This window comes from Sphingomonas sp. UV9 (assembly GCF_004101245.1).
GTDB lineage: Bacteria > Pseudomonadota > Alphaproteobacteria > Sphingomonadales > Sphingomonadaceae > Sphingomonas.
Map to the genome: position 1 here is coordinate 938,436 of NZ_SCIN01000001.1, position 57,671 is coordinate 996,106.

A 57,671-nucleotide genomic window follows, 5' to 3' on the forward strand; every position below is an offset into this window, starting at 1 on the left:
TATCCAGTTCCTGATCCGCTGGTGCATCCGCACCGACCAATATGATGCAGCGACCGACGCGATTCTCTCGACGATCCTCGCGCAGGAAATTTCGCCCGAGCTCGTCCCCGCCGGTGCAGACGGGGCGTTGCAGAGCACCGAGTCGATGATCGGGCCCTACGCGCTAAACGATTTCTTTGCGCACTACGTGATCCGCCACGGCCTTGCCCCGTCGAAGATCGCGTTTCTTGCGTGGCACGCGTGGCGCGACGCTAGCGTCGGTGCCTGGCCGGAGGACCTGCCGGCCGATGCCCGCGTCGCCTACGATCTGCAGACGATCCGAAAATGGCTGGAGAAATTCCTGTTCCGGTTCTTCACGACGAGCCAGTTCAAACGGTCCGCGCTGCCGAACGGGTCGAAGGTCTCCGCGGGCGGCGCGTTGTCACCCCGCGGGGATTGGCGCGCGCCTTCGGACGGAATCGCAACCGCTTGGATCGAAGAATTGCGGTCAGGCGTTCCGAGGGGCTAACCGGGCCATCTTGCATAAACAGCGTGTCGGGCGCATTATGAAAATCCTATGACACTGGCTCCACCGGATGGATCGCGCGATCGCCGGATCGAGATCCCATCTAATCTTTGGTTGATACACCCGGCGGGTCGCGCATTGCTTCCGCTTGCGCTGTCGCGTGGGATTTCCGCTAATTCGGTATCGGTGGCCGGGCTATGCCTCGGTGGAGGGGCGGCGCTTGCCTATTCCCAATGGGGCAACTGGGCGCTCGCGCTGGTCGGCCTGGTGCTGTCGATGGGATGGCTGATCGCCGACGGACTCGACGGCATGGTCGCGCGCGCAACCAAGACTGCGAGTCCACTCGGTCGGATGCTCGACGGCCTGTGCGATCACGGCGTGTTCGCGCTGATCTACATCTCGCTCGCGGTGACGATCGACACGCCCGAGAGTTGGATACTCGCCGTCGCTGCCGGTGGCGCACACGCGGTGCAGTCGAACATGTACGAAGGCGAGCGTTCGCGCTTCCATCGCCGGGTCAGGGGTGTGGCGCTCGAAGCGCCCCCGGTCGCGACCGGCAACGCGCTCGTTCGCTTCTACGACAGCGTCGCCAGCAGCATCGACCGGATCGCCATGCCGTTCGAGCGCGCGCTCGGTCAGTCGGCCGACCCAGTTGCACTAGGCGCCGTGTACGGTGCCCGCGCCGTCGCGCCTTTGCGCTTGATGGCCTTGCTTACCGCGAATGTGCGAGTATGGGCGATCTTCGTCGCCTGCTTCGCGGGCAACCCACGCATCTTCTGGTGGTTCGAGATCGTCCCTTTGACGCTCGTGGCCATCGTCGGGCTCGTCTGGCACCGTCGTGTCGAACGCGCCTTCGTTCGCAATACTTCTGCAACGCGACCAAAGACCGCGTCGCGCATGCATCTATCGTAAGGAACAGGGTCAGTAATGAATAGCATTCGGATCGCCGTGGTCGGCATCGGCAACTGCGCGAGCTCGCTCGTCCAGGGCCTCGAGCATTATCGCGAGGGGGCAAACGACCAGGTCGGCCTGATGCATTTCGACATGGGTGGCTACAAGCCGAGCGACATCAAGGTCGTCGCGGCGTGGGACGTCGATCGTCGCAAGGTCGGCAAGGACGTCGCCGAGGCGATCTTCGCCAAGCCCAACTGCACCGCGGTGTTCGCGCCGAACGTCGGCAACACCGGCACGATCGTGAAGATGGGCAAGACGCTCGACGGCGTCGCCGAGCACATGGCCGACTTCAAGGATGACCGTACGTTCCTGATGTCCGACGCGGCAGAGCCGACACGTGAAGAGGTCATCGCCGACCTGAAGGCGTCGGGCGCCGACGTGCTGATGAACTATCTGCCGGTCGGTTCGCAGCAGGCCACCGAATTCTACGCCGACTGCGCGATCGAAGCGGGCGTTGCGTTCGTCAACAACATCCCCGTCTTCATCGCCTCGAACCCCGTCTGGGCGAAGAAGTTCGAAGACGCCGGCGTCGCGATCATCGGCGACGACATCAAGGCGCAGCTCGGCGCGACGATCGTCCACCGCGTGCTGACCGACCTGTTCGCCAAGCGCGGCGTGAAGCTGGACCGTACCTACCAGCTCAACACCGGCGGCAACACCGACTTCCTCAACATGTCGAACCATCGCCGTCTCGAATCGAAGAAGATCTCGAAGACCGAGGCGGTCCAGTCGGTCGCGGCCGAGCGGATGGACGACGACAACGTTCATATCGGCCCGTCGGATTATGTCCCCTGGCAGAACGACAACAAGGTCTGTTTCCTGCGCATGGAGGGCCAGCTGTTCGGCGGCGTGCCGATGAACCTGGAGCTGCGTCTCTCGGTCGAGGACAGCCCCAATTCGGCGGGCGTCGCGATCGACATGATCCGCTGCGCCAAGATCGCCAAGGATCGCGGCATCGCCGGCGTCATCGATCCCGCCTCGGCGTATTTCTGCAAGCACCCGCGCACGCAGATGACCGACGATCTCGCGCAGATCGAAGTCGAGCGGTTCATCAAGGCCGCCTGACATGATCGACACGGCTGTCCTCCTCGCCGCCGGGGAAGGCAGCCGCCTTCGTACCTCCGCCCCATACAAGCCGCTCTGCCCCGTCGCGGGGCGGCCTTTGATCGCCCACGCGCTCGAAGGACTGGCCGAGGCGGGATTCACGCGCGTGATCGTGACGGTCAGCTATGGGCGCGAGGCGATCGAAGCCTATCTCGCGAGCCGGCGCTGGTCGCTGGCGGTCGAGACGGTCCTTGCCGACCACCGCGAACCCAATGGCGTTTCGGTCCTGGCGGCGCGCGATGCGCTGGCGGGCGGCGAAGCGGTGCTGGCGATGTGCGATCACCTCGTCAGCCCTGAACTCTATGCGCGCATGGCGAAGGCCGGTGCGGGCGGTGGCCTGCGACTCGGCATCGACCGACGCCTCGGCCATGACTGGGTCGACCCCGAGGACGTGACCTGCGTTGCCACCGAGGGCGACCGCATCGTCGCGATCGGCAAGGGGCTCGAACCCCACGACTGCTACGACACCGGCGTCTTTGCGATCGGCCCTGCGCTGCCGGATGCATTGGCGACGCTGGCCAGCCCCTCCCTTACCGAAGGCGTCCGCCTGCTAGCCGCCCAAGGCCTCGCCCGTACGGTGGATTGCAGCGATATCGACTGGATCGACGTCGACGACGCACCCGCCCTCGCCAAGGCCGAAACGTGGCTGGCGACCCGCGCCGACGCCGTCGCGGCCTAGCCACTCCTACCGGCGCTTCGCTCAACCCTCCCCCTGGCGGGGGAGGATCGGACATTCAAGCCTGGCCCGCAGCCACGACCCGCGGATCGGGCACGTCGAGCGTCGCGCACGTGCCGAGCGCGGCATTCTCGATCGTGATCGTGCCCCGCAACTGGCGCGCGAGACTGCCGATCATCCGCATCCCCAGGCTGTTGCGCGACGCGACCTTCAGGTCGAAGTCCGCAGGTAGCCCGCCGCCCTCGTCGGACACGCTCAGCACGATCCGCCCGTCCGCGCTGCGCACCGTGACCAGGATCACCCCGCCCGCGTCGCCATAGGCGTATTTGATCGCGTTGGTGACGAGTTCGGTCACCAGCAACCCGACCGGAATCGCCACGTCCGCGCTGATCAGGATCGGCTCGATCTCGCACGCGATCCGGTGGTTGGGCGATTGCTCGCCCAGCCCCGTCGCGATTCCGCACACCAGATCGTCGAGCGCGACGATGCCGACCTGTGCGCCACGCCAGAGCTGGTCGTGCGTCTGGGCGATCGCGGTGATCCGCGCCTGCGCGTCGCCGAGCATGCGCCGGATGCGCGGATCGTCATCCTCCTGCATCTGGAGGTTGAGCATCGCCGAGACGAGCGCGAGGCTGTTCTTCACCCGGTGGCTCGCTTCACGCGTGAGCAGTTCCTGATGCTCCATCGCCTCGCTCAGTCGCTGTTCGGCCTGTTGCCGCTCGATCGCGACGCCGATGAGATTGGCGAAGCCCTGCATGAACGCGAAATCAGCGGGTTCGAACTTGCCCTCGTCGGGGCTGTCCACCTCGAGCACGCCGAAGCGCTTGCCCGACGTCTCGACCAGCACGTTGATCGCGCGGCGGATATTGTGCCGCGCCATGAATTCGGGCGTGCGAAACCGCTGTTCGTTCTCGAGATGGTTCGAGATCACCGGTTCGCCGGTCTCCAGCGCGAAGCCGGCCGGCGAACCGATATCGGTCCGCATCTCGGTCGACCCGACCACCCCCGGCGCCCAGCCGATCCCTGCGCTCACGAACAGCGTGTTACGCTCGGGCCGGTATTCCAGGAATTTGCAGTATTTCGACCGCATCCCCTCGCCGCACAGCTCGGTCGCGCGCTGCAGCATCGGCGCGAGATCGCGCGCCCGCAGCGCCTCGATCCCGAAATCGGCGAGGATAGACTGCTGGCGCAGGCGATATTCCAGCTCGCCGGCGCCAGGCGCGGTATCGCCACCAGGGGAGTGTTCGATGACCGGCATATCCCTCAGCGAGTCAGCTTCTTGTACGCCAGACGCGTCGGACGATCGGCCGCATCGCCCATGCGGCGGCGCTTGTCCTCCTCGTACGACGCATAGTTACCCTCGAACCACTCGACATGGCTGTCGCCCTCGAAGGCAAGGATGTGCGTGGCCAGACGATCGAGGAAGAAGCGGTCATGGCTGATGACCACGGCGCAGCCTGCGAACGTCTCCAGCGCCTCTTCGAGCGCGCGCAGCGTCTCGACGTCGAGATCGTTGGTCGGCTCATCGAGCAGGAGGACGTTGCCACCCTCCTTGAGCATCTTGGCCATGTGGACGCGGTTGCGCTCACCACCCGACAGCTGGCCGACCTTCTTCTGCTGGTCCTGCCCGCGGAAGTTGAAGGCGCCGACATAGGCGCGCGTGCCCATCTCCTGCTTGCCGAAGCGGAAGATCTCGAGCTCGTCGGAGATTTCCTGCCAGACGTTCTTGTTCGGATCGAGATCGTCGCGGCTCTGGTCGACATAGCCGAGCTTGACGGTCGAGCCGACCTCGATCGTGCCCGTGTCCGGCGTTTCCTGCCCGGTGATGAGCTTGAACAAAGTCGACTTGCCCGCGCCGTTGGGACCGATCACGCCGACGATGCCGCCCGGCGGCAGCGTGAAGTCGAGACCGTCGAACAGCAGCTTGTCGCCGTACGACTTGGTCAGGCCCTTCGCCTCGATCACCTTGCCGCCGAGACGCGACGGCAGCTGGATCAGGATCGCGGCCTTGCCGGCCACGCGATTCTCCTGCTTCTCCATCAGCTCGTCGAACGCGCGGATACGGGCCTTGGACTTGGTCTGGCGCGCCTTGGGGGTCTGGCGCATCCACGCGAGCTCGTCGGCAATCGCCTTCTGCTTGCCGGCCTCTTCGCGCTCTTCCTGGCTCAGGCGGAGCGACTTCTTCTCGAGGTAACCCGAATAGTTGCTCTCGTAGGTGTAGTAGCGGCCGCGATCGAGCTCGAGCACCCAGTTGACGACGTTGTCGAGGAAGTAGCGGTCATGCGTCACGAGGATGACGTTGCCGGTATATTCCTTGAGGTAATTTTCCAGCCACGACACGCTTTCGGCGTCGAGATGGTTGGTCGGCTCATCGAGCAGCAGGATCTGCGGCTTCTCCAGCAGCAGCTTGCAGAGCGCGACGCGACGCTTCTCGCCGCCCGAGAGGTTTTCGACCGAGGCATCGCCCGGCGGGCAGCGCAGTGCCTCCATCGCCTGTTCGAGCTGGCTGTCGAGCGCCCAGCCGTCGACCGCGTCGATCTTGGCCTGCAGCTCGCCCATCTCCTCCATCAGCGCGTCGAAATCGGTATCGTCCTGCGGATCGCCCATCTCGGCCGAGATCGCGTTGAAGCGATCGACGAGGTCGGCGACGGGACGCACGCCATCCTTGACGTTGCCCATCACGTCCTTGGTCGGATCGAGCTGAGGCTCCTGCGCGAGATAGCCGACGTTCACGCCCTCGGCGGCCCAGGCCTCACCGGTGAAATCGGGATCCATGCCGGCCATGATCTTCATGAGCGTCGACTTGCCCGAACCGTTGGGGCCGATGATCGCGATCTTCGCCGACGGAATGAACTGCAGGTGGATGTTGTTGAGGACGGGCTTTGCGGCACCGGGGAAGGTCTTCGACAGACCCTTCATGACGTAGGTGTACTGGACGGCCATGTGGGTGCCGAGCTCCATGCTTGAATAAGGGCGGGATTTGACGTGCGCAGATAGCGATGCGGCGAGCCGTTGGCAAACGGGGAGCGCCGACATACGCTCCGCCGCATGATGAAGCGCACGCTCGCGGTATTGGCCGCCTCCACCCTGTCCTATCCTCTCATGGCGCAGCGCACCGCTCCGCCGGCCCCCGCCCCGGTCGATGCGAAGGTCGCCGCGCTGCGCGACGCGGCGCTGAAGGACGAGGTGGCGTATGACATCGTCGAGGGTATGACGACCGAAGTCGGGCCACGCATGGCTGGTACCGAGGCCGAGGCACGGGCGCGCGAGTGGTCGGTGACCAAGCTGAAGGCGCTCGGATTCAAGAACGTGCGGATCGAGCCGTATCAGATGCCCGTCTGGGTGCGCGGCGACGAAACCGCCGAGATCCTTTCGCCCTTCCCGCAGACGCTGAAGCTGACCGCGCTCGGCAATTCGGGCGCGACGCCGGCCGGCGGGCTGACGGCGCAGGTCGTCGTGTTCAAGACGTATGGCGAGATGGTCGCCGCGCCGGCGAGCAGCGTCGCAGGCAAGATCGTCTATGTCGGCAACGCGATGGAGCCGACCCAGGACGGCTCAAGCTACGGCGCCTACGGCCCTGCCCGCTTCGTCGGCCCGGCGATGGCGGCGAGCAAGGGGGCGGCGGCGATCGTGATCCGCTCGATCGGCACCGATCATCACCGCAACCCGCATACCGGCACGACCAACTTTCCCGCCGGCGTGACGCCGATCCCCTCCGCGGCGCTATCCGTGCCCGACGCCGAATTGATCGAGCGGATGGCCGAGCGCGGCAAGCCGATCTCCATGAAGCTCGTCCTCACCCCGCGCCAGACCGGCGTCCACGAATCGGGCAACGTCATCGCCGAGGTGCCCGGCACCGATCCCAAGGCGGGCATCGTGCTGATCGGCGGGCATCTCGACAGCTGGGATCTCGGCACCGGCGCAATCGACGACGCATCGGGCGTCGCCATCACCGCGGCCGCCGCCAAGCGCATCCTCGACGGGCCCAAACCCCGCCGGACGATCCGCGTGGTCTGGTTCGGCGCGGAAGAGGTCGGCGGCTTCGGCGGCAAGGCCTATGCCGAGAAGCACGGCAGCGAACGGCACGCGACCGCGGGCGAGTCCGATTTCGGCGCGGATCGCGTGTGGCGGTTCGAAACCAACCTGCCCGAGACCGCCAAGCCGGTGGCGGATCGCCTCGCCTCCGCACTCGCCCCGCTCGGCATCGCGCGCGGGTCGGGCGTCGGCGGCGACGGCACCGATGTCGGCCCGACGATGGCGCTGGGCGTGGCCGCGATCGATCTCAACCAGTCGGGCACGCGCTATTTCGATACGCACCACACGCCCGATGACACGCTCGACCGGATCGATCCTGTCCAGCTGTCGCAGAACGTCGCAGCCTGGACGACGATGCTCGCGATCGTGGCCAATGCGCCCGAGGAAATCGGCTCGGTCGTGCCCCGAAAGTGACCAATTGCGTGTGCCGATCTGTCATCGTTCTGCCGCAAACCTTGCGGACAGATGAATTTAGCGGATTGACCCCCCGCCTCGGTCCGCTATTTGACGTGACTTCGCGACGGCAATCGGGTCGGCCGCGAGTGAAACTATGCTTGGGAGCATTCGAATGAAGAAGATCGTTCTGATCGCTGCTGCCGCCGGCCTGATGTCCGTCGCAGCCTGCAGCAAGTCGCCAGAAGCCGCCGCCGTTGAGAACAACGCGGACATGCTGGCTGACAACATGGAAATGCAGGCTGACAACATGGATGCAATGGCAGACAACACCTCGAACGGCGTCGCAACCGACGTTCTCGAGAACGCTGCTGACAACATGAACGCAGCTGCCGACAACGTCCGTGACGCTGCCGACGAGAAGACCGACAACATGAACTAAAATTCCGTCGAGCGTTCGCGCTCGATAGAATTCTAGTGTCGGAAAGGGCGTTCCTTCGGGAGCGCCCTTTTTCTTTGTCCGTTTGCTTTGCGCCCTTTTGCCGGATGATCGCTTGCGCTAACGCGGGGGCCGGTGGGGCCTGTAGCTCAACGGTTAGAGCTGGCCGCTCATAACGGCTAGGTTGCGGGTTCGATTCCTGCCGGGCCCACCAACCGCCCCAGCGATCAAGCGACGATCCCGCCAGTTTTGAGCGCAGCGATCTCGTCCGCGGGATAGCCAAGCCCATTGAGCAGCATATCCGTATCGGTATGCCCATCGGCCATGCGTGGCGCGACGGTCGGCGTGGCGGAGTAACGCGGTGCAGGCGCCGGCTGGACCACGCCCCTCGCCTCTATGAACGTGCCACGCGCGACATTGTGCGGATGTGCCGGTGCTTCGGCCAGCGATAACACCGGCGCGAAACATGCGTCGCTATGCTCCAGCAGCGCACACCATTCGTCACGAGTCCGGCTGACAAATACCGCCGCCAGCCGTTCCTTGAGCGCAGGCCAGCCGCGCGGATCCATCTGCCGGTCGAACGCGGGATCGGCCGCCAGCCCCGCCTTCTCGCGCAACACTGCGTAGAATTGCGGCTCGATCGCACCGATCGACAGGTATTTCCCGTCGGCGCAGGCATAGGTGTCGTAGAAATGCGCGCCGGTATCGAGCAGGTTCACCCCGCGCTCGTCGCGCCACAGGCCCTGCCCGTGAAAACTCCAGATCATGCTCATCAGCAACGCCGCGCCGTCTGTCATCGCGCAATCGATGACCTGCCCCTGTCCGGTCGTCCGCGCATGAAGCAGGGCGCTCACCATGCCAAAGGCGAGCATCATCGCGCCCCCGCCGAAATCGCCGACGATGTTGATCGGCGGCGTTGGCTTCTCGCCCGCGCGCCCGAAGGTATGCAACGCGCCAGCCAGCGCGATATAGTTGATGTCGTGCCCTGCCGCCTGCGCGTAGGGCCCGTCCTGCCCCCAGCCTGTCATGCGCCCGTAGACGAGCCGGGGTGTGACCTCGAGCAGCACCTCCGGTCCGAGCCCGAGCCGCTCGGTAACCCCGGGTCGAAACCCTTCGACGAAGCCATCCGCCGATGCGACCAGATCACGGACAACGCCGATCCCCTCGGCGGACTTGAGATCGATCGCAATCGTCTTGCGCGATCGCAGCAGGATATCCTTGGCAGGATCGCCGCCCGGCCCACCCTTTTTCGCGCCCGGTCGTTCGATCCGGATCACCTCGGCGCCGTGATCGGCGAGCATCATGCATGCGAACGGCGCCGGCCCGATCCCGGCAAGCTCGACGATCCGGATCCCGGCGAGCGGGCCGGTCAACGCCGCAACCCCAAACCGCGCCGAAGATATCCTGCGGCCATGACACCCCTCCGATGGATTATTTTATCGCAGGAGGGTCACAGCATTCGCAGATCGGGTCAAGCGACCGCCGCTTACCCGATCGGCAGGTCGAACAGCAGTTCGCGGACGTAGCGGACTGGCGGCGAACCATGCTCAAGGAGCGCGTCGTTGTAACGCTTCAGGTCGAACTTCGCGCCCTCACGCTTCTTCGCCTCGTCCCGCAGCGCCATGTGCTCGGAATAGCCGGTGAAATAGCTCAACAACTGGGTCGAGCCGAGCGACGCGCGGACCCATTTCCCCGCCGCCTCGCGCTCCTGCTGGAACGCGGTGCGCGTCATCAGCTGCATCGCCTGCTCGCGCGTCATGCCCTCGGTATGGATGCCGATATCGAGCAGCGAGTTCGAGATCGAGCGCAGCCGCATCTTGAGCACGGTCAGCTTGAAGAGCGGGTCACCGTTCAGATAGCCCTCGTCCGCCATCATCCCCTCGGCATACACCGCCCAGCCCTCGATGAACGGCCCCGAGCCGAGTACCGCGCGCAGCGTCGACTGCTTCGCATTGGCGTGCGCGAGCTGGAGAAAATGCCCCGGCATCGCCTCGTGCACCGCCAGGTCGTGGATCATATAGTCGTTATATTCACTCAGGAACGACGTCGCCTGCGCCTCGGTCCAGTCGTCGGGAATCGGCGAGACGGCGAAGAACGTGCCGAGGTTCTTCTCCAGCGGACCCGGCGAATCGCAATAGGCGACCGCCACGCCCTGCTGGAATTTGGGCATCGTGATGATCTTCACCGGGCCATCGGGCATTCCCACCAGCCCCTTATCGCGGACGAAGGCGGTCGCCTGCGCCAGCGCCTTGGTCGAGGCCTCGATCATGCCGTCGCGGGCGGGGCGCTTGGCATAGGTGAGTTCGAGCGCGGCCTGGATCGCCGCCTGTTGCTGCGCGTCGGACGGTTTGTCGGGGAGCAGCAGCGCGCCCGGCTTGGCGCCGAATATCTGGCGGGCGATCGCGTACATCTGCGCGCGCGTATCGACGATCGCGGCCTGCGCACGGCGCTTGATCTCGGCGCGGGTGAGGTCCGATTGCAGCGCGAACTTGAGCTTGGTGTCGTACAGGGCCGCGCCGAGCCGGAAATCGCCCTTCGCGCCCGGTACCAGCGTCTTGTCGAGCCAGACCTGATGCTCGGCCACCGCTGCCTTCAGCTTCACTAGCGCCGCGTCGAAGCGCGTGGCGTCCGCCGCCGACAGCTCCGTCTTGTGCGGCGCGAGCATGCTCTCGGCGATGTCGACGATGCCGCTGTTCTGCTTGGCCACGGTCGTCGCGTAGATCGAGGGCACGCGCGCGACCACGATGGTCGCGCGCGCCTGCGCCAGCAACGCCGGCAGAGCCTCCATCCGCGCGGTCGCCGCCTTCAGCCGCTGCGGCCACGGCGCGAAATCGCGCGCGGCCAGCGAATACAGCGACCCGCCGGCGATGTCGTTATAGACCTGCGGATCCCACGCCCAGCCGCGCAGCGTCTCCGCATCCCAGATGTCGTAGCGCAGCGCGTTGTCGAGCAACGCCGCATCGACCTGCTCTTCGCGCGACAGGGCTTTCCGGTCGATCCGCTGGAGATCCGCCAGCATCGCCTTCGAGAACGCCTCGCGCTTGGCGCGACCGGCGGCCGACATATCGGTGACCTGCGCGTCGAACCGGTGATCGCCAAGGCCGGTCGCCGACGAGGGGTTCAGCCTCGCCAGGCCATCGACATAGCGCTTCGACAGCGACGCGAACGTGGCGTTCTCCGCCGCCTGTACGGCCGAGGTCGGGATCGAGGAAACGGGCAGCACCAGGATCGCGGCGCCGAGTAGCAGACGGAAATTACGCATGGTTTAGTTCCTCACGATCAGCGCTGTGGAGCGGTGCCGAGTTGGGTGTTGAGATAGACGGTGACGAGCGCCGCGCGTTTCGCGTCCTCGATCTTGTCGGCGCCCGCCGCGTGGCCGCCTTCGGGGTTCTCATAGTAGAAGAACGGGTCGCCATATTCCTCGAGCCGCGCGGCGAATTTGCGAGCATGGCCGGGGTGGACGCGGTCGTCTTCAGTCGAGGTATAGATGAACGGCACCGGGTATTTCACGCCGCGCTTCAGATTCTGGTACGGCGAATATTTCGAGATGAACGCCCAGTCCGCCGGCTTGTCGGGATCGCCATATTCACCGATCCACGACGCGCCCGCCGACAGATGCGAGTAACGCTGCATGTCGAGCAACGGCGATCCCATCACGATCGCGCCGTACAGGTCCGGCCGCTGCTCCATCGCGACGCCGACAAGCAAACCGCCGTTCGAGCGTCCCGACACCGCGATCTTCCGTTTCGCGCTGACACCGGTACGAACCAGATCGTCGCCGACCGCATGAAGATCGTCATACGCCTTTTGCCGGTTCTCGCGCAGCGGCATCTGGTGCCAGCGCGGCCCGTATTCGCCACCGCCACGAATGTTGGCGAGCACGAACGCATGGCCCTCCTCGACCCAGAACAGACCGGCCGGGCCCGAGCGATAGGGCTGGTCGACGAGGTAGGTCGGCGTCTGCGCGTTGCGGAACCCGCCATAGGCGTGGACCAGCGCCGGTACGGGCCCGCTCGTGCCCCTTTTTCGCACGAGGAAATACGGAATCTTGGTCCCGTCCTTCGACGTCGCGAACCGCTGTTCGACCTGCATTCTGGAGCCATCGAACCGCGCAGGCAGCGTATCGACCGTCGCGGGCTTGGCGTTCGGGCGGACGGCGTAGAGCGTTGGCGGGCTGAGGAAGCTCTCGACCATCGCGAAGGCGAGGTCATCCTTCCCCGCGGTCGCATCAAGGTGGATCGTCGAAGCGGTCGGCAAAGCCGCGACCGCCTGCGTCCAGACCCCGTCCGCACCGCGCGTCAGCGACACGAGCCGCCCCGATACGTCGTCGAGCATCTTCACCCACAGCACCGACTTGCTCGAATCGACCTGCTCCACCGCCTGCGTCGCGGTCGGCACGAGCACCCGCTCGATCGTCGGCGCGCGGCCGGCCAACACGTCGGCGATGCTGTAGGCGACCACTGCTCCCGCCGGCACGCCGCGCCAGTCGGACGCCAACGTTGCGATCAGCCGGCCGTCGAGCACGGTGTTGATCACCGCGTCGTCGGGCAGCGGCGACGGCACGAGCCGGCCGTCCTGCGCGACATGGCTGCGCTTCGAATGGAAGAAATCGGTGTCGCGGACGACCAGCGGATAGCGCTGCTCGCCATCCGGAAATACGCTGACGTTTATCCCGACGTCATCCTTCGTCACGTTGGCGATCTCGGTCGCGGCGGCCAGTGGCGTACCGCGGCGCCACAGTTTGGCGATGCGTGGATATCCCGACTTGGTCAGGCTGTCGGCGCCGTAGTCGGTCGCCACGTACAGCGCGTCCGGGCTGGCCCAGCTCAGCCGCGTCTTGAAGATCGGCACGACGAAGCCATCGGCAACGAACTTGCCCGACGGAATATCGAACTCGCGCTCCTCGACCGCGTCTCCGCCACCGTCCGACAATGCCACCATGCAGCGATCATAAGACGGCGAGCGGCACGTCGCGCCCTTCCACACCCAGCTCTTGCCCTCCGCCTTGCCGAGCGCATCGACGTCAATCAGCGTCCGCCATACCGGCTTGCCGCTGCCGAACGACGCCAGCGACGCGACCCGCCACAGGCCGCGAACGTTGGTCTTGTCCTGCCACAGGTTGAGCACCTGATCGCCGATGATCTGGTCGGGGTTGGCGATCTGGCGATCGGCCTGCAACAGGTCCAGCGCGCGCTGGCGGTACGCCGCATAGCCAGGCTTCGCTTCGAGCGCCGCCAGCGAGCGCGTATTCCAGCGCTTCACCGTATCGAGGGCCCGCGCACCGTGAATATCCTCCAGATACGCGTTCGGGTCGACGGCGGGAGTTTGGGCGGGAGTTTGCGCCGGGATCGGGGCAGGCGTCTGCGCCAGTGCGGTCGTCGGCAGGGCCAACAGGGCCAGGAACGGGAGGCGTTGGTGCATCATCACTCTTTCTTCGTTCGATGACGCGACCTTAGGCAGCACGGTCCGCTCTGCTAACCCCCTCTCTCACGCTAATCCGCGATCACGCGGCCTCCAGCGCCAGCAGCGCGAACGTCGCCAGCCAATGCTCGCCCATGTAATCGTCCGCGAGATGCGGCAGCGCTTCGGCGAGATGCGCGTCGGCGATCGCGTTTGCCGCCGCCGGCACCGGCAAGGCCTCGGCGATCGTCCGCCAGCACCAGGCCCGCGACAGGTTCAGCCCGTCGAGATGCGCGAGCCGCCCGTCGGAACGGTCGCTGACGACCGCAGGCGCGCGCAGGCACGCCGTCGCCGCACCGAACGGATCGGGCAGAAACGCCGCCAGCCATGCGGGGAAGTCCGTGCCGAGAACGTCCTTCATCAACGCCGCCTCGCACAATGTCGCGGACAGGAAATCCTCGCCGCTCGGCTCGAACGGCCGGCAATCGCGATCGTCGCCATACCAGTCCCGTGCCCGCGCCTCGATCAGCACGGCGAGCGACGAGTCGTGCGCCCTCGCCCAACGCAGCGCATGGACCAGTGCAAACGCGGTGCAGTCGTGCTTGCCGCTGCGCACCGGATAGACGAGTTTCGGCAGATACGCCGCAAACCGGGCGGCGAACGCGCGCGCCAACGGCTCGACAGCCGCCGCCCAGGGCCGATCGGGCCGCAATGCCAGTTCGTCATGCAGCGCGAGTAGCCAGCCCCAGCCATAAGGTCGCTCGAACCCGCCCGTGCCCGGTCGATCGAGATAGGCGACCTCACCCGCGATCAGCGCGGGCAGGAGCATCCGGTCCGCCAGCGCCTCGACCGCGGCGGCCTCCGCCATATCCGGAGACAACCGTGCGAGCCGCATGACCTGCCACCAGCCATGCACGCAACTGTGCCAGTCGAAGCTGCCGTGAAACACCGGATGCAACGTCTTCGGCAGTGCTAGGTCGCCGGGCCCTTCGAGCACCTGATCGAGCTTGTACGGCCATTCGCGGGTCAGATGCCCCAGCGTCAGCCCGGCAAACCGCGCTGCGGTCGCGCGATCGAGCGTATCGGTCATTGCGTCATCCTGTATCGTTGCAGTCGGCGTTCAACTGCTGTGATCGGCGATGATCTGCCACGCCGCCCCGCGCCGCTCGAACACCAGCGTCGTCATCCCGCTTTCCACGGCCGATGGCCCGGTCAGCGTCCAGCGCGCGAACAGCATCGCGTGGCGCGGATCGATCCCGCGCATCTCCAGGAACGCGAACGTCAACGTGCCACGCGCATTGCCGACGCCGCGAAAGCTCGGCCAGTATTTGGCGGCGATCGCCTCCCTGCCGCGCAACAGCCCCTTCGGCGTCACGAATACCGCATTGTCGGCATAGATGGCCATGAACCGCGCGAGATCGCCCGCATTCCAACCGGCCGCGCTCGCCGCCATCGCCCGCCGGATCGCGGTCTCGGCCGGGACTTGCGAAGGTGCAGCGGCGACCTTTGCGGCAGCGGGGGCGGCCACAGGAGCTGCGGCAGCGGCGGCCATCATCGCGATCGGCAGCACCATGAGTCGCATCACTCTTTCCCCAACACATCGAGCCCCATCAAATCGAGCAGCGCCGCCTCGGTGACCGGTTCCGAGAACAGAAAGCCTTGGTACAGCCCACAACCGCCCGCCGCGAGCAGTTCCAGCTGCGACGGCGTCTCCACCCCCTCGGCGATCACGGCGAGACCCAGCGAGCGCGCCATCGTGATAGCTCCCGCCACGACCACCCGATCCCGCGCACTGCCGTCGATGTCGCGCACCAGCGACTTGTCGATCTTGACGTAATCGAGCGGCAGCGACTTGAGATAGGCAAGGCTCGAATAGCCCGTCCCGAAATCGTCGATCGCGACGCGGCACCCTGCCCCGCGCAGTTCCGCCAGCAAGGCTGATGCCGCCGCCAGGTCCTCGATCAGTCCGGTCTCGGTAATCTCGACGGTCAGGCGCCCGCGCGGAAATCCGCTCTCGTCGACCCGCGCCAGGAACAGCGCAGCAAATCCGGGCCGGGTGATATCCGCCGCGGTCAGGTTCAGCGAGACGCGCAGTGCTCCCAGCGCTGCCGGCCATGCCACCGCGCGGGCCAGAACCAGCCGCTGGATGTGATCCGACAGCGCGATGCCGAGGTCTGCGCGATCGGCGGCGTCGAACAACGTATCCGCACCGAGCGGCCCCAAGGTCCGGTGGTTCCAGCGTGCCAGCGCCTCGACCCCGACGATCCGCCCGCCCACGATCTCGACCTGGGGCTGCCAGCGCAGATCGATCTCTTCGCGTTCGATCGCGTGGTGCAGGTCGATCGCGAGGGCATCGATCGGTGCGACGCCATCGGGCAACGCCACGTGCAGCACCGATCCGTCGCTCGCCTTCGCCTCGGCCAGCGCCTCGCTCGCCCTGCGCAGCAACGCCGCCGCGTCGTCGCCCGACTGGCGTTGCGCCACGCCGAACCGGCAGCCGAGCACCGCGCGCGTATCCGCCACCCGGAACGGTCGCGCGAGGGCGGCATCGAGCGCCGTGATGGCCGCGGTCACCGCTGCGCCCGAGGCCTCCAGCACCAGTGCGAACTCCGACCCGCCGAGCCGGGCCACCATCGAATCGACGCCGATCGCCGCGCGGGCGATCGTCTCGGTCCGCCGCACCGCCGCCTCGATCAGCGCGTCGACCGCGGGCCGGCCGTGCGCCGCGTTGACGATGTCGAGCCGCGACAACGACACGAGCACCACCGCGACCGGGCAATCGCACGCGATCCGCCCGATGATCCAGCGACGGACGTCACCGGTTTCACGGTCGTACAGCGACGCACCCGGTATCCGGCGACGATCGATCGCATTGCCAGCCGTGCGGACGGCGTGACGTCCGGCGAACCGTAGCGCCTGGACGAGTTCGCTGTCGCTTGCAGGGCTGGCGAGGAACTGCGTCGCGCCCGCGTCGAAGAATTCGCCGATCGCCTCGACATCGCGCCGCGACACCAGCACCAGCAGCGCAGCGCCATTGGTCGCGCACAGTCCACCCAGCGCCAACGTCGCCGTCAACCCCTCCTCGAGCGCACCACGCGCATCGATCAGCGCCACCGCCGCACCGCTTGCGAGGAAGCGGCTTTCGATCGCAACGGCATCGCTCAGGATCACCGCATGCCAGTCCGCACCAGCCCCCGCACCGGCCAAAATCTCCGCGATTTCACTTCGTTGACGGAACGATACCGCGAACAGCGTCGTTGCTGTCTGCATGTCTTCCATATCCGTCGCACCCTGCCCCATTGGTGCGAGCTTAGCTGGCGCATCGCCGCCCGCCAATCCATTTGCCAGTCCATTACTGGCCGATCCGGCCTTGTTACAGGAACATGCAGCTATTAGCTCCGATGCGATGACGTTAGCGCCCGCCCTCAAGCAGAAGCCTTTGCAGGATACGCACGGCCGCACGATCAAGTATCTGCGGATTTCGGTGACCGACCGCTGCGACCTGCGTTGCCGCTATTGCATGGCCGAGCAGATGACGTTTCTGCCGCGCGCCAAGCTGTTGAGCCTCGAAGAGATCGCGATCATCGCCGAGCGCTTCATCGCCCGCGGTGTCACCAAGATTCGGCTGTCGGGCGGCGAGCCGCTGGTCCGTCGTGACGTGGCCGAACTCGTCCAGCGTCTCGGCCACAACATCGGGTCGGGCCTGGAAGAGCTGACGATGACCACCAACGGCACGCGCCTTGCGCAGCATGCCGAGGCGATGGTCGACGCCGGCATTCGTCGCGTCAACGTCAGCATGGACAGCCGCGACCCGGAGCGCTTTCGCTACATCACCCGCCACGGCGACGTCGCGCAGGTGATCGGCGGCATTTACGCCGCCCGTGACGCCGGTCTCGCGATCAAGATCAACATGGTCGCGCTGAAGGGTTTCAACGAGGACGAGATCGCACCGATGCTCGCCTGGTGCCTTGACGAGGGCTTCGATCTGTCGCTGATCGAGACGATGCCGCTCGGCGCGATCGACGAGGATCGTACCGATCGCTTCCTGCCGCTGACCAAAGTGTTCGACGAACTCGGCCAGCAGTTCACGCTGGCACGCGACCCGCACAAGACTGGCGGCCCCGCGCGCTACTGGAACGTCGACGGCACGCGCACGCGGCTCGGGCTGATCTCGCCGCTGACCGCCAATTTCTGCGACGGCTGCAACCGCGTCCGCCTGACCACCGAAGGCAAGCTGTACATGTGCCTTGGCCACGACGACCAGGTCGACCTGAAGGCCGCACTCCGCGAAGGCGGTACCGCCGGGCTGGACGAGGCGATCGATGCAGGCCTGTTCGCCAAGCCGAAAGCGCACGACTTCCGCATCGGCGAGGGCGAAGGTCCCGCCGTCGCACGCCACATGAGCGTCACGGGCGGATGAGCCGGTACGAGCGGCGGGCGCTGGTTGCGTCCAACACCCCGCCCGCTCGTGCCGCAGAGGCCCAGCTCGCCGACATGGGCGAGTGGGTGTCGGTCGAGGAGGCCGACGTCATCATCGCGCTGGGCGGCGATGGGTTCATGCTCCAGACGCTCCACGCCATGCTAGAACGCCGCAAGCCGCCGGTGCCCGTGTTCGGGATGAACCTCGGGACGGTCGGCTTCCTGATGAACGAATGGCGCCACCATGGCCTTGGCGACCGTTTGGAGCGCGCTAAGCCGTTCAAGGTCGTCCCGCTCAGCATGACCGCGCTTGGCGTCGACGGGCGCACGCAGACGCTGCCCGCGATCAACGAGGTGTCGTTCCTGCGCGAGACCCGCCAGACCGCCAATCTGGAAGTGACGGTGAACGACCGCATCGTTCTGCCCGAGCTAGCCTGCGACGGTATCCTCGTCGCGACGCCCGCTGGCTCGACCGCCTATAATCTATCCGCGCAGGGCCCGATCCTGCCGCTCGGCTCGGGCATGATCGCGCTGACCCCGATCAGCCCGTTCCGCCCGCGGCGCTGGCGTGGCGCGATCCTGCCGGACAAGGCCCGCATCGGTATCCGCGTGCTCGATCCCGGCAAGCGCCCCGTCTCCGCGGTCGCCGACCAGCGCGAGATCCGCGATGTCGCACAGGTCGACATATGCATGGACCGCGCGCGCGAACTGACGCTGCTGTTCGATCCCGAGCACGCACTCGACGACCGGATCACGATGGAGCAGTTCGTCTCCTGACCGCAGATTATTGCTGACTTTGCATTTTTGCGGCGAAACCCGCTTGCATCGTCTGACTGGCCGTTTATAGAGCCGCCTCCGGCAACGTTCCCTGATAGCTCAGCGGTAGAGCTCTCGACTGTTAATCGAGTGGCCGTAGGTTCGAATCCTACTCAGGGAGCCATTTTTGATCAGCGATCACCGCGATCAATTCACGCGAATTCCGCAGCCGCGCCCCCATATTTATACAATTCTTGTCGGCGAGACATCTGCCAGTCGCCTCGCATGTGATTCCTCTCGGCTCTGCATTACGCGGCCTTCGTCATCTATCGCCCTCCGATCGATCGATGGGCAGGAATTGTAACACGCTGATGAGGCGATCGGGCGGGTCGAACGTTGGGTAGGAATGATAGTCAAGACATTGCGCGCGCGGCTGCTTCTCGCTGCGGTGCCGTTCATTGCGTTGGCCCCGGCAGGCTTTGCCTTTGCTCAGGACTCTGCCAGCCCACGTGCAGATACACCTTCGGAACGACCGACCACCATCTCCAAGCAGGCGGTCACCGATCCTGCCATTCGTGCTCTGTATGCGAAGGCCAACTGGCGCGCGGTCTGGTCGGCGGGAAATATCGAAGCGTTCGACCGCGTACTCGGCGATCGCGCGCGTCACGGTCTGGACCGGATCTCTTTCCTCGAGGAAGGGGCGGAGAAGGACGACGTCGCGCGAACGAAAGCCGCGCTCGATTATGCTGGAGCGCTCGCGCACGGCCGGGTCGACCCGGCTTCGCTGCATGACGTTTACACGCTGCCCCGGCCCAAGGCGGACCTTGCCGCCGGTCTGGCGCGTGCGCTGGCCAAGGGCGATCTCGCTGCATGGTTCGATGGACTTGCGCCACAGGATGCCGAGTATAAGGTGCTGTCGGACGCGTATCTCGCGTTCAGCGCCAAGGCCGCCGTCGCAACCCCGGTGCAGGCGATCCCATCCGGTGTGATCCGCGTTGGCAATCGCGACGCGCGTGTTCCTACGATCGTCGAACAACTGGTGGAGAGCGGGTACCTGCCGCCCGCGACGGACCCGCTGTCGGTGGCCGCCGATCCGCTGGCTCCTGCTCCACCTGCTCCGGCCCCGCTTGCCCCAGCTCCACTCGCGCCCACCCAGCCTATGGCCGCCCCAATGCTCTACACGCAGGCGATGGCCGATGCGTTGAAGGGGCTTCAGACCGACTATGGCATCGCCGCGGACGGTGTGGTGGGGCCCGAGACGTTGAAGGTGCTCAACCTGGGTGCCGGCGACCGGGCGCGCGCGCTCGCGGTCGGGCTGGAGCGTCGGCGCTGGCTGACGCGGACGCCGCCAGCAACGCGGATCGACGTCAACACCGCTGCCGCACAGCTACGCTATTACCGCGACGGCGCGGTGGTCGACCAGCGCAAGGTGATCGTCGGCGAGCCCGGCCGCGAGACGCCGGCGCTGTCTTCGCCGATCTATCGTCTCGTCGCCAATCCCACCTGGACGGTGCCGAAATCGATCCAGAACGGCGAGATGGCCAATGTTGGCGAGGACTATCTCGCCGAGCACAACATGGTCATGCGCGACGGCTGGATCGTCCAGCAGCCGGGGCCGAGCAACGCGCTGGGGCTGGTGAAGTTCGACATGGCGAACGACCAGGCCATCTATCTCCACGACACCTCCGCGCCGGGGCTGTTCGATCGCAGCCAGCGTCATCTGAGCCATGGCTGCGTGCGCGTCGAGGATGCGCTGGGGTTCGCGCAGATGCTCGCTGAGGACGAGGGGGTCACCGAAGCGTGGCAGACCGCGCAGTCCTCGGGCGAGATGACCTTCGTGCCGTTGCCGCGCCGTATCCCGGTCCGGCTGCTGTACCATAACGTCTATGTCGACGATGGCGGGCGGGTGGCATTCCGCACCGACCCCTATGGTTGGAACGATCCGATTGCGGAACAGCTCGGGTTCGCCAAGGCGTCGGCAAAGCGGGCCGAGGCGCAGGCGATCGACATCGGGCCGTGAGGCAGGTTTGCGATCGCCTTTCGCCGCGGGGCGTGGCGAGAAACGGGCGATAAGCGCCGGAGCGTATCCGCTACCTTCGTCAGCTTCTGTCCGTCACTTTTCCGCGGCGGGCGAGGACGAGGCTGGCATGGCGAAACTCTTGGAAAGGCCATGGTAGAGTTTTTCGCGGCATATCCACTGGCTGGCGGCGTCGGCGATGAAGGCGGTTGCGAACATCGGCAGCATGAGGCCGCGGCTGGCGGTGGTTTCCGACAGGATGATCACCGCGGTCAGCGGCGCGCGGACGACCCCGGCGAAATAGGCGACCATGCCGAGGATCACGATCGCGCTCGCGGGTTCGCCGGGGAAGACCTCTCGAAGCAGGTTGCCGACGCCGGCGCCGACCGCGAGCGAGGGCGCGAAGATGCCGCCGGGCAGCCCCGCGATCGCGGTCGCCGCGGTCGCGACGAACTTGGCGGGGCCGAACCAGAGCGGCGCATCGACGCCGACAATCATCGCGCGCGCGGCGGAATAGCCGGTGCCCCAGGTAAGCCCGGTGAAAACCCCGAGCAGTGCAACGACGGCACCGCACGCACCCGCGAATTTCACCGGGTTGGCGCGCGTCCAACTCGTCACACGGTTACGCCCGAGCGCCATCGCCAGCAGCGTGCGCGAGAATAGGCCACCGGCCATGCCGCCGACGATCCCGGCAATCGGCGCGACCATCAATGCGGACAGAAGCGGCATGTGCGCGCCGATCGCGCCGAAATAGATGTAGTCGCCCTGGACCGACTGCGCGACCATCCCGGCAATGACGATCGCCGCGAGCACGAGCAGCGTCACGCGCTGTTCGTAAGCCGACGCCAGTTCCTCGATCGCGAACAACAATCCCGCGAGCGGCGTGTTGAACGCTGCGGCGACACCTGCGGCGCCACCAGCGATCAGCACGCCGCCCCGCAACGGCACGCGGACGAGGCGGTGCGTCGCGCCCATCACCGCCGCGGCGAGCTGGACGGTCGGTCCTTCTCGTCCGACCGAGGCGCCCCCCAGCACCGCGCCGATCGTCAGCACCGCCTTTGCGAAGACGGTACGCGGCGAGATCAGCGTACGCGTTGCCTCGTTCGGATCGGCCTGCGCGGCGATCACCTGGGGGATGCCCGAGCCACGCGCGAACGGGGCATAGCGGCGAGTCAGCCAGACCAGCCCCATGAAGGTCAGCGGCGTCGTCAGCAGCGGCAACCAGTGCCAGCGCGTCGCATAGTCGGCGAAGACAGACGCCGCCCAATCCGCGGCCTCCGCAAATACGGTCGCGACGACGCCGATGAGAATCGCGCCCACCAGGATAGCCCCGCGCGTCCTGAACTGGACCGAGCGAGGGCCCCGCGCCCGCAGCAGCGCGCGATACCGCGACGGGGTCCAGCGCCGCACCGGCATTAATCGATCGAAAAGCCCAGCCATGACGCCGACCTAGATTATGCGTTCTCGTCCGTCACCCCATCGCTCGCCTCGGCGCTCGCGGCGCGCGGCGTGCCGACACGGTCGTTCGGTTCTTTTATGCGCACAAAGGACAGTATTCCCCGGACGCGCCTACGGTTCGGTCGAGGAACAAGGGAGAGACAATCGGAGCCGTGCAGCGGCTCGACTCTGATGGGTCGGCTATCAGAAGCCGGCAGCGGCCAGCTGCGACCGGAGGCTCAGCCGATCATGCTCCGAGATCGGCGGCAGATCCCGCGCGCGCTTGCCCTTGCGGAGACGGGCACGGTCGTCGGCGGTCGGCTCGACGCGGCGCACCCTGACCGCGGCCTGGCCGGCTGCACGAACCCCCAGTTGTTCCGCCGCGCCGCGCGACAGATCGATGATCCGCACGCCGCCGGCGAACGGACCGCGATCGTTGATCCGCACGATGATCCGCCGCCCGGTATCGAGCGCAGTGACCTCGACATAGGTCGGCAGCGGCAGCGTGGTATGCGCCGCGGTCGTCCAGTCGGCGCGGAACCGCTCGCCGCTCGCGGTACGCTTGCCCGATTCCGTTCCGTACCAGCTGGCATAGCCGAGCACGTCGTAGGTGGGATCGACGGCAGGTACATAGGTGGTTCCCCTGACGCGGTAGGGGCCGCCGAGCTTGACGGGCGCATCACTGACGGGACGATAGGATCCGCCTGCGCATCCGGTCAGGGCCAGGAGGCCGAGGCACGTGATGCCCGTCACGGTTCGTAGCAGGGTCAGCATGGCTATCCTTGTCCGTCGGGTCGGTGTGGGAAACGGGTCGAGCAACAGTCTTATCGCCGCTGATAGAAGATGTGCGACCGCACGATCGCCACCTTGACCAGCGACGACCGCCAATAGGGGACCAGCCAGTCGGTATGATAGTGCGTCGCCCGGCCGACCGGCGCATAGACATACCCGCCGAGCGCGCGGCGTGCGGCACGGCGCGCCTGCTCCCACCCGTTGCGTTCGGGCCGCCGGGTCTGCGATCCATCGCAGGTGAACGAGAACTGGCATCCGGTGGTCCGGTTCGATCCCTGGTAGACGACCCCGCAGATCGTCTTGGGAAACCCCGGCGCGCGAACCCGGTTGAGCACGACCTGGATCACGGCGCGCTGTCCGTCGCGGTCGCTGCCGGCCTCGTATAGCGCGACCGTCGCTAGGCACTCGGTGGCTTGTTCGCGCGCCGCGGGACCGCCACGGAACCGGAAGCGCCTGGCGACTGATCGCTTGGTCGCAACAATCGGGACGCGTGCGTTGGACGCGCGGGCCTGCGCCATGGTCAGCCGGCGCGGACGCCGCAAATCGGTGCTCGCGGTCGGCCAAGGCAGGTCGGTGAGCGAACCGCAGATCACCGCGAAAACCACCGCGACGCCGAGCAGCAAAAGCCAGTGTTCGGAGGATGGCCGTCGCGGCGATGCGTGGGAGCGAGAGCGCACGGCAGGAGATCGAGCGCGTCGCTGGGGCATCGCGGTATCCATAACCGCGATCCCGCGTCAGGGAAATGGTCACGGCGCGACGGCGCCGCTGGCGCGCGTCGATCCGCATCACGGGCGGCGGCTAAGGAAGAACGATTGCGTCATACACGCGCCGTGTCTTGCCACAGCGCCCGTGTCGTCATCGCACGACGCCTCAGCCCGTATTGACTGCCGGCATGAAGATATAGCCGTTGCCACGGACGGTCCGGATGATCTCGACGGCGTGATGGGCGCGCAACTTGCGACGCAGGCGGCTGATGTTCACGTCGATCGTCCGCCCGCGCGCCATGCTGTCGGTACGGCCCGACTGCGCGATCAGGTCGTCGCGCGCATGCACGATCTGCGGCTGCGAGACGAACACGTTGAGCAACTGGAATTCGCCGTCCGTCAGACGAACCATCGTGCCGTCGGGCGCGTAGAGCGTCCGCATCCGGCAATCGAGCCTCCAGCCGGCGAAGGCGAAGGCCGTCGCCCGCGTCGGCGGCACCAGGCCGTCGCCGGCCTGGTCGGCGCCCGATGCGCCATTCGCATGCGCGAGCCCGGCATCGCGCCGCCGCAATACCGAACGGATCCGGGCAAGGATCTCACGCGGGCTGGACGGTTTGATCACATAATCGTCTGCGCCCAGTTCGAGCGCGACGACCCGGTCGACCTCGCTCGCCAACGCCGAGAACATGATGACGGCGGGTGCCTGGCCGTTCCGGGTCAACGTCCGCAGCACCGACAAGCCGTCCTCGCCGGGCATCATCATGTCGAGCACGATCAGGTCGCAGGGCGATTGGCCAAGCCGGATGCGCAACGCCGCGCCGCTATCGACTGCTGCGGCGCGCAGGCCGTGATCGACGAGGAATTGCGTGAGGAGTTCGCGCAGGCCGGAATCATCGTCGACGACGACGATCCGCGCGCCACCGACATCGACGGCTGCGTGGTCGTCGCGTGGATGGGCGCTGAGGTGTGAAGTCGGCGCAACGGAAACGGGCAGTCCGTAATGGTTTGCGATCATGTCCGCGGTCATGGATCGCGCGTTTGTCCGCGTTATGTCCGATTGTTTCAAAGCGCGTATCACCGGTAACGGCGCGCATGCTGCGGCATCGGAAAGACCCTGCACTGCCCCTGCCGCCACGGTTAAAAGGAGGTCAAAGTGTAGATATCCGTCATTCGCATTGTGACGATGCGCGATACAATGGCCGAGCCATCGCATCGCATGCTGCGCGCCGGTATTGAACGCACCGCGCGTCGGCGCTAGCGGCACGGCATCATGTCGACCGTCACCAGCACCCCCAAGTCGTTGAACTGGCTACAGCCTTTGCCGGGACTGCGGATCATTCAACGCGGTGACGTGCCGATCACGCGGGTGCAGATCTATGGCCAGCGGTGCAGCGGGACCAACCTCGTCGCGCGGGCGATCGAGGCGAACCTGCCGGGCGTCGAGATCACCGAGGCGTTCGGGTTCAAGCATTGGTTCGTGCCGCCGCAGACGCTGTTCGTGAAGGACACGCTGGTGCTGGTCGTGGCGCGCGATGCGTATGACTGGGCACGCAGCCTGCACCGCCAGCCGTGGCACGCGCATCCGGAGTTGAAGGCCAAGGCGTTCGACGCGTTCATCCGTAGCGACTGGCACAGCTATTGGGACGATCATTTCGGGCATATCGAGCCCGGTCATCCGATGCACGGCGACGAGATGCTGCACGAGCGCGATCCCGAGACGGGCAAGCGCTTTGCCAATTGCATCGCCAAGCGCACCGCCAAGCTGCGTCATTGGTCGGCGCTGACGAACCGTGCGCATAACGTCGCTCTGCTCGGCTATGATGCGTTCGCGCGCGATCCGGCGGTGTTCGTGACCGCGCTGGCGGAGACGACGGGGCTCGATCGGCGCGACCCGTTCGTACCGATCACCAGCTACAAGGGGCAAGGGCATGCGCCGTACGTACCGACGGCCTATCCCGATCTGGCGGCGGCCGATGCCGAGCATATCGGCGCATGGCTCGATCCCGAGGTCGAGGCGGCGTTCGGATTGTCGGCCGACTACGCGAAATCATACTGATCGACGTCAAGCGCGTTTGCGCGCGATACCGGTACGGTGGCAAGCATGAGCCAGCCGATCATGCGCGATACCGGTACGGTGGCAAGCATGAGCCAGCCGATCACCTTCTTCATCCATCACCAGGGCCGCGGCCATGCGAACCGCGCGATGGCGATCATCCGCGAACTGCCGCCCGAGCGCCCGGTGACGATCCTGACCGCCAAGCCGTCGCTGTTCGACGGGTTCGAGCGGGAGATCACGATCGCCGGCCTGCCCGACATGATCGGTGCGCCGGTGCCGACCCCGGGGCTGTTCGCGCAGGCGACGCCCGAGGTGATGCACTGCGTTCCGCTCGGCGTGGCAAAGACGCGGGCGACGATGCGGACGATCGTCGATCACCTCGACGACGTCGATCCGGCGCTGTTCGTGGTCGACGTCTCCGCCGAGATCGCGCTGCTCGCCCGGATCGCGAGCGTGCCGGCGATCAGCATCCGCATGCACGGCGACCGGCTCGATCCGGGTCACCTCGGCGCGTATCAGGCCAGCGTCGGGCTGCTCGCACCGTTCGGCGAGGCGCTGGAACAAGGCGACACGCCCGACTGGGTGCGCGCGAAGACGTGCTACGCGGGAGGCCTCTGCACGACGCTCGATCCGGTGCCGACCAAGGCGGAGGCGCGGGCGAAACTCGGGCTCGATCCCGATAAGGAAATCATCGTCGTGCTGACCGGCGGTGGGGGTGCGGGCACGCCCTATGCGCCGCTCACGATGGCGGCACGGGCGGTGCCCGATGCGCTGTGGCTGGTGCTGGGGCCGGTCCACCGTGAGGGGCACGAGACCGATTTCGGCAATCTGGTCGAGCTGGGCTGGGTGCCGGGCGTGACCGACCACATCGCCGCGGCCGACGTGGTGATCGCGTCGGCGGGCGACAACACGGTGCACGAGATCGCGCGCGTCGGGCGGCCGTATGTCTGTGCGCCCGAATGGCGGTATTTCGGCGAGCAGACGCGCAAGGCGGAACGGCTGGCGGAACTGGATGCGGCGGTGGCGCTGCCAGCTTGGCCGGGCGCGCTGGCACCGTGGCGGGGGATCCTCGACGCGGCCAAGGCACTCGATCCGGAGGCGCTGGCCCGGCTGTACGACGACGACGCGGCAAAGGTGGCGGCGGATTATCTCGAGGGGCTGGCGGTTTCTCTGTGGGCAGCAGGCTAGGGCGTACGCGGCCCAGCCTCGGGCGTCCGAGCTGTAGCGGTGCGCCTATGATGCTTCAGCTGAACAACGTCTCCGGCGGCATTCTCGACGCAGCGATCTCGTCCGCGGTCGGCCGCCGCAACACGGTGATCGTGTCCGCATCCCAAGCGACCAAGCCGCTATCGGCGAAGTGTCCGAGCCAATAGTCCATGCACCAGCGGCCCCAGGTCGTGCGAAACAACCGGGCGTTGCGGATGATCGCGTCGAAATGCTGGTATGCGGGGGTGTGGACGACGTGATGCTGGTGATAGGCGCGGGCGCCGCCGATCCACCACATCGGCACGTCGGCGCGCTCCAGTCGGGCGGCGAAGTCGGTTTCCTCACCGCCATAGCCGACATAGCGCTCGTCCATCCCCCCGGCCCGCGCCCAGTCCGCCGCGGAGAGGGCGAACGACAGGCCCCAGAGTTCGCCGTGGTTGGGCGTCGGCCGGATTTCGTCGGCCGCGATCGGGGGCTTGGCCGAGTGACGCACGCCGATCCGATCGAGCGCGACGAAATCCATCCCGCCCACCAACGCGTCGGCGGGGAGATACAGCACTTCGCCGAGCCGAATGCCGCCCGGCCATTCTGCCGTCTCTGCATACCGCTCGACCAGCGTCGGCGAAGGAACGCAATCGACGTCGAGGAAAATCAACTGCTCGCCCACCGCCCCGGCCGCTGCACGATTGCGGGCTGCGGCGAGCGGCATCTCGTCACCCGCGACGAACACCGCACGAACCGGAAAGTCGGTCTGCGGCAGGTCGGCGTGCGGCACGTCCTGCATATAGGCCACGACCAGCTCGTCCGGCTTGCGCGTCGATGCGCTCAGGCCCGCGAGCAGGTTGACGAGATGCGCGCGGCGGCCCCGGACCAGCGTCAGGACGCTGACGCTCACGACGCTTTCTTGATCCGTTCGCCGTATCCGGTCGCGGCACGGAAATAGGCCACGCCCTCAATTACGCCGCGCGCGTGATGACCGACGGCGACATAGCCGTGCGCCAAGTCGGCGCGGGTGCCGAGCCCGTCGGAGTAGTTGCCGACGATGATCGCGTGGCGCGACGAGCGCAGCATCTCGATATCGTTGCCGCTATCGCCCGCGACGATCACCTGGCGCGGTTCGAGGCCGAGGCGCCGGCGGATATGCTCGACTGCGGTGCCCTTCGACGCCGCATGCGGCAGGACGTCGAGATAGCGGCCGTGGCTCTGGATGATCGAGCAGCTGTGCCCGTGCTCCGCCAGCAACGCACGGACGCGTTCAGCCGCCGCGATGTCGCCGTCCGCGAAATAGCTCAGCTTGAACCGGCGTTGCTCGAGCGGACTTTGCGGGGTCAGTCCGGCATATTGGCCGATCAGCGCAGCGACCGCCTCGCGGTCCCAGCCGGCGGCGATGATGCCGTCCCATTCGGTGTCGCGATCGTACACCGCGCCGCGCATCGTCCGGTAATAGATCTCCGAGCCGACCGAGGTGATCAGGATCTCCGGGCGCGGTGCGTCGTGCTGGCCGAGCACTGCCATCGCGCTGTGGAAGCTGCGTCCGGTGGCGATCGCGAACGCGACGTCGGTTTGCGCCGCGTGCCACGCCGTGAAATCGTCGACACCTTGCGCGCAGCCGATCAGCGTTCCGTCGATGTCCGACACGAGCAGCAATGCCGGTTCGCGCTCGACGATGGGCAATGCCGACGCGCTGACGACCTCTTCGAGCAGCCCCGTATAGAGCTGCACGTGGCGATCCCAGTCATAGGCCCGGATCGCCACCGATCCCGCCGCCGAATATCGCGACCAGAGCGTGGGATCGTCGAGGATCTTGAGGATCGCATCGGTGATCGCAGCCTCAGAGCGCGGATCGACGAGGATGCCGTTGCCGCAGGTCTCGACGATGTCGTTCGGCCCGCCACTGTCGGTCGCGACCACCGGAAGACCGCTCGCTGCCGCTTCGAGCAGTGTCAGCCCGAACGGTTCGTTGAGCGCCGGATTGACGAACACGCCACGCCGGGTGCGGGCATGGGCGTACACCGCGGCGATATCGTCTGGGCGATGCTGCTTGGGATACGCCACGTTGCCGTACAGGTCGTAGCGGTCGATCAGCTGCAACAGTTCGGCGATGTTGTCGCGGATCTCGGGCTCCAGCGTTGCGCTATCGTCGCGCGTTCCCGCTAGGATCACGAGGTTCGCCGCGGCCTGCAACGCGGGCGAGCGGCCATAGGCATGAACCAGCGCGGCGAGGTTCTTCTTGGTTACCGGCCTTGCGATGGCCAGGATCACCGGCTTTTCGGGATCGTCGAGGAACCGGTCGATCAGTGCATCGACACCCGCGTCGGTGCGAGAGTTTGCGAACTGCTTCAAGTCGCTGCCGGGCGCGAACACGCGAATCCTGCCGGGATCGTAGTTCGCATAATCCGCATATTGGACTTCGGCTTCGTCGCGCGACGAGGCGATGATCGCCGCTGCGCCGGCAATCGCCTCTTCCTCGATCGCGATCCGCCGGTCGAGCCCGGCGGTCTCGGCACAGTCGCGGTCAAATGCCGCAAGTTTCACGCGGCCGAGCGAGTGCGCGGTGAAGACATAGGGAATGCCGGTACGTGCCGAGACGCGCGCCGCGATCAGCCCGGCATCGGCGTAATGCGCGTGCATGACGTCCGGCGCACGGTCGAGCGTGGCGATGTGCGCGACAAGCGCCTCGACCAAGCTGTCATGCTCGGTCCACAGGTCTTCCTTGACCAGATAGGCATCGGATGCGGTCGGCAGGCGGACGATCCGCGTGGTGCCATCGATCGTCTCGACCGGCTCGGCATAGCATTCGTCGTACGCGGCATGGCGGAACGCGCGGGTGACGATTTCCATTCGGTCGATCGCCGGATTGCAGCCGCTGGCGGCCACCAGATCGAGCAGATAGCGGATATGGCCACCGGTATCGGCGGTGATTCCGTATTCAACGTCGGTTGCGCGCAAACATCCCTGCAACGCGATATGAAGTACGAACACCCTTCCCCCGTTCATCTTTAATTCGCCCAAGGAACCCCCCGCGGGGTTGCCGAGTTCCGGGCGGATGACACTCGAAACCTCTGTATTGACGCAGATTAGTACGTTCTATTGCGCGCGCTGTTTGACTTGGCGCTGCGTGTTGTGAGGATCGCTCTACTCACCTGGGCCTATCCCCCTGAAAAAAGCGGGCTCACGCGCGCAGCACGGGAAATTGCGCAATCGCTGGCGGAATCCGGACACGACGTCTGTGTCTTCACGATGGATCGACGCGAAGACAAGCGTGACGGCCGGGTTTCCGTCATCGGGTGCGGCCTGCGTGAAGGGTCCTTGGTCGCGGGGTTGCGGAAGGTCGCAGGGATCGGACATTTCGTGGCGCCATTCGCATTCCGCCACGCGGTGGCGCGCGAGCACCGCCGCGCGCCGTTCGACATGGTCGAGGCAACCAACTGGTATGCGCCGGGTCTGGCGATCGCGCTTGCTGGCCCAGCCCTGCTGGTGACCCGCAACTCGACGCCGGCGGCAACCTCGGCGGAGACGGTGACGAGCCTGCGCGACCGGTTCGATCGGCGCGTCGCGATGCTGGCGGAGCGAATCGCCGCGCGCTTCAGCAAGGCGCTGATCTCGAACACGCAGCTCCACGGAGAGAAGATCGCGGCACTGTACGGCGTGGCGGCGCCGGGCGAAGGCGCACGACACGCGGTGATCGGCCTCAGCCTGCCCCCGGAGGTCGTCGCCCGCGGCACGGCAGCACCCTATCCGGTCGGCGAACCGATCGAACTGCTGTTCGTCGGCCGCGACGAGCACCGCAAGGGCTTCGACGCGTTGATCATGGCGCTCCGCATCCTGTCGCGTCGCGCAGATGCGGGAATGCGGGATTTCCGGCTGACGATCGTCGGCGTGCGTGCGGAGGACATCGGCGCGATCCCCGCTTCGGCTCGCGCCCGCCTCACCTGCCACCACCGCGTCGACGAAGCCGCGCTGCACGACATGATGGAGGCCGCGCACGTGATCGTCGCGCCGTCGCGGTACGAAAGTTTCGGGCTGGTGTATCAGGAGGCGATGATGTTCGGCCGCCCCGTCGTCGCGTGCGCCGAGGATCCCAGCGCGCGGCTGTTCATCGGCGAGAGCGATGCGGGATTGCTCGCCAAGACGTGCACGGGGGACGATCTGGCGACGCAGATCCAGCGACTTATCGAGGACCCGGTGCTGCGGGCGCACCATGCCGCCGCGAGCCGTCGCGCCGCGGGGATGTTCACGCGCGACACGCTCGCTGCACAGACGATCGCGGTCTATCGCACCGCCACGGGATCGAAGGCGGCGAGCAGCAATCCTTCGTCCTCCGGCCTGCCCGCGCCGGTCGACATCGCCTCGTAGATCCGCGTCCGTTCGCGCACCCGCTCGCCGTCGAGCCGGTGTTCGAGCGCACCGGCCAGCGCCAGCGAACTCTCGACGAACGGTACGACCGGGCGCTCATGGACGCGCCCGGCGAAGCGGATGTCGCTGCGGTTGAGGCGGTACTGGATGTCGGGATAGGATGCGGACTGCACGCCGTCGACGAGGTTGCGGCGCGGCAAGCCGAGCGAGCGCAGCCCGTCGCGATCCGCCGCCGCGACCAGCCAGCCCAGAGCGCCGAGCAACGCGGCGTCAGGGCGTTCGTCGGTATCGATCTGAAGCACCCAGCGGGTCTGCATCATGTTTTGGAGGCGGTTGCGTTGCGCGGCGAAATCGCCTGCGAGCGGGTGGTGGGCGACCTCGACCCACGGCAGGCGTGCGGCGATTTCGCCGGCTTCGGTCGCCGTGCCGTCGAGCAGTATGACGATCCGGGCAAATGCGTCGCGAAGGTCGGTCGCGATCTCGACGATGTCCGCCGCATCGGCGGAGCGCGCCATGATACCGAGGCCTATGTCGTGTGGCATTGTCGTCGCGGCGGTCGAATACGCGCGCGCGGGCCGATAGTCGGGCGGGAACCGGACCTCGTCGTGCGAGACGGCGATCGGTTCGACTTCGAACCCGAACCGCCATGCGGCGTTGCGCGATCCTGCCGGATCGAGCGTCCAGCGCTCGGCCGGATCGCGCTCCAGATCGATTGTTCCGGTTTTTAAGCGTGCGACGAGGTCGCGTGCCACGTCGCCGACCTCGTGCACGTCGCGCACCATCAGCCGGCAATGGCTGCACTCGAACCAGTCGTAGTACGCGAGCCAGTCCCAGTTTCCGCAGATCGAGCATCGTAATCGCATGGGTCCGGCAACCCATCACGCGGGCTACGAGTTCCCCCGACCCTAATCCTCCCCTCAAAGGGGAGGATTTTAGAACGCTCAATACCCCAGCGAATGCGCCAGCGTCAGCAACAGCCAGTACAGTCCGCCCGACAACAGCATCGCCACCGGCAGCGTCATGACCCAGGCCAGTGCCATGTTCATCACCGTGCGCCGCTGCAGCCCGGCGCCGTTGGCGACGCTCGCGCCTGCAACGCCCGAAGACAGGATGTGCGTGGTCGATACCGGCATGCCGAAATTCACCGCCAGCAGGATCGTCGCCGCCGCGACCAGCTCCGCCGACGCGCCCATGCCGTAGGTCAGGTGCGTCTTGCCGATCCGCTCGCCGACGGTGACGACGATCCGCTTCCACCCGACCATCGTCCCCAGCCCCAGCGCCAGCGCGACGGTGATCTTCACCCAGGTCGGGATATAGCGCGTCCCCTGTTCGAGCTTGCCGCTATAGTCCTTCAGCGTGGTGATCTCCTGCGCCGTGAACCGCCCTTGCGCGGCCTTGTCGGCGGCGATCAGCTTGGTCGTATCGAGCACGAGGTACATGTCGTTGCGCAGGTTCGGCGTCGCCGCGGCCGGCACCTTGCCGAGCGAGCCATAGCCCGCGATCCGGCTCGACACGTCGTCCGACAGCGTCGCGAGTGCGCCGTAAACGACGGGGTCCGCGACACGCTTCGACTTCAGCGCCTGCGTGACCGTGGTTCGGGCCGCGCCGACCGTGGCGGGTGCGCCATTGGCATGTGCGACATACGCCGTCGATGCCGCCCGCGCCGCCTGGACGAAGGCCGGCGTCGCGCTCTCGGGCATCGTCCGGTTGAGCGCATAGGCGGTCGGCGCGCAACCGATCAGGATGAGCATGATCAGCCCCATGCCCTTCTGCCCGTCGTTGCTGCCGTGCGCAAAGCTGACCGCGGTGCAGGTGCCGATCAGCAGCGCCCGGATGCCGCGCGGCGGTGGCGTCTGGCCCTCGGGTGCCTCGTACAGCTTCTTGTCACGCAGGAAGCGCTTCATCACCAGCAGCAGCAGGAGCGCGCCGACGAACCCGACGACCGGGCTGAACGCGAGCGCGGAGAGAACCTTCCAGACCTGCGCCATGTCGACGCCCGAGGTGCCGTCCGCCCCGCCGCCGCTGATAAGCTGGTTGGCGAGCCCGACACCGAGAATCGAGCCGATCAGCGCGTGACTCGACGAATTGGGCAGCCCGACCGCCCAGGTCGCTAGGTTCCACACGATCGCGGCCAGTAGCAGCGCGAAGATCATCGCGAACCCGCCGACGCTGCCGACGTTCAGGATCAGGTCGACCGGCAACAGCGTGACGATCGAATACGCCACCGCGCCCGACGACAGCATCACGCCGAGGAAATTGAAGAACCCCGACCAGACCACCGCCAGCGGCGCGGGCATCGAATGCGTGTAGATGACGGTGGCGACCGCGTTGGCGGTGTCATGGAACCCGTTCACGAACTCGAACCCGAGCGCGATCAGCAAGGCGAGGGCGAGAAACGCGAACGCCCCGCCCGCCAGGTTTTCGCCGACCTGCGCGGTGTCGAAGGCGATGCTGAACCCGGCATAGGCAAGCCCGCCGATCAGCACGGCTAGAAACAGCCAGCGCCCGGCCGGATGCAGCGCATGATCGAGTTTCGGGCCTGTCGCGCGGGGCGCGGTCGATGCGCCCGAATCGGCCGTCATCGCGTCGGGTGCAAAGGTGGAAGTAGCCATGGGAATGTGCAGTCGGCCCTTACGATGACAATCTTATGACAGATGTAAATCAGGCGCCGGTCGTGCCTGATTTGGGCCGAAGCTTCCGATCAATCCTCCCCCGCCAGGGGGAGGTGGCTGGCACTTGCCAGACGGAGGGGGCGGTAAACGGCACGCCGGTTGCGTGTCCTCCCCCTCCGTCACCTCCGGCGCCACCTCCCCCTTGCGGGGGAGGATCGTTGGGTCCGACGCGGAGCGGCAAGCGTGCCGTCCCGTATCGGTTCAGCGCACCGCACCGATACTGGCGAGCTGCGTGCCGTCGCGCCCGAGCAGCGCGGCCAGCTTAACGCGGGCGTCCGCGGTCATTTCCTCACGGCACTGGTGCGCATCGGCGAACGCGTCGAGGCCGCCGGCACGCGGCTGGCAGGCACTGGCGATTGCCGAACGCAGGCGGCGCTGGAACGCGGTCCGCCCGGCGTCGCTGGTTAGATCCAGCCCGGCACGCGACACGCGCACCGACACCGGTTCACGCACGGAACTGGCCGATGCGCCCGCCGAGAACAGGCACGCGCCGACGATCGCCGCCGAAGCGACGCTGATGAAAAGCTTCATGATGATGTTCCTCAAATGGTCCTGCGGTCCGCCGGCCTCGGCCTGCGGGCGACGGCCCCAGTGCGCCGGGACGCCTTTCTGGATGCGGCATCTCCGACGACGAACCTCGTCGCTGCGCACTCCCTAGGCGCGCTTCATGACGCCCACGCGACGCTTTCGCGACGGTTCGACGCCACCACCACCATTCGCCGCATAGCGTCTTCGACTCCGCGCTGACGGACTTCGGTTACATCCCCGGATACCGCTCGAACGCCGGCAACGCGGCGACGTCCGTCATCCACGACAGGCGGTCGGCCACCTGGATATGCGCCCCCGGCGCCACCGCCTCGGGCTCGTCGAGCGTACACGACTGTACGTCGATGATCCCCGGCAGAAATTCGGTGTTGCTATAGAACAGCCCCGTCCCGCATCGCCCGCAGAACTGTCGCCGCCCGTGCCCCGACGATTCGTACGTCACCGGATCGCCCGTGATCGTCACTTGCTCTGTCTTGAACGCGATCCAGCCGACCATCGGCGCTCCCGCGCCACGTCGACAATCGCTGCAATGACACAGCACGTGATGCTCGGGCTCGGCCGTCGCGACATAGCTGATCGCTCCGCAATGACATCGTCCCGCCAGCATGTCCGCCCCCTTACAATATTCCTGATTTGTTCCAGGCATCGCCGCGGGGTGCAAGCCATAGCCGCTTGCCCGATTGCGCCGCGTTCCCTACCTGTTCACCGGTGAACCAGATCGCCCAACCGTCCGACGCGCAGAGCCAGCCCCCCTATCTTCGCGGCCTCAACCCGCCCCAGCGCGAGGCGGTGCTGACCACTGACGGCCCCGTCCTCATCATCGCCGGCGCGGGCACCGGCAAGACCGCGGCGCTGACTGCCCGGCTCGCGCACCTGATCTTCACGAAGAAGGCGTGGCCGTCGGAGATCCTGTCGGTCACCTTCACCAACAAGGCCGCGCGCGAGATGCGCGAGCGCGTCGGTCGGCTGGTAGGCGACGCCGTCGAGGGGATGCCGTGGCTCGGCACCTTCCACGCGATCGCCGCCAAGATGCTGCGCCGCCACGCCGAACTGGTCGGGCTGCAATCGAACTTCACGATCCTCGACACCGACGACCAGCAGCGGCTGTTGAAGCAGCTGATCCTCGCCGCCGACATCGACGAGAAACGCTTTCCCGTGCGCAGCCTCGCCGGGCTGATCGACCAGTGGAAGAACAAGGGCCTCGTCCCCGCCGATATCGATGCGGGCGAGAGCGAGCGCTACGCCAATGGCCGCGGCGGCGAATTGTACCAGCAATACCAGGCCCGCTTGATCGCGCTCAACGCCTGCGATTTCGGCGACCTGCTGCTCCACATGCTCGTCATCCTGAAGACGCACCGCGACGTGCTGAGTCTGTACCAGCAGCGCTTCAAATACATCATGGTCGACGAGTATCAGGACACCAACTCGTCCCAATATCTCTGGCTGCGGCTGCTCGCGCAGGAGCGCAAGAACATCGCCTGCGTCGGCGACGACGACCAGTCGATCTATTCGTGGCGCGGCGCGCAGGTCGAGAACATCCTGAAGTTCGAGCGCGACTTTCCGGGCGCGAAAGTCATCCGCCTCGAACAGAATTACCGCAGCACGCCGCACATCCTCGGCGCCGCATCGGGCGTGATCGCCAACAATGGCGGGCGGCTCGGCAAGCAGCTCTGGACCGAGCGCGACGTCGGCGAGAAGGTGAAGGTCATCGGCGTCTGGGACGGCCCCGAGGAAGCGCGCAGGGTCGGCGAGGAAATCGACATCGTCCGACGCGCGGGCACGTCGCTCGACGATGTCGCGATTCTGGTCCGCGCGCAGCACCAGACTCGCGAGTTCGAGGACCGCTTCATCGCGATCGGCATGCCGTACAAGATCGTCGGCGGCTTCCGCTTCTACGAACGCGCCGAGATCCGCGACGCGCTGGCGTACCTCCGCGTCGTCAACCAGCCGGCGGACGACCTCGCCTTCGAACGCATCGTCAACGTCCCCAAGCGCGGCCTCGGCGACAAGGCGGTCGCGCGCATCCACCAGCTCGCGCGCGCCACCGGCACTCCGCTCACCACCGCCGCGGCGCGCATCCTCGACACCGACGAGCTGACCGGCGCGGCGAAGAAGTCGCTCGGCCGGCTGGTCGGCGACATAGCGCGTTGGCGCGACATGGCGACCACCCTGCCCCACGCCGAACTCGCCCGGCAGTTGCTCGACGAGAGCGGCTACACCGCGATGTACCAGGCCGAGAAATCGGTCGAAGCCACCGGCCGCCTCGAGAACCTCAGCGAACTCGTCCGCGCGATGGAGGAATATGACTCGCTCGGCGCGTTCCTCGAACACGTCAGCCTCGTGATGGACAACGAGGGCGGCGCGCAGGATCCGCAGGTCACGATCATGACCATCCATGCGGCGAAGGGCCTCGAATACGACACCGTGTTCTGCGTCGGCTGGGAAGAGGGCCTGTTCCCGTCGCAGCGTTCGCTCGACGAGGGCGGCGTGAAGAGCCTCGAAGAGGAACGCCGCCTCGCCTATGTCGCGATCACCCGCGCACGGCGGCTTGCCGTGATCCTCCACGCCGCCAATCGCCGCATCTACGGCCAGTGGAATTCGTCGATCCCCTCGCGCTTCGTCGCCGAACTCCCCGCCGAGCATATCGACACCGAGACGACGATGTCCGGTGGCGCGAGCCTGTGGCAAGCCAACTGGTCCGACCGCGCCGACCCCTTCTCTGACGTCGCGCGCGGCACCGGCCGCGGCCCGGGCTGGCAGCGCGCCGCGGGCACCGGCAGCACCTTCTCGGCGAAGCCGGCCCGCGTCGTCGAAAGCCGCTCAAGCGCGATCAGCCTCGGTAACAAGGGCCGGGACGATCTGTCTCTGGGTATGCGCGTGTTCCACCAGAAGTTCGGCTACGGCACGATCGCCGAGATCGAAGGCAACAAGCTGGAGATCGATTTCGAGACCTCCGGCCGCAAGCGCGTCATGGACAGCTTCGTCACCCTCAACCCGTAAGCCCGCTCGCCCCTCCTGGACAAAAAAAGGGCCCGCCATCGCTGACGGGCCCCAGTCGGGGGAGAGAGGGTAAAGCTTAGAACTTGATCGTGGTGCCGATCGCGAGGTTCCGGCCGAGCGAGTCGTAGCGCTGCGGGATCGTGTTGCTGCGCGCGAGCGCGACATTGTACGAGTCCGGCACGATCGGCGGGTTCTTGTCGAACAGGTTGTTCGCGATCAGGCGCAGCGAGAACTGCTTGGCGATCGCGAAGTTGAGCGCGAGATCGAAATAGCTCTGCGGCGAGACGTGATAGTAGCTCGTCCGCTCCCGCTCGGGCGTGCCGCCGATCGCCGGATCACCCGAATTGTCCGCATTGGTCAGCGATCCGACATAGCGCCAGTTGAACGACGCGCTGAAGCCCTTGTCGACCGTCGTGTAGGTCGCGCGCAGGCCGTGCGACCATTTCGGGATCAGCTGGCCGCAACCATTGCCGTAATAGCCCGCGCAGTTGCGTTGCGGCTGAACCGGCGAGTCCTGCCCGCCCGCAAACGTCGTCAGCGACCCGTTGAAGCTCCAATCGACCTTGCCGATGCTGGCCAGATCCATCGTGTACTGCGCCTGGAAATCATAGCCACGCGCGATCGACTTGTAGAAGTTGGTCGTGCCCTGGCGGATGAACCCGGTGGTCGGGTTGCTGGACGCCGGCGAATACAGCGTGCCGGTGCCGGGGTTGCGGACGATCCCCTGGCAGAAGAACGCGTCGCCGTTCGAACGCTGACAGCCATCGGTGTAGTAGCTGTAATCGTTATAGCCGAGCGAATCGTCGATCTTGATCTTGTAGCGATCGACCGAGAAGACCAGCCCGCGCACGAACCGCGGCTTCACGATCAGGCCATAGGTTTGCGTGTAGGCGGTTTCCGGATCGGCGGTGAAGCCACCCGAGCGCACCGTGCACCCTGTAGCCCCGGTCGATGCGTCGCCCGGACAGATCAGCGTCGGGCTGCCGTACAGCGCGTCGGACAGGCCGGTCGCGCGACAGACGTCGCGTGAGGCGATCGGCGCGCCATAGCTCACGCCGCCGCTCGCGTTGGTGGTGACGGTCGGGGCGCAGAAATCGTTGATCGTGCCCGAACCACCGCGGGCGAATTCGACGTTCGTCGCCTGGCGGATCTCCACCACGGTCGGTGCGCGCTGTGCCTTGTTGAACGACGCGCGGAAGGTCAGGTCGCTGACGGGCGCGTAGATGCCCTCGATCTTCCAGGTGTTGAAGGTGCTCGGGTTGCTGCTGTACTTCGACACGCGGTAGCCGCCGTTCGCCTGCAACAGGTCGACGAAGCGCTTGTGCTCGACGAGCGGCGCCTGCACCTCGATATTGGCTTCCCACACGTCCTGCTTCAGATAGGTGTCGGTACCGCCAAGGCCTGCGCGATACACGCTGTCGGCCGTCGATTTCAGGGTATCCTTGCGGTATTCCGTCCCCAGCGCGATCGCCACGCCCTGCTCGGCGAACGGCGACGTGATGCCGTATTTGCCGAGATCACCGGTCACGTTGGCCTGCACGTCGTACAGCGTGCCGGTCGTGGTCGAGGTGCCCTGATCGTATAGATAATCGATCAGCGCCGTGTTGGTGTTGCCCGCGCTGAACGCGTCGAAGGGAACACAGGCGGCATCGGTGGTGGTGGCGCAGGTTGGCGACGTACGCGTGCCACCGACGTTGATCGCGTTCTGCAGGTTGGCCGCGTTGACGAAGCTCGGCGTGTAATCCTGATGGTTACGGGCATAGACGCCGCCGAGGTCGTAGGTCCACGCGTCGCCGACCTTGCCACGAACGCCGCCGGTCAGACGCACGCCGGTGTTCAGATACGTGTCGGGTTGATCGTTACCCTCGCCGAGGCGATAGCGCAGGTCGATCGGTGCGCTTGCGGCAGTCCCAGCAGCGGCGCCGCAGATCGCGGTTGCCTGCGATCCCGACAGGAACGGATTGTTGCAGTTGACGTTCACGGTGCCGCCCGCGATCGCGGGATAGTTGTTGTACGACTTGTCGCGGAACCAGATACCCGATGCGTACAGCTCGGCATCGGGCGCGATGTCCAGGCTGACGAAGCCGCCGGCGTTCACGCGCTCGGACGGACGCTGATAGGCATAGTTGCTGAAATAGTTGGACGCGTTGCCGGCACCCGGACCGAACGGCACGAATTCACGCGTCCCGTTGGGGTTGTTGACGTATTGCGCATTGGCGTTCGCGCCAGTCTGCGGCGTGATCAGGCCGCTCGTCGAGCTGCTCGGGGTCAGGCCGCACGACAGTGGAGCGTTCAGGCTCGTCTGCGTCAGATAGCAGCCCGAGTTCGAGCGCTCCGACAACAGCACCGGATCGGTATGCTTGTAGTTCACGAAGCCGTTGATGCGCAGCGCGCCGTCGAACAGCTTCTTGCCCGCGGTCACCGTGATGTCCGTCCGGCCGCCATCGTTGGTCAGGCCACGCGGACTGCTGAACCCGGCCGCACGCGCCAGCGGCGACACGACCGTATCCTTGTTGTTGTGGTTGTAGAGATTATAGTTGCCGTCGATCTGAAGCCCTTCAAAATCCTTCTTCAGGACGAAGTTAACGACACCAGCGACCGCATCCGATCCGTAGACCGACGACGCACCGCCGGTCAGCACGTCGACCCGCTCGAGCAGCGACGGCGGGATGATGCCGACGTCCTGGCCGTTCTGCGTGCCCAGCCGCTTGCCGTCGATCAACACCAGCGTGCGCTCGAACCCGAGGCTGCGCAGCTTGATGCGCTGGCGACCGTCGGAGTCGTTATAGGTCTGCTGGCTGTCCGGCGAGACCTGCGGGAGGCGGTTCAGCACGTCCTCGACATTGACCGCAGCCTGCGCGCGGATGTCCTGCGCAGTGACCGACGTGATCGGCGCGGCGGAGGTGGCGTTCGGTCGCTGGATGCGCGATCCGGTGACGACGATCGAGTCGTTCGCACCGCTGTCGGTCGGCCCGACCGCGGAGGTGGCGGTGGCCGCATCGGCCTGGACCTTGGCGTCGGCAGGGGTGGTCGCGCCGGTCTGAGCGGGGGTCTGAGCCGGGGCCTGAGCCGGGGCCGGCGTGACGGGATCCGGCGCCATTTCCTGCGCTGCGCCGGGCAAAGCCCACAGCATCAGCGAACCGGTTAGCGCTATCTTCGATACCGAATGACTGAAGTTCATATCCTGCCCCAATGTCCCGGATTGCGCGAATTGGCATGCCCGGCGTGTGGGCTGCACGCTTGATCATATAATTTATTCCGTCAATACCTATACAATACCTCTATGGGACTTTTACGACGAGATGTTGCAAATGCGTGACGCCTCTGGCGAACAACGGCGCATCGCGATACCGTTGCGATATCACGTGAAATGGGGGCCAATACCGATGAACTCACGCCGTTCGCTGCTCGCAAGTCTCGGTACGATCGGGGCGTTGCCGCTTGCCGGACCGTTTTCGAAAGCCACAGCCGCAGCGACCGGTGGTCGATCGGGGGCAGTCGTTCTGTCGACCTGGGATTTCGGCGCCGCCGCCAACGCGGCGACGTTCGCGCGCCTCGCGGCGGGTGGATCGCTGATCGACGCGGTCGAGGCCGGCGCGATGGTACCGGAAGCGGACCCCACCAATCACAGCGTCGGCTATTCCGGCTATCCCGATCGCGACGGACATGTGACTCTCGATGCGGTCATCATGGACGATGCCGGTGGCGTCGGTGCGGTGGCGGCGCTGGAGGATACGGTGCATGCGATCTCGGTCGCGCGCCGGGTCATGGAACGGACCCCGCACACCCTTCTGGTCGGCGAAGGCGCGACGCGGTTTGCGCGCGATCAGGGTTTTCCGCAACAGTCGCTGTTGACGCCAGACTCCGAGAAGGCGTGGCGTGAATGGCTGAAAACCGCCAAGTACAAGCCCGAGGCGAACAGCGAGGTGCGTGGGCTCACGCCGGCCCGAACGCCGGGCGGCGCACTGGATCACGACACGATCGGCCTGTTGGCGCGGACCGTGGACGGGCGCATGGCGGGCGCCTGCACGACCTCGGGCATGGCATTCAAGATGCGCGGGCGGGTCGGGGATTCACCACAGGTCGGGTCGGGGCTGTACGTCGAGGCAGGCGTCGGCGGCGCAACGTCGACCGGGCTCGGCGAGGAGGTGACGCGGGTCGCAGGCTCGGCGCGCGTCGTCGCCTCGATGCGCGGCGGCGCCACTGCGCAACAGGCGTGCGAAGAGGTGGTCCGCCATATCGCCAAGCTGCGCGGCGACGCGATCCGCGGCGTCCAGGTCGGCTTCCTGGCGCTTGATCCGAAGGGCAATGTCGGCGCATTCTGCCTGTTGCCCGGCTTTACCTATGCCGTGACCGATGCGGCGGGCCGGACGACGGTGCTGAAGGCGGCATCGCTGTTCAAGGCGTAACGGACTGGTAACGTAGCCGCTACGACGACAATACCAATTCAAACGCGGCAAGACCGGTCGAGCTTAATCGCTCGGCTGGTCGGCGAGCGAGAAGACGCGCTCCATGACCGCCCATTCAGGCCCGACCGGATCGATCGGCTGCTGGTAGCGGTCCATTTCTGATTTGCACACGGCGCCCTTGACGCGGCAACGGATGAAGGCCGGAGCCAGCACGCGCCCACGCGCGATAAGACCCTGTTCCGGTCGCGCAAAGGGCAAGCCGCGGTTCCCGGAAGAGCACATTCGTTGACGTCGTGCGACGGCAATTCTTAAGGCGACTGGCGATGACGTCGACCGCCCGCATTGGCCAGGACAGTAATGCCCTGCATTCGGGACGACCGGGGACGACGTCACGCTATAGGGTTATCGTTCGACGAGCAGCCGGTTGATCGGCATATGGAACGTGGCCAGCGCACCTTGCTCTGCGAAAAGCGCGGCAAGGTCTATCAAAAGGTTCGCGCGCGCGCTTTCGCCAAGTAGGAAGACCGAATAGAAAAAGCTGGATGCCTCGCGCGCGAGCGCTTCGGGGGCGGCGGTTGCCGACACGACGTTCGACTCTACCCGCACGCGAGCACCCGGGAAAACACCGCGCAGGAGATCGTGCAGTTCGGTGGTGTCGCGGATACGCGGGTCGCCGAGATCGACATCGCCGTATCGCGGATATGCGCGGCGGACATGGTTCGAAATCAGGTCGTTGACCGCGGAATAGCCTGGGGCGATGTCCATCGGTCCGTCGACGATGGCGGCGAAGACGCCGCGCGGCGCCAGGACGCGCGCCACCTCGGCGAGCACGGGCGCTACCGGGTCCATCAGCGTCAACGCCCAATGGCACAGCACCGCGTCGACCGAACCGTCGGCAAGGAAGCCGAGATCCTGCGCCAGGCCATGATGCAGCGCGACACGGTCCGGGCCGAGCCGTCGCCGCGCAAGGGCCAACTCGTCCGCGCTCATGTCCATGCCGGTCAGCCGGACGTCTGCGTTGCGTCCCGCCAGACGCTCCAGCAGGACGCCGGAGCCGCAGGCAAGGTCGAGGATGCTCGCCGTCGCGTCATCGTCGATGACATCGGCGAGCCAGTCGTAACTGTCGCGCCCCTCGGCATCGACGCATGTCACCGCGCAGGATTCGGTGAAGCCCGCATGGACCCGGTGGACGGTTTCCAGATGGTCGCGAACGGCGGCCGCGTCCGGCGTGAACCCGCTCGCAATCGCACGGGTCCAGCCGGTGTCGAGCGTCATCTCGTCGCTCGCGGGGAGGCCGAAATGGGTCAGGATGTCACGAAGATCATCGCGACCCGCTGCGCGAATCCCCATGTCCCGTCGGTTTGACACCCGTTCAGATATTCGGCCATGGGCGAGGTCGAACGCATCGCCTCGAGCGACACCGTATCGTCGAACGCGCAGCGCTGGAGATACCCTTCGACCACGACATCGTCGTCGGACCTCTGCACATAGCTGATCTCGCGCACCGTGACGGTCGCCCCCAGCCGACGGAGCGATGCGACGATCTCCTCGCCGGTCCGGTACATCTCGCCGGCGCCGCCATGAAAACTGTCCAGGAACGCGCGATAGAAGCGGATATAATGGCTGTCGGCCGCCGCGTTCGCGATAAACCCGGTGCCACCGATCGCAGCGACGAAGCGCTCCATCGCCGCGTCCAACTCGGCGAGCGGCACGGCGTAGAGGGCGTGGGTCGCCCATACGATATCATAGGGACCAGCCGGGACTGCGAAGTCCTGAAGCGGCGTTTCGAACTCCGCGCCCGCAACGAAGGGTGGGCCCAGCGCCGCGCGCGCCTCGGCGATCGAAAACGCCGAGGGGTCGAGCAGGTCATAGGCGATCGGCACGATGTCCGCGGTCTCGATCGCCGCATGCAGACGCAGCGCGGTCGGAAACTTGCCGGATCCGCAGGCGACGTCGAGCAGCCTCAGCGATCGGTCACCCGCGGCGCGCTGATGCTCCGCCAGCCACGCCGCCCAGTCATGAGCTTCGGCCAGATGGCGATAGTCCTCGGTGGCGAGCGTATAGAACGCGTCCATTTCCGCACGACCGGCCTCGGACCAGTGGTCGCACGACCGTGCATAGGTATCGTTGGCGTTATCGGTCATGCTTGTTGCTCCGTCGGCCAACACACAGGGTTTAATTCGGAATTCGCCAGCCCGCCGGGCTCGCATCCGGGCATGAACTTTCGCCAGTCCCCCGACACGATCGTGGGATCATCAACGATCCGCGCGCCATCGGCAAAGAAGGTGTTGGCGAGCACGATGCGGCTCTGCGTCGTGCGGTTGGGCCCGGCGGTATGGAAGCTGAGATTATGATGAAAGCTTACCGTGCCCAGGGCAAACGGGGTTTCGTCGATCGCGACCTCGTGCTGCCGGAACAGTTCGGCGACATGCTTGTCGTAGCTGGTATCGGTCTTGTTGAAGGGCACGTCCGCCACCAGCCGATGGATGTCGATCGGGCCCGCGAATGCCAGGGGGCCCATCACCACCGGAATGAACTGTGCGGCCATCCACGCGGTCACGACGTCCTGCGTGGCCAACGGGAAATGGTGATCGTCGTAATGCCAGGGCGTTCGCCCGCAGCCGGGCTCCTTCGACAGCACATTGTCGTGATACAGGCGCACTCGCTTCACGCCGAGCAGGTCGGCGCAGATCTTCGCGATACGCGGGCTCAGGACGAACTGCCGAACCAGCGGGTTGTCCAGCCAGATCATCTCGAGGCTCAGGAAACAGTCGGCCAGCCCGCCATCCAGCGACGCGGTATAGGCAGCCTCGAGCAAGCGCTTCAGTTCGGCGCGCAGACGCAGCGTCGCGCCGGGCGACAGGACGTCGGGCAGTTTCACGAAGCCGTTCAAACGAAACGCCTCGATCGTGCCCGCATCTAACGCATAGGGCTCCGCCAGCTCCAACGCGAGTTCATCGTCGTTCGGCCAGGCGATGTCGGGCAGCGCGCCCAGATCGACCAACGGCGTCAGCGACCGCTCGTTCTCGGCCAGCGAAACATACCAGTCCCACCATTGCTGATTGTCGCCCGACCATTCCCCCCGCACATCGGTTGCGCTGCCATCGATCACGGTATCCGGAGCATTGATCATACCGCGTCGCTTACGCCTCGCTTCGGCCAAAGGCCAATCGTTTGGCGGGGCTTGGCACGCCGATAGGCAACATCAACGACGTGAAGTAACGCGGGTTAATCCCGTCGCCAGGTTGCCTCGCGCAATCGGCTGGACGAAGGGGGCGGCATCGGGGATGCTGAGCAGGCACCACGCGCATGAGCCTGAGGAGCCAAGACCCCCGCATGATCGTCCAGGCCCTCCTTCGCCGTCTTCCGCTGGCCTTCGTGACGCTTCTGGTCCTCAGCCTCGTCGTCTTCTTCGGGGGGCAGCTTCTCCCAGGTGACGTCGGCCGCGCCGTGCTTGGCCCGCTGGCCGATGCGCGCGCAGTTGCCCTATTCAACCATGCGATCGGCGTGGATCGCGCCATTCCCGTGCAATATTGGGAATGGATCAGCCGGTTCGTGCGCGGCGACATGGGAGAGTCCTACACGTTCCGCGCGCCCGTTGCGCCGTTCGTGCTGGCCGCGCTGACCAACTCGCTCAAGCTCGCCGCGATGGCCTTCTGCATGATCCTGCCGCTGGGCATCCTTGGCGGCGTCGTCGCGGCGCTCAACGTCGGCGGCTGGAAGGACCGGGTCATCATCCTCACCGGCCAGTCGCTCGGCGTGGTGCCGGAATTCATCTCGGCGATCGTCCTGATCCTGATCTTCGGCATCTGGCTGCGCTGGCTGCCGATGTCCGCCGACTGGCCCGACGGCGCGAACGCGCTGACTCAGGCGCGCTATCTCGTGCTGCCCTCGCTGCCGCTGGTCATCATCTATTTCGGCTATGTCGCGCGCGTCGCGCGGACCGGCGCGGTGGCAGCACTCGATTCCGACTATACCCGCACCGCCATCCTCAAAGGGCTGCCGCCACGGACCATCCTGTTCCGGCATGTCCTGCGCAATGCGCTGCTGCCGACGATCACGGTCGCGGCCAGCCTGGTCGGGTATCTAACGGGCGGCCTCGTCGTGGTGGAAACGCTGTTCCACTATCGCGGCATCGGCAGCCTGATCTACACCGCCGCCAAGGCGAAGGATTTTCCGATGCTGATGGCAGGCGTATTGGTCGTCGGCATGCTCTACACCGTCGCGGCGATCGTCGGCGACGTGCTGGCCGAGATGCTCGATCCCAAACTCGGCGCAAGAGGGCGGGCATGACCGAACGATCGGGAACAGGTGTCGGCGACCGGCTGCGCATCGCGCTCCGTTCGCCCGGACTGGTCGTCGGTATCGCGATCATCACGTTCTGGACGGCCTGCGCGCTGTTCGGCGAACGGATCGCACCGTTCGATCCCTATGCCGACAATCTGCTGGCGACCCTGGCCGCGCCATCGCTCGACCACCCGTTCGGGACCGACCAGCTCGGTCGCGATATCCTGTCGCGAGTCATAATCGGATCGACCGACATCCTGACGGTCTCGCTGTCGGCGACGCTGCTCGGCACGCTGGCCGGGACCGTGCTCGGCCTGGCGCTGGGCTATTTCGGCGGCGTGTTCGACGCGCTGGCCAGTCGCGTCATCGAGGCGTTGCAGGCGCTCCCCCTCATCATTATCGCCCTGATCGCACTGGCGGCGGTGGGCACGTCGAACCTGTCCGTCATCCTCGTCATCGCCTTCACCTTCACGCTGCTGATCGCGCGGACGGTGCGGTCCGCGGTGAAGATCGAGACGACGCTCGACTATATCGCCGCCGCACGGCTGCGCGGTGACGGCGCCGGGTCGATCATGTTCGTCGAGATCCTGCCCAATGTGGTGCCGCTGATCGTGGTCGAGACGACCGTGCGGCTGGGCTTTGCGATCTTCTTCGTCGCATCGCTCAGCTTTCTCGGCTTCGGCATCCAGCCGCCTTCGCCCGACTGGGGCTTGGCGATCGCGGAGAATTACGGGTTGATCGGCAGCTATTGGTGGACCGTGCTGTTCGACGCCGGCGCGATCGCCTCTCTGATCATCGGCTTCGTTCTCGTCGCCGAAGCCTTGCAGGGGCTGTTCGACCGATGAGCGACGACGCGCTGCGCATCGAGAACCTCGATGTCTCCTACATCATACAGCGTCGCCCGCGGCGGGTGATCGCTGACCTCAGCCTTCATATCGCGCGGGGCGAAGCGTACGGACTCGTCGGAGAATCGGGCTGCGGCAAGTCGACCGCGGCGTTCGCCGCGGTGCGGTATCTCGCGCGCAACGGTCGGATCGACGGCGGGCGGATCCTGATCGACGGGCTCGACCTCATGGCGATGACGCCGGACGCGCTGCGCCGGCTGCGCAGCCGCAACGTCGCAATGGTCTATCAGGACCCCGCGCGCGCGCTCAACCCGTCGCTGCGGATCGAACGGCAGATGACCGAGGTGTTCGAAAACGCCTTCGCGCTGGGCCGCAACGAGGCGCGCCAGCGGGCGCACGCCATGCTCGATCGCGTGCAGATCGCCCAGCCCGAGCGTGTCCTCAACAGCTATCCGCACGAACTTTCGGGCGGGTTGCAGCAGCGCGTCGTGATCGCGATGGCCTTGTCGATCGCGCCGTCGCTGCTGATCCTCGACGAGCCGACGACCGGACTGGATGCCACCGTCGAGGCGGATATCTTCGACCTCGTGGCGCAGTTGCGGACGGAAACGTCGATGGGGCTGCTGCTCATCAGCCACAGCCTGCCGGCGATCGCGCGGATGTGCGACCGGGTCGGCGTGCTCTACGCCGGCAATCTGGTCGAGGAGGGCCCCACCGGCGACGTCTTCGCCAACCCCAAACACCCCTATACCGCGGGCCTGTTGCGGTGCGCGCCGCGCGACGGGCAGCGCAAGGATCAGGGGCCACTGGATACGATCGCGGGCCTGCCGCCCTCGCCCGGGTCGGTCGTGCAGGGCTGCATCTATGCGCCGCGATGCCCGATCGTGCAGGACCGGTGCCTGACCGAAGCGCCATCGCTTGCCGCGATATCCCACGATCGGTCGGCGCGCTGCCATTTCCCCGATGCCGTAGCGACCATGCCGCGTGCCCAAGCCGAGACGACGGCACGGCCGGTGCGAGCCGCCGGAGCGGCAATCCTGACTGCCCGTTCGCTCGCCAAGACCTATCGGACGGACGGCGTATCGGTGCACGCGGTCGGCGGCGTCGATCTCGATCTCGCCGCGGGCGAGACTCTGGGCGTGGTCGGCGAATCCGGCAGCGGAAAGAGCACGCTCGCCAAGCTGATCCTAGGGCTGACCGAGCCCGACGCGGAGGGCCGCATCACGCTCGACGGCGCCCCCCTGCCCGCGACCGCCAGCCGACGGAGCCGCGACCAGCTCAAGTCCATCCAGATGGTCTTTCAGAACCCCGGCCTAGCGCTCAACCGGGCCCACAGCGTCCATCGGCTGATCGGACGGGCGATGCGACTGGCAGGCGCGGCCCGCGACGATCGCGAACAGCGCCTGCGCGCGCTCGCCGACCGCGTCCGCCTAGGCCTCCCCTATCTCGACGACCGGCCTTCGCAGCTATCGGGCGGGCTGAAGCAACGCGTCAGCATCGCGCGCGCCTTCGCCGGAGCGCCCCGGATCGTCATCTGCGACGAGCCGACCTCCGCGCTCGACGTGTCGGTCCAGTCGGCGATCCTGAACCTGCTCGTCGAGCTCCAGGCCGAAACCGATGTGAGCTACGTCTTCATCTCGCACGATCTCGCGGTGGTGAACTATCTCGCCGACCGGGTGGCGGTGCTGTATCTCGGACGGCTGATGGAGATCGGACCGACCGCGGCCGTGTTCGCTTCGCCACAGCACCCCTATACGGAGGCGCTCCTGTCATCGAGCCTGACGCTGCAAGGCGCGCCGCGTTCGCGCATCCGCCTCCAGGGCGAAGTCTCGGGCCATGACGCCGGAGTCGGTGGATGCGTCTTCCAGGCCCGCTGCCCGCGCCGCATCGGCCCCATCTGCAGCGAACGCGAGCCCGAATTGTTGCCGGCGGGGGACGGCCATGCGATCCGCTGCCATATCCCCGTCGAAGACCTCAGCCGGCTGCAGGCACCGGGTGCGCCCGATCCAGGAACAGCTGCGCCATTGCCGTCGGCCTGACGCCCGCGATCCGCTTCGTCGTGACGGTCAGCCAGTCGTAGAAGCAGGTCATCACCACCGGCGTTTCGGCGAGCAACAGCCGCTGGATTTGCCCCGCGGCCGCGCGCTGCGACGCCGGCTCCAGCGCCGCGATATACCCCGCGACGAGGCGGTCGTAGGCGGGGTTGCGGAAATGCGCGGCGTTGAAGGTGCCGGGCGTGGTCAGCGAGGCGGCGAGGATGGTGTTGGGCACGCCGCGATGCGCATAATCCTCGATCCCCATAGTCGAATCCAGCCAGTCGGACTGCCCGAACGTCGCCTGGCCGTAATAGGCGGCCTGGTCTTCAACGTTCAGTGTCAGGCGAACGCCGATCGCCTTGACCGCATTCTGGATGACCACCGCATAATCGGGGATCTCCTGGAACCGTTCGGTCGTCAGCAGCGCAGCGAAGCCATCGGGATGACCAGCGGCCGTCAGCAGCGCCTTGGCCTCGCGCAGGTCCTTGCGCCGTTGCGGCACCGCCGGATCGGTCGCGGCATAGAGGGGCGCGAACGGACTGTCGTTACCCAGGGTCCCCCGGCCCGCGTACAGTCCGGTGACCAGCGCATCGCGGTCCAGGCACAAAGCGATCGCCCGGCGCACGCGCGGATCGTGGAACGGCGGACGATCGCAGCGCATGTGGAGTTGCTCGTGCGCGCTCGACCGCAGCGCCAGAACGTTCAGCCGCGGATCGGCAAGTAACGCCTGTGTCCCGTGCACCGGGACATGCAGCAGCACGTCGACCTGCCCCCCCTGGATCGCGAGCACCTGCGCCTGGAGGCTGTCGTAGAACAGGAAGCGCGTGCGATCGGGGAGCGCCTTTGGCCCCCAATAGGCGTCGTTGCGGACGAACGCGGCGCCCACCTTGGGTGTGAACCGCTCGAGCCGGAACGGGCCGGTGCCGATAAAGCTGTCCTCGAATCCCCCGGCATAATCGGCGGGCAGGATGATCGCGTTGAAATTGTCCGACGACACCAGATACGGGAAGCTGCCATTGGGCGCATCGAGGTGGAACGCCACCGTCTGCGCATCGACGGCGCGCGCGCCCCCCTTGGACAGCACGCCGGAGAAGGCCGACAGTGCGATCGAACCGTTCGCTGGGTCGGCCAGGCGGTCGAACGTCGCGACCACGTCCGCCGCGGTCATCGTCCGGCTGTCGTGAAAGCGGACGCCCTGCCGGATTCGGAACGTCCATATGGTCCCGTCGTCGTTCGACGCCCAGCTGGTCGCCAGAACCGGCTGGAGCCGCAGGTCGGGGCCGGACACCGCGAGATATTCGCCCGTCTGCGACAGCATGCAGACCCCGCCTGTATCCGCGACGGTCAGCGGGTCGATCCGCGCGGCGGGAACCGGCATGCCGACCCGCACGAGCCCGCCCGGCCGGTCTGCCACCGCATCGCCCGGCACGGTGCAGCCACCGGTGCCGAACAGCGGGATCGCCCCGCCCATGACGCTTGCCCAGCGCAGAAACTCGCGCTTGTCGATGCGGCCGGACAGAAATTCGTCGATTCCGGCATTGCCTATAGACGTCGCGCCTCGGCGAAGACGATCGAGCCGAACGGCGCTCACGCTGGCGGTACATTGCGGCTGAGACAGGAAGCCAACCCGCCAATGTCTTCGCGACGCATGCCGTAAGATAGCGTGCTCACCATATCCTGACCGTGCACATATCCAGACTGCGTGTAGCGCGATTCGCCGTGCGTGCCATCCGTGTTCAATGCCCGACATGCCGGTATCGGCATGTCGGGCATTTCCGCTTAGATCACACCCCCGTTAAAACTGCTGTATTGGCAGCACTTATTCAAGTTATCACATCAAACCTGTCAAGCATCATCACCTTATTCCAGACCCGCACGAAGTCCTTGACGAACCTGCTGCACCCGTCTCCGCTCGCATATACCTCGGCAACCGCACGAAGCTGACTGTTCGATCCAAAAATCAGGTCGCTCCGCGTGGCTTTGAACCGCGGCTCTCCGGTAGTGCGGTCGTCGAGCGAGAACGCCATCCCTGTCTCGTCGGTCTTCTTCCACTCATACTCCATGCTCGTCAGCACGGTGAAGAAGTCGTTGGTTAGTACGCCAACGCGATCGGTGAAGATGCCGTTCGCCGAATTGTCGTAGTTCGCCCCCATCGCGCGAAGGCCGCCGACCAGCGCTACCCATTCGGGCGCCGTCAGCCCGAGGAGCTGCGCCTTGTCGAGGAATAGCTCTTCAGGCGCGACGTCGGGCGCGATCGTCTCGAACTGATCGTCGACATAGTTGCGGAACCCGTCGACGACCGGCTTGAGCCAGTTGAACATCTCGATATCGGTCAGTTCCTGCGTCGTGTCGCGACGCCCCGGCGTGAAGGGCACCGTGACATCGACACCCGCATCCGCGGCGGCCTTCTCAAGTGCGGCACATCCCCCGAGCACGATCAGATCGGCCAGCGAAACCTTGGCCGAACCACCCTGCGCGCCGTTAAAGTCGGCCATCACGCCGCGAAGCGCCGCGACGACGGGGATAGTCCGCTGGTTGACCGCCCAATCCTTCTGCGGCGACAGTGCCAGCCGCGCGCCATTGGCACCGCCACGCTTGTCGCTGGTGCGATGCGTCGCCGCTGCGGAAAACGCGGTGAACACGAGATCCGACGCCGACAGCCCCGTCGCCATGATCGCCTGCTTGAGCGCATCGATATCCGCCGCGCCGATCGGATCGTGATCGAGCGGCGGAATCGGATCCTGCCACAGCAGGCCATTCTCCAGCGTACGCTCGGGCCCGAGATAGCGTTCGCGCGGGCCCATGTCGCGGTGGGTCAGCTTGTACCACGCCTTCGAAAACGCCTGCGTGAAGGCATCGAAATCGCCGAGAAACTTTTCGCACACCGCGCGGTAATCGGGGTCGAGCTTCAACGCGATGTCGCTGGTCATCATCATCAGCGGGTTCATCTTGCCCTGCACATGCGCGTCGGGCGTCTTGGGCGCCGACGGATCGATCGGCGTCCACTGGCTTGCACCGGCCGGGCTCTTGGTCTGCTCCCATTCGAACTTGAACAGGTTCTCGAGATAGCTGTTGTCCCACTGCGTCGGGTCTGGCGTCCAGCTGCCCTCGATGCCGTTGGTCATGGTGAACTCGCCCGACCCGGTACCGACCGGGTTGTGCCAGCCGAGCCCCATCGCCTCGATCGGCGCGATCTCGGGCGGCATGCCGATCTGGTCGGCCGGCACCATCCCGTGGCTCTTGCCAAAGGCATGGCCGCCGGCGATCAGCGCGACGGTCTCCTCGTCGTTCATCGCCATGCGCGTGAAGGCGATCCGGATGTCGCGCGCCGATCCGAGCGGGTCGCCATTGGCATAGGGACCTTCGGGATTGACGTAGATCAGCGCCTGGTGCGTCGCGGCCAGCGGGTTCTCGAGGTCATAATCGGCGTCGCCGTTCTGGCCACGCCAGCGCTTGTCGCGGTTCACCATGCTGTCGGGCGACTGGATGTTGGTCGGATCCCAGACTTCCGGCCCCCAATAGGTCGCCGAATCGGCTTCCCACGCGTCCTGACGACCGCCCGCAAAGCCGTAGGTCGGAAAGCCCATGATCTCGAGTGCGCAGTTGCCCGTCAGCACCATGAGATCGCCCCATGACAGCGCGCTGCCGTATTTCTGCTTGATCGGCCAGATCAGGCGGCGCGACTTGTCGGTGTTGCCATTGTCCCACCAGCTGCTGATCGGCGCGAAACGCTGCAGCGCCTCGCCCGCGCCACCGCGGCCGTCGGCGATGCGATACGTCCCCGCGGCGTGCCACGCCATGCGGATCATCTGGGGCCCGTAATTGCCATAATCCGACGGCCACCATGCGACCGACGACGTCAGGAACGTCTTGATCTCCTGCTTCAGCGCGGCGAGATCGATCTGGTTGAACGCTGCGGCATAGTCGAAATCTTCGCCCAGCGGATTAGCCTGCGGCCCGTTCTGATGAAGCATCTCGACCTTGAGGCGGTCCGGATACCAATCGGACAGCGCCGGCGGCGTGCCGACCGCACCGCCGATCCGGTCACCGCCGAACGGGCACTTGCCCTCCATCTCATGGGTCTTCGTGTTGGTCTTGTCGTTCTGGATATCGAGCATCGAGGCGAGTCCTTCGCAGACCGACCCGCCAACGCGGCGGGACGGTAAAAAGCGTGTCACTGCAAGGAGAACGCAGCAGCGGCGTATTGGGTCACGAAATATTTGGCCCCGATCGATCGAACGTTCACGAAACCCGTCCGATGCGTGCTCCGCAAACCACCCCGTGCGTTGCGCCGGGAAATATCTGCACGAACACGATATTTCCCGATACCCGACGGTACCCGATATTGATTTGCGACGTTCCAGACGCGCAACACGGAGACTTTGAACATGGCGTCGATCGATCTCGGCAAGGGTATGCCAGCGACAGACCTGCACGACGACACACCGATCGCAGGATCGTTCGGTGGCGAGGACGTCATCCTGGTCCGGCATGGCGGCAAAATCTGCGCGTTCGCCGGCAAATGCACGCATCAGGGCGCGCCGCTCGAAACCGGCATGGTGATCGACGGGACGGTACGATGCCCATGGCACCATGCGCGCTTTTCGCTTGAGGACGGCGAGGCGGTCTCGGCGCCTGCGTTCGCGCCGCTCGATAAGTTCACCGTTGTCGAGGAAGGGGGTGTCCTCACCGTCACCGGCAAGGAAGCGCGGACGCATACGACCCCATCCGCGCCGTCGATCGGCAAGGTCGTCATTGTCGGCGGTGGCGCGGCGGGTCATGCCTGCGCCGACATGCTGGCGCGCTCGGGGGTCGGCGGTGACGTCACGATCCTGTCGGACGATGCCGACGCGCCCTATGACCGGACCGCGGTGTCGAAGGACTATCTCGCGGGCGATGCAGAGCGCGACGAAACCGCCCTACCCGAACCCGGCCTGGGTCGCGGTCCAGCCCCACAGGTCATGACGCGAGTCGCCGTGGCGTCCATCGACGTAGAGGGTCGTGCAGTGATCACGGCCGATGAGGCCCGCGTGCCCTACGACGTCCTCGTCCTCGCGACCGGCGCGACGCCGATCGCACTGGACACGGTGTCGTCCGCGCAAAACGTCTTCGTCCTGCGCACGCTCGCCGATGCCGACGCCCTGAGAGCCGCGGCGAAGGATGCACAGCGCGCGATCGTGCTGGGCGCGAGCTTCATCGGATTGGAAGCCGCCGCGTCGCTTACCCAGGCAGGACTGGCCGTCGCGGTTATCGCCAGGGACAGCGTTCCGCTCGCCAAGGTCGCAGGGCCCGAAGTCGGCAAGTTCGTGCAAGGGTTGCACGAAGATAAGGGCGTCACCTTCCACCTCGACTCCGAACTTGCCCAGTTCGACGGCCGCATCGCCACGCTCGACGACGGTACGACGATCGAGGGCGACCTGCTCGTCGTCGGTATCGGGGTCGAACCCCGGATCGATCTCGCCAAGGCGGCAGGACTGACGATTGCCGACAAGGACGCAGGCGGCGGCGTCGCGGTCGATGCGCAGTTGCAGACGTCGACCGCCGGAATCTACGCGATCGGCGATCTCGCAAGCTACCCCGACTCACGGCTCGGCCACCCGATCCGCGTCGAACACTGGGTCCATGCGCAACGCCAGGGCCAGTGGCTCGCCCGCTCGCTTCTCGGTGTGGTGTCAGGCGGCTACGGTGACACGCCGTTCTTCTGGACCGGGCAATATGATGCCAGCCTCCATTATGTCGGCCACGTCGCCAAACCCGACGATCGCCGGATCGAGGGCGATGTCGCTGAGGGCGACTTCGCGGTTTTCCTGAAGGAGGACGGCAAGGAACAGGCCGTGATGACCTGTGGCGACCACGACAAGATCGCGCTTGAGAAGGAGGCCGCATGGGACGCGGCGTGATGCGTCTCGCACTGTTCTTCCTGCACGCGCTCGGCGGCAGCGCCCGGTCGTGGGACGCGGTGATCGCTCGCCTTGGCGAGTTCGACTGCCAGCCACTCGACCTGCCCGGCTTCGGCGCCGCGTCGGACGCCACCGGATTTACCGTCGAGGCCATGTCCGATGCCATCGCCGCACAGATCCGCGCGCACGATGCGGACCATTGGATGCTCGTCGGCCACAGCATGGGCGGCAAGATCGCCTCGGTCCTCGCGCATCGATCGGAATCGGGTCAGCTCCCCGGATTGGCCGGTATGGTCCTGTTGGCCGCATCGCCGCCCTCGCCCGAGCCGATCGACGAAGAGCGTCGCGCGACGATGATCGGCTGGGTAAAGCAGGGCGCGGTCGGTGCCGAGGACGCCCGCGACTTCGTCGACCAGAACATCGCCGCCCCATTGTCGCCCGCCGCCTATGCCGCAGCGGTTGACGACGTGCAGCGTGCCGACCCGCAGGCATGGCGAGCATGGCTCGAACAGGGCTACCGGGAGGACTGGTCCGATCAGGTCGGCCTGCTCGACACACCCGCCGTGATCGTCGCGGGCGCAGAGGACGGCGATCTCGGCGAAGAGAACCAGCGCAAGCTGAACCTGCCGCACTACGCCCGTGCCCGGTTCGAAACCGTCACGGGTGCGGCACATCTCCTCCCGCTCGAACAGCCCGAGCGCGTCGCACGTCTGATCCGGGACCATGCCGATGCGGTCGGTGCAGTCAGCGTGCCCTCCGACTATGCCCGCCTGATCGCCTCCGATCGCGTCAGCGCGCGCACCCGCGCGACGCTCGCCGAACGCGCGATCGCCGACGATGCCGACTATCAGCCCAAGGTCGTCACGGTGTCGCAACTCGCGACCCTGCGCGCGCTTGTCGACCGCGTGATCCCGCAGCACGCCATCGACCTCGCCGCGCGGATCGACACGCAACTCGCCACAGGGGAAGGCGATGGCTGGCGGTTCGCCGCCCTCCCGGTCGACGCCGAGGCCTATCGCGCTGGACTCGACACGCTCGACACACTGGCGGAGGGATCGTTCGCCAGGCTCGACGACGAGCAGCGCGACGCGCTGCTTCACAAGATCGAAGCCGCGGACTGGTCCGCCGCGACGTCATTGACGCCCGAGCAGATGACCTTGTGGTTCGAGGACGTCCGCGCGGACGCCGTGCGGCTGTGGCTCGCGCATCCGGCGACGATGGCGCGGGTGGGGTATGACGGCTTTGCCAATGGTGGCGATGGCGTCCGCAAGCAGGGCTATGCGCTGACCGCCGCCGACGAACGCGAAGGCTGGGAGCCCGCACGATGAATCTCGACCAGATGCACGCCTATGCCGAGACCGATGTCGTCGATGTCGTGGTGATCGGTACCGGCGCCGGTGGCGCGCCATTGCTCGCGCGCCTCGCCAAGGCGGGGTTGAAGGTCGTCGCGCTCGAAGCCGGCCCCAATGGTGAGCCGGAAGGACATACTCCCGACGAACTCGCTGCGAGCGATATCTACTGGATCGATGAGCGGCTGAGTGACGGTGCGATGCCGCAGGCGTTCGGCGGCAACAACAGTGGCACCGGAGTCGGCGGGTCGACGCTGCACTGGGGTGCGTTCTGCCCCCGCCCCGATCCGCGCGACCTTCGCTTGAAGACGCTGACCGGCAAGGGCGAGGACTGGCCGATCGAGCATGACGAACTGATCGGCTATATCGAAAAGGTCGAGGCGTTCATCGGGGTGTCCGGCCCCGCCGATTACCCGTGGGATGCGAGCCGCCGCTACCAAATGCCCGCGGTCAAGCGCAACGCGTCCGCCGACGCGATGGCCTCGGGGTGCGCTGCGGTCGGGATTAGAACGACAGACGCCCCCGCCGCCTTGGTCTCGCGTGATTGGCGGCAGGAGGGTGGCGGGTTGCGCCAGGCCTGCGTCAATTGCGGCTCGTGCCATCAGGGGTGCCGCAACCGCTCGAAGGCGTCGATGGACACCACCTATCTCCCGCTCGCGGTCGCCGCCGGCGCGGAAATCCGTCCCGGTTGCCGGATGACGGGGGTCGAGCGCGACACCGCCGGCCGGATCGTCGCGGTAATCTACCGTCGCGGCCAGCAGGAGCACCGACAGCGCTGTGCGGCGGTCGTTCTCAGCGCCGGCGGCGTCGAGACCCCGCGCCTGCTGCTTCACATGGGGATCGGCAATGCCAGCGGTCAGGTCGGCCGTAATTTCATGGCACACGTCGCGACACAGGTCTGGGGCCGGTTCGACGCCGAGATGCGCTGCAACCGCGGCTATCCCTCGTCGCTGATCAGCGAGGACATGATGCGCCCCGATGGCGCGGACTTTGCCGGCGGATACCTGATGCAGAGTCTCGGCGTGCAGCCCGTCACGCTGGCAACGTCGTTCGCGCGCGGCGGCGGGCACTGGGGCCAGGGGCTGGTCGACGTGATGGACAACTACCTTCACTTGGCCGGCATCGGCATCAACGGCGAATGCCTGCCGAGCGACGACAACACTCTGGTCCTTACCGACGAAATCGACGCGTTCGGCGTTCCCAAGGCGCGCGTCACCTTCGGCTATGGCGCCAACGAGCAGGCGATCGACAGGCACGCTGTCACGACGATGACCGCGATCTGGGAAGCGGCCGGCGCGCATGACATCGTCACATTGCCGCGCGCCGCGCACACCATCGGCACGTGTCGGATGGGCAAAAGCGGCGACACCGCGGTCGT

The 57,671-nt window shown here is 66.3% G+C and carries 44 protein-coding genes and 2 tRNA genes (2 of these 46 cut by a window edge); 22 read left to right on the plus strand and 24 right to left on the minus strand.

Going from position 1 to position 57,671, the window contains the following annotated elements; genetic code table 11:
* The 4 genes in view from EQZ23_RS04045 to EQZ23_RS04060 are tightly spaced (at most 48 nt apart) and all read left to right on the plus strand, a layout consistent with a single transcriptional unit that may run on beyond the window.
* Positions 1-508: the 3' portion of an NAD(+) synthase gene (locus tag EQZ23_RS04045; protein ID WP_128453137.1), read on the plus strand. It extends 1,592 nt beyond the left edge of the window; only the last 508 of its 2,100 coding nucleotides appear in the window; its start codon lies beyond the left edge, outside the window; the stop codon is at positions 506-508.
* Positions 509-556: 48 nt separating this feature from the next.
* Complete coding sequence (locus EQZ23_RS04050; protein WP_128453138.1) at positions 557-1,417, plus strand: CDP-alcohol phosphatidyltransferase family protein; 861 nt, start codon at positions 557-559, stop codon at positions 1,415-1,417.
* 15 nt (positions 1,418-1,432) lie between these two features.
* Positions 1,433-2,524: an inositol-3-phosphate synthase gene (locus EQZ23_RS04055; RefSeq protein ID WP_128453139.1), complete on the plus strand. Its 1,092-nt coding sequence runs from the start codon at positions 1,433-1,435 to the stop codon at positions 2,522-2,524.
* Between the two features lies 1 nt (position 2,525).
* On the plus strand, positions 2,526-3,242 hold the full coding sequence (locus EQZ23_RS04060; protein ID WP_128453140.1) for an NTP transferase domain-containing protein: 717 nt from the start codon (positions 2,526-2,528) through the stop codon (positions 3,240-3,242).
* 55 nt (positions 3,243-3,297) lie between these two features.
* Here EQZ23_RS04060 and EQZ23_RS04065 read toward each other — a convergent pair whose 3' ends face one another.
* A complete protein-coding gene (locus tag EQZ23_RS04065; protein ID WP_128453141.1) occupies positions 3,298-4,497 on the minus strand; it encodes a histidine kinase dimerization/phosphoacceptor domain -containing protein in 1,200 nt (399 codons plus the stop codon).
* Positions 4,498-4,502: 5 nt separating this feature from the next.
* A complete protein-coding gene (gene ettA, locus EQZ23_RS04070) occupies positions 4,503-6,182 on the minus strand; it encodes an energy-dependent translational throttle protein EttA (RefSeq protein ID WP_128453585.1) in 1,680 nt (559 codons plus the stop codon).
* A gap of 105 nt (positions 6,183-6,287) precedes the next feature.
* Between ettA and EQZ23_RS04075 the strand changes: the two genes are divergently transcribed.
* The 3 genes from EQZ23_RS04075 (at position 6,288) to EQZ23_RS04085 (ending at position 8,320) form a co-directional block, all read left to right on the plus strand.
* Positions 6,288-7,688, plus strand: coding sequence for a M20/M25/M40 family metallo-hydrolase (locus EQZ23_RS04075; protein WP_128453142.1), 1,401 nt, complete (start codon positions 6,288-6,290; stop codon positions 7,686-7,688).
* A 154-nt stretch (positions 7,689-7,842) separates the two neighbouring features.
* Entirely contained in the window at positions 7,843-8,109 is a 267-nt protein-coding gene (locus tag EQZ23_RS04080) for a hypothetical protein (protein WP_128453143.1), read from the plus strand.
* Positions 8,110-8,244: 135 nt separating this feature from the next.
* A tRNA-Ile gene (locus EQZ23_RS04085) sits at positions 8,245-8,320 on the plus strand.
* A 13-nt stretch (positions 8,321-8,333) separates the two neighbouring features.
* Here EQZ23_RS04085 and EQZ23_RS04090 read toward each other — a convergent pair.
* The 6 genes from EQZ23_RS04090 to EQZ23_RS04115 form a co-directional block, all read right to left on the minus strand.
* On the minus strand, positions 8,334-9,479 hold the full coding sequence (locus EQZ23_RS04090; protein ID WP_128453144.1) for a CaiB/BaiF CoA-transferase family protein: 1,146 nt from the start codon (positions 9,477-9,479) through the stop codon (positions 8,334-8,336).
* Between the two features lie 113 nt (positions 9,480-9,592).
* Positions 9,593-11,368, minus strand: a complete 1,776-nt coding sequence (locus EQZ23_RS04095; RefSeq protein ID WP_128453145.1) for a DUF885 domain-containing protein — start codon at positions 11,366-11,368, stop codon at positions 9,593-9,595.
* A gap of 17 nt (positions 11,369-11,385) precedes the next feature.
* Positions 11,386-13,530, minus strand: coding sequence for a prolyl oligopeptidase family serine peptidase (locus EQZ23_RS04100; RefSeq protein ID WP_240663191.1), 2,145 nt, complete (start codon positions 13,528-13,530; stop codon positions 11,386-11,388).
* Between the two features lie 79 nt (positions 13,531-13,609).
* Positions 13,610-14,596, minus strand: a complete 987-nt coding sequence (locus EQZ23_RS04105; RefSeq protein WP_128453147.1) for a DUF2891 domain-containing protein — start codon at positions 14,594-14,596, stop codon at positions 13,610-13,612.
* 30 nt (positions 14,597-14,626) lie between these two features.
* Positions 14,627-15,088: an SgcJ/EcaC family oxidoreductase gene (locus EQZ23_RS04110; protein WP_240663194.1), complete on the minus strand. Its 462-nt coding sequence runs from the start codon at positions 15,086-15,088 to the stop codon at positions 14,627-14,629.
* Positions 15,088-16,776 carry a GGDEF domain-containing phosphodiesterase gene (locus tag EQZ23_RS04115; protein WP_346427807.1) on the minus strand — a complete coding sequence of 563 codons (1,689 nt, stop codon included), beginning with the start codon at positions 16,774-16,776 and terminating at the stop codon, positions 15,088-15,090. Before EQZ23_RS04115 ends, EQZ23_RS04110 begins: the two co-directional genes overlap by 1 nt.
* A gap of 136 nt (positions 16,777-16,912) precedes the next feature.
* Here EQZ23_RS04115 and moaA point away from each other — a divergent pair, with 136 nt between their 5' ends.
* The 4 genes from moaA to EQZ23_RS04135 all read left to right on the plus strand — a co-directional run bounded on the left by moaA (position 16,913) and on the right by EQZ23_RS04135 (position 20,701).
* Positions 16,913-17,926, plus strand: a complete 1,014-nt coding sequence (gene moaA, locus EQZ23_RS04120) for a GTP 3',8-cyclase MoaA (RefSeq protein WP_128453149.1) — start codon at positions 16,913-16,915, stop codon at positions 17,924-17,926.
* Positions 17,923-18,702, plus strand: a complete 780-nt coding sequence (locus EQZ23_RS04125) for an NAD kinase (RefSeq protein ID WP_128453150.1) — start codon at positions 17,923-17,925, stop codon at positions 18,700-18,702. The genes moaA and EQZ23_RS04125 overlap by 4 nt, the downstream gene beginning before the upstream one ends.
* An 88-nt stretch (positions 18,703-18,790) precedes the next feature.
* A tRNA-Asn gene (locus EQZ23_RS04130) sits at positions 18,791-18,865 on the plus strand.
* Between the two features lie 222 nt (positions 18,866-19,087).
* A complete protein-coding gene (locus EQZ23_RS04135; protein ID WP_128453151.1) occupies positions 19,088-20,701 on the plus strand; it encodes a L,D-transpeptidase family protein in 1,614 nt (537 codons plus the stop codon).
* Between the two features lie 93 nt (positions 20,702-20,794).
* Here the strand turns inward: EQZ23_RS04135 and EQZ23_RS04140 are convergent, their stop codons facing one another.
* The 4 genes from EQZ23_RS04140 to EQZ23_RS04155 all read right to left on the minus strand — a co-directional run bounded on the left by EQZ23_RS04140 (position 20,795) and on the right by EQZ23_RS04155 (position 24,658).
* The gene (locus EQZ23_RS04140; RefSeq protein WP_128453152.1) at positions 20,795-22,138 is read right to left on the minus strand and encodes a chloride channel protein; all 1,344 of its coding nucleotides are present in this window, start codon (positions 22,136-22,138) and stop codon (positions 20,795-20,797) included.
* Positions 22,139-22,339: 201 nt separating this feature from the next.
* Positions 22,340-22,909 carry a septal ring lytic transglycosylase RlpA family protein gene (locus tag EQZ23_RS04145; protein WP_128453153.1) on the minus strand — a complete coding sequence of 190 codons (570 nt, stop codon included), beginning with the start codon at positions 22,907-22,909 and terminating at the stop codon, positions 22,340-22,342.
* Positions 22,910-22,959: 50 nt separating this feature from the next.
* Positions 22,960-23,550: a cell wall hydrolase gene (locus EQZ23_RS04150; protein ID WP_240663199.1), complete on the minus strand. Its 591-nt coding sequence runs from the start codon at positions 23,548-23,550 to the stop codon at positions 22,960-22,962.
* A gap of 247 nt (positions 23,551-23,797) precedes the next feature.
* Positions 23,798-24,658 carry a response regulator gene (locus tag EQZ23_RS04155; RefSeq protein WP_240663207.1) on the minus strand — a complete coding sequence of 287 codons (861 nt, stop codon included), beginning with the start codon at positions 24,656-24,658 and terminating at the stop codon, positions 23,798-23,800.
* Positions 24,659-24,901: 243 nt separating this feature from the next.
* On the opposite strand from EQZ23_RS04155, the gene EQZ23_RS04160 reads away from it, so the two are divergent.
* Together EQZ23_RS04160 and EQZ23_RS20165 are read left to right on the plus strand one after the other, a co-directional pair.
* The gene (locus EQZ23_RS04160) at positions 24,902-25,687 is read left to right on the plus strand and encodes a hypothetical protein (RefSeq protein WP_128453155.1); all 786 of its coding nucleotides are present in this window, start codon (positions 24,902-24,904) and stop codon (positions 25,685-25,687) included.
* A gap of 744 nt (positions 25,688-26,431) precedes the next feature.
* The gene (locus tag EQZ23_RS20165; RefSeq protein WP_240663344.1) at positions 26,432-26,875 is read left to right on the plus strand and encodes a glycosyltransferase; all 444 of its coding nucleotides are present in this window, start codon (positions 26,432-26,434) and stop codon (positions 26,873-26,875) included.
* A gap of 55 nt (positions 26,876-26,930) precedes the next feature.
* Here the strand turns inward: EQZ23_RS20165 and EQZ23_RS04170 are convergent, their stop codons facing one another.
* Positions 26,931-27,788, minus strand: a complete 858-nt coding sequence (locus EQZ23_RS04170) for a galactosyltransferase-related protein (RefSeq protein ID WP_128453156.1) — start codon at positions 27,786-27,788, stop codon at positions 26,931-26,933.
* A complete protein-coding gene (locus EQZ23_RS04175; protein WP_240663210.1) occupies positions 27,785-29,842 on the minus strand; it encodes an HAD-IIB family hydrolase in 2,058 nt (685 codons plus the stop codon). Before EQZ23_RS04175 ends, EQZ23_RS04170 begins: the two co-directional genes overlap by 4 nt.
* Positions 29,843-30,016: 174 nt before the next feature.
* Here EQZ23_RS04175 and EQZ23_RS04180 point away from each other — a divergent pair, with 174 nt between their 5' ends.
* Positions 30,017-31,249: a glycosyltransferase family 4 protein gene (locus EQZ23_RS04180; protein ID WP_128453158.1), complete on the plus strand. Its 1,233-nt coding sequence runs from the start codon at positions 30,017-30,019 to the stop codon at positions 31,247-31,249.
* Here EQZ23_RS04180 and EQZ23_RS04185 read toward each other — a convergent pair.
* From EQZ23_RS04185 to EQZ23_RS04200, 4 genes are all read right to left on the minus strand, one after another.
* The gene (locus tag EQZ23_RS04185) at positions 31,165-32,112 is read right to left on the minus strand and encodes a hypothetical protein (RefSeq protein ID WP_128453159.1); all 948 of its coding nucleotides are present in this window, start codon (positions 32,110-32,112) and stop codon (positions 31,165-31,167) included. The two genes, EQZ23_RS04180 and EQZ23_RS04185, sit on opposite strands and share 85 nt — an antisense overlap.
* Before the next feature lie 78 nt (positions 32,113-32,190).
* Positions 32,191-33,831: an inorganic phosphate transporter gene (locus tag EQZ23_RS04190; protein ID WP_240663346.1), complete on the minus strand. Its 1,641-nt coding sequence runs from the start codon at positions 33,829-33,831 to the stop codon at positions 32,191-32,193.
* 291 nt (positions 33,832-34,122) lie between these two features.
* Positions 34,123-34,452, minus strand: coding sequence for a UrcA family protein (locus EQZ23_RS04195; RefSeq protein WP_128453161.1), 330 nt, complete (start codon positions 34,450-34,452; stop codon positions 34,123-34,125).
* Between the two features lie 226 nt (positions 34,453-34,678).
* Positions 34,679-35,074 carry a GFA family protein gene (locus EQZ23_RS04200; protein WP_128453162.1) on the minus strand — a complete coding sequence of 132 codons (396 nt, stop codon included), beginning with the start codon at positions 35,072-35,074 and terminating at the stop codon, positions 34,679-34,681.
* Between the two features lie 110 nt (positions 35,075-35,184).
* Here EQZ23_RS04200 and EQZ23_RS04205 point away from each other — a divergent pair, with 110 nt between their 5' ends.
* Positions 35,185-37,467, plus strand: a complete 2,283-nt coding sequence (locus EQZ23_RS04205; protein WP_128453589.1) for a UvrD-helicase domain-containing protein — start codon at positions 35,185-35,187, stop codon at positions 37,465-37,467.
* Positions 37,468-37,543: 76 nt separating this feature from the next.
* Here the strand turns inward: EQZ23_RS04205 and EQZ23_RS04210 are convergent, their stop codons facing one another.
* Positions 37,544-40,648 (minus strand): TonB-dependent receptor, encoded by a 3,105-nt coding sequence (locus EQZ23_RS04210; protein WP_128453163.1) that lies wholly within the window; start codon positions 40,646-40,648, stop codon positions 37,544-37,546.
* Between the two features lie 205 nt (positions 40,649-40,853).
* Between EQZ23_RS04210 and EQZ23_RS04215 the strand changes: the two genes are divergently transcribed.
* Positions 40,854-41,876, plus strand: a complete 1,023-nt coding sequence (locus EQZ23_RS04215; RefSeq protein ID WP_128453164.1) for a N(4)-(beta-N-acetylglucosaminyl)-L-asparaginase — start codon at positions 40,854-40,856, stop codon at positions 41,874-41,876.
* Between the two features lie 402 nt (positions 41,877-42,278).
* Here the strand turns inward: EQZ23_RS04215 and EQZ23_RS04220 are convergent, their stop codons facing one another.
* Genes EQZ23_RS04220 through EQZ23_RS04230 form a run of 3 tightly spaced genes read right to left on the minus strand, consistent with a single transcriptional unit; the run spans position 42,279 to position 45,009 of the window.
* Positions 42,279-43,226, minus strand: a complete 948-nt coding sequence (locus EQZ23_RS04220) for a class I SAM-dependent methyltransferase (RefSeq protein ID WP_164913372.1) — start codon at positions 43,224-43,226, stop codon at positions 42,279-42,281.
* Entirely contained in the window at positions 43,181-44,020 is an 840-nt protein-coding gene (locus EQZ23_RS04225; RefSeq protein WP_164913373.1) for a class I SAM-dependent methyltransferase, read from the minus strand. Before EQZ23_RS04225 ends, EQZ23_RS04220 begins: the two co-directional genes overlap by 46 nt.
* Positions 44,017-45,009, minus strand: coding sequence for a phytanoyl-CoA dioxygenase family protein (locus tag EQZ23_RS04230; RefSeq protein WP_128453166.1), 993 nt, complete (start codon positions 45,007-45,009; stop codon positions 44,017-44,019). Before EQZ23_RS04230 ends, EQZ23_RS04225 begins: the two co-directional genes overlap by 4 nt.
* A gap of 203 nt (positions 45,010-45,212) precedes the next feature.
* Here EQZ23_RS04230 and EQZ23_RS04235 point away from each other — a divergent pair, with 203 nt between their 5' ends.
* Genes EQZ23_RS04235 through EQZ23_RS04245 form a run of 3 tightly spaced genes read left to right on the plus strand, consistent with a single transcriptional unit; the run spans position 45,213 to position 49,047 of the window.
* Positions 45,213-46,169, plus strand: coding sequence for an ABC transporter permease (locus EQZ23_RS04235; RefSeq protein WP_128453167.1), 957 nt, complete (start codon positions 45,213-45,215; stop codon positions 46,167-46,169).
* Complete coding sequence (locus EQZ23_RS04240) at positions 46,166-47,008, plus strand: ABC transporter permease (RefSeq protein ID WP_128453168.1); 843 nt, start codon at positions 46,166-46,168, stop codon at positions 47,006-47,008. The genes EQZ23_RS04235 and EQZ23_RS04240 overlap by 4 nt, the downstream gene beginning before the upstream one ends.
* Positions 47,005-49,047 (plus strand): ABC transporter ATP-binding protein, encoded by a 2,043-nt coding sequence (locus EQZ23_RS04245; protein ID WP_128453169.1) that lies wholly within the window; start codon positions 47,005-47,007, stop codon positions 49,045-49,047. Before EQZ23_RS04240 ends, EQZ23_RS04245 begins: the two co-directional genes overlap by 4 nt.
* Here EQZ23_RS04245 and EQZ23_RS04250 read toward each other — a convergent pair.
* Entirely contained in the window at positions 48,983-50,635 is a 1,653-nt protein-coding gene (locus EQZ23_RS04250; RefSeq protein WP_128453170.1) for an ABC transporter substrate-binding protein, read from the minus strand. The two genes, EQZ23_RS04245 and EQZ23_RS04250, sit on opposite strands and share 65 nt — an antisense overlap.
* Positions 50,636-50,867: 232 nt before the next feature.
* Complete coding sequence (gene katG / locus EQZ23_RS04255; protein WP_128453171.1) at positions 50,868-53,162, minus strand: catalase/peroxidase HPI; 2,295 nt, start codon at positions 53,160-53,162, stop codon at positions 50,868-50,870.
* 270 nt (positions 53,163-53,432) lie between these two features.
* Here katG and EQZ23_RS04260 point away from each other — a divergent pair, with 270 nt between their 5' ends.
* The 3 genes in view from EQZ23_RS04260 to EQZ23_RS04270 are tightly spaced (each overlapping or abutting the next) and all read left to right on the plus strand, a layout consistent with a single transcriptional unit that may run on beyond the window.
* Complete coding sequence (locus tag EQZ23_RS04260) at positions 53,433-54,944, plus strand: FAD-dependent oxidoreductase (RefSeq protein WP_128453172.1); 1,512 nt, start codon at positions 53,433-53,435, stop codon at positions 54,942-54,944.
* On the plus strand, positions 54,929-56,272 hold the full coding sequence (locus tag EQZ23_RS04265; protein WP_206364156.1) for an alpha/beta hydrolase: 1,344 nt from the start codon (positions 54,929-54,931) through the stop codon (positions 56,270-56,272). The genes EQZ23_RS04260 and EQZ23_RS04265 overlap by 16 nt, the downstream gene beginning before the upstream one ends.
* Positions 56,269-57,671, plus strand: the 5' portion of a protein-coding gene (locus tag EQZ23_RS04270; RefSeq protein WP_240663213.1) for a GMC family oxidoreductase. Its footprint extends 145 nt past the window's final position; only the first 1,403 of its 1,548 coding nucleotides appear in the window; the start codon lies at positions 56,269-56,271; its stop codon lies off the right edge, out of view. The genes EQZ23_RS04265 and EQZ23_RS04270 overlap by 4 nt, the downstream gene beginning before the upstream one ends.

Bases quoted from the DNA above. Each gene is read 5' to 3' on its own strand.
- EQZ23_RS04050 (WP_128453138.1), top strand. From the start codon at position 557: ATGACACTGGCTCCACCGGATGGATCGCGCGATCGCCGGATCGAGATC.
- EQZ23_RS04055 (WP_128453139.1), top strand. From the start codon at position 1,433: ATGAATAGCATTCGGATCGCCGTGGTCGGCATCGGCAACTGCGCGAGC.
- EQZ23_RS04060 (WP_128453140.1), top strand. From the start codon at position 2,526: ATGATCGACACGGCTGTCCTCCTCGCCGCCGGGGAAGGCAGCCGCCTT.
- EQZ23_RS04065 (WP_128453141.1), bottom strand. From the start codon at position 4,497: ATGCCGGTCATCGAACACTCCCCTGGTGGCGATACCGCGCCTGGCGCC.
- ettA (WP_128453585.1), bottom strand. From the start codon at position 6,182: ATGGCCGTCCAGTACACCTACGTCATGAAGGGTCTGTCGAAGACCTTC.
- EQZ23_RS04075 (WP_128453142.1), top strand. From the start codon at position 6,288: ATGATGAAGCGCACGCTCGCGGTATTGGCCGCCTCCACCCTGTCCTAT.
- EQZ23_RS04080 (WP_128453143.1), top strand. From the start codon at position 7,843: ATGAAGAAGATCGTTCTGATCGCTGCTGCCGCCGGCCTGATGTCCGTC.
- EQZ23_RS04095 (WP_128453145.1), bottom strand. From the start codon at position 11,368: ATGCGTAATTTCCGTCTGCTACTCGGCGCCGCGATCCTGGTGCTGCCC.
- EQZ23_RS04100 (WP_240663191.1), bottom strand. From the start codon at position 13,530: ATGATGCACCAACGCCTCCCGTTCCTGGCCCTGTTGGCCCTGCCGACG.
- EQZ23_RS04105 (WP_128453147.1), bottom strand. From the start codon at position 14,596: ATGACCGATACGCTCGATCGCGCGACCGCAGCGCGGTTTGCCGGGCTG.
- EQZ23_RS04110 (WP_240663194.1), bottom strand. From the start codon at position 15,088: ATGCGACTCATGGTGCTGCCGATCGCGATGATGGCCGCCGCTGCCGCA.
- EQZ23_RS04115 (WP_346427807.1), bottom strand. From the start codon at position 16,776: ATGCAGACAGCAACGACGCTGTTCGCGGTATCGTTCCGTCAACGAAGT.
- moaA (WP_128453149.1), top strand. From the start codon at position 16,913: ATGACGTTAGCGCCCGCCCTCAAGCAGAAGCCTTTGCAGGATACGCAC.
- EQZ23_RS04125 (WP_128453150.1), top strand. From the start codon at position 17,923: ATGAGCCGGTACGAGCGGCGGGCGCTGGTTGCGTCCAACACCCCGCCC.
- EQZ23_RS04135 (WP_128453151.1), top strand. From the start codon at position 19,088: ATGATAGTCAAGACATTGCGCGCGCGGCTGCTTCTCGCTGCGGTGCCG.
- EQZ23_RS04140 (WP_128453152.1), bottom strand. From the start codon at position 22,138: ATGGCTGGGCTTTTCGATCGATTAATGCCGGTGCGGCGCTGGACCCCG.
- EQZ23_RS04145 (WP_128453153.1), bottom strand. From the start codon at position 22,909: ATGCTGACCCTGCTACGAACCGTGACGGGCATCACGTGCCTCGGCCTC.
- EQZ23_RS04155 (WP_240663207.1), bottom strand. From the start codon at position 24,658: ATGACCGCGGACATGATCGCAAACCATTACGGACTGCCCGTTTCCGTT.
- EQZ23_RS04160 (WP_128453155.1), top strand. From the start codon at position 24,902: ATGTCGACCGTCACCAGCACCCCCAAGTCGTTGAACTGGCTACAGCCT.
- EQZ23_RS20165 (WP_240663344.1), top strand. From the start codon at position 26,432: ATGGCGGCACGGGCGGTGCCCGATGCGCTGTGGCTGGTGCTGGGGCCG.
- EQZ23_RS04185 (WP_128453159.1), bottom strand. From the start codon at position 32,112: ATGCGATTACGATGCTCGATCTGCGGAAACTGGGACTGGCTCGCGTAC.
- EQZ23_RS04190 (WP_240663346.1), bottom strand. From the start codon at position 33,831: ATGACGGCCGATTCGGGCGCATCGACCGCGCCCCGCGCGACAGGCCCG.
- EQZ23_RS04195 (WP_128453161.1), bottom strand. From the start codon at position 34,452: ATGAAGCTTTTCATCAGCGTCGCTTCGGCGGCGATCGTCGGCGCGTGC.
- EQZ23_RS04200 (WP_128453162.1), bottom strand. From the start codon at position 35,074: ATGCTGGCGGGACGATGTCATTGCGGAGCGATCAGCTATGTCGCGACG.
- EQZ23_RS04210 (WP_128453163.1), bottom strand. From the start codon at position 40,648: ATGAACTTCAGTCATTCGGTATCGAAGATAGCGCTAACCGGTTCGCTG.
- EQZ23_RS04215 (WP_128453164.1), top strand. From the start codon at position 40,854: ATGAACTCACGCCGTTCGCTGCTCGCAAGTCTCGGTACGATCGGGGCG.
- EQZ23_RS04220 (WP_164913372.1), bottom strand. From the start codon at position 43,226: ATGGGGATTCGCGCAGCGGGTCGCGATGATCTTCGTGACATCCTGACC.
- EQZ23_RS04225 (WP_164913373.1), bottom strand. From the start codon at position 44,020: ATGACCGATAACGCCAACGATACCTATGCACGGTCGTGCGACCACTGG.
- EQZ23_RS04230 (WP_128453166.1), bottom strand. From the start codon at position 45,009: ATGATCAATGCTCCGGATACCGTGATCGATGGCAGCGCAACCGATGTG.
- EQZ23_RS04235 (WP_128453167.1), top strand. From the start codon at position 45,213: ATGATCGTCCAGGCCCTCCTTCGCCGTCTTCCGCTGGCCTTCGTGACG.
- EQZ23_RS04240 (WP_128453168.1), top strand. From the start codon at position 46,166: ATGACCGAACGATCGGGAACAGGTGTCGGCGACCGGCTGCGCATCGCG.
- EQZ23_RS04245 (WP_128453169.1), top strand. From the start codon at position 47,005: ATGAGCGACGACGCGCTGCGCATCGAGAACCTCGATGTCTCCTACATC.
- katG (WP_128453171.1), bottom strand. From the start codon at position 53,162: ATGCTCGATATCCAGAACGACAAGACCAACACGAAGACCCATGAGATG.
- EQZ23_RS04260 (WP_128453172.1), top strand. From the start codon at position 53,433: ATGGCGTCGATCGATCTCGGCAAGGGTATGCCAGCGACAGACCTGCAC.
- EQZ23_RS04265 (WP_206364156.1), top strand. From the start codon at position 54,929: ATGGGACGCGGCGTGATGCGTCTCGCACTGTTCTTCCTGCACGCGCTC.